Source organism: Cohnella sp. (assembly GCF_041640265.1).
Classification (GTDB): domain Bacteria; phylum Bacillota; class Bacilli; order Paenibacillales; family Paenibacillaceae; genus Cohnella.
Genome location: NZ_JBEQAP010000002.1, coordinates 1 through 57671, shown reverse-complemented (window position 1 = coordinate 57671; position 57671 = coordinate 1). Strand labels below are relative to the sequence as shown.

General features: G+C 47.2%; 59 protein-coding genes and 1 riboswitch (1 of these 60 running past the window's edge). Of the genes, 15 read left to right on the top strand and 44 right to left on the bottom strand.

Annotation, left to right across the window (positions count from 1 at the left end; translation table 11 throughout):
- On the bottom strand, window positions 1–36 hold the 5' end (the start) of the coding sequence (locus ACESLK_RS02210) for an alpha-L-fucosidase (protein WP_372661569.1). The gene continues 1278 nt to the left of window position 1, outside the view; the window shows 36 of its 1314 coding nt (coding positions 1–36); its start codon is at window positions 34–36; its stop codon lies off the left edge, out of view.
- Window positions 37–154: 118 nt separating this feature from the next.
- Here ACESLK_RS02210 and ACESLK_RS02205 point away from each other — a divergent pair, with 118 nt between their 5' ends.
- The gene (locus tag ACESLK_RS02205; protein WP_372661566.1) at window positions 155–1000 is read left to right on the top strand and encodes an AraC family transcriptional regulator; all 846 of its coding nucleotides are present in this window, start codon (window positions 155–157) and stop codon (window positions 998–1000) included.
- Window positions 1001–1130: 130 nt separating this feature from the next.
- On the opposite strand, the gene ACESLK_RS02200 is transcribed toward ACESLK_RS02205, so the two are convergent.
- The 7 genes from ACESLK_RS02200 to ACESLK_RS02170 all read right to left on the bottom strand — a co-directional run bounded on the left by ACESLK_RS02200 (window position 1131) and on the right by ACESLK_RS02170 (window position 7054).
- The gene (locus tag ACESLK_RS02200; RefSeq protein WP_372661563.1) at window positions 1131–1757 is read right to left on the bottom strand and encodes a hypothetical protein; all 627 of its coding nucleotides are present in this window, start codon (window positions 1755–1757) and stop codon (window positions 1131–1133) included.
- 104 nt (window positions 1758–1861) lie between these two features.
- On the bottom strand, window positions 1862–2731 hold the full coding sequence (locus ACESLK_RS02195; RefSeq protein ID WP_372661560.1) for a metallophosphoesterase family protein: 870 nt from the start codon (window positions 2729–2731) through the stop codon (window positions 1862–1864).
- A gap of 33 nt (window positions 2732–2764) precedes the next feature.
- The gene (locus ACESLK_RS02190; protein ID WP_372661557.1) at window positions 2765–3106 is read right to left on the bottom strand and encodes a DMT family transporter; all 342 of its coding nucleotides are present in this window, start codon (window positions 3104–3106) and stop codon (window positions 2765–2767) included.
- Window positions 3090–3890: an HAD family hydrolase gene (locus tag ACESLK_RS02185; RefSeq protein WP_372661554.1), complete on the bottom strand. Its 801-nt coding sequence runs from the start codon at window positions 3888–3890 to the stop codon at window positions 3090–3092. The genes ACESLK_RS02190 and ACESLK_RS02185 overlap by 17 nt, the downstream gene beginning before the upstream one ends.
- Window positions 3891–3906: 16 nt before the next feature.
- On the bottom strand, window positions 3907–5271 hold the full coding sequence (locus ACESLK_RS02180; RefSeq protein ID WP_372661551.1) for an ABC transporter substrate-binding protein: 1365 nt from the start codon (window positions 5269–5271) through the stop codon (window positions 3907–3909).
- A gap of 33 nt (window positions 5272–5304) precedes the next feature.
- Window positions 5305–6147, bottom strand: coding sequence for a carbohydrate ABC transporter permease (locus tag ACESLK_RS02175; RefSeq protein WP_372661548.1), 843 nt, complete (start codon window positions 6145–6147; stop codon window positions 5305–5307).
- A gap of 25 nt (window positions 6148–6172) precedes the next feature.
- Window positions 6173–7054, bottom strand: a complete 882-nt coding sequence (locus ACESLK_RS02170; protein WP_372661545.1) for a carbohydrate ABC transporter permease — start codon at window positions 7052–7054, stop codon at window positions 6173–6175.
- Between the two features lie 181 nt (window positions 7055–7235).
- On the opposite strand from ACESLK_RS02170, the gene ACESLK_RS02165 reads away from it, so the two are divergent.
- Entirely contained in the window at window positions 7236–7784 is a 549-nt protein-coding gene (locus ACESLK_RS02165; RefSeq protein WP_372661542.1) for a GbsR/MarR family transcriptional regulator, read from the top strand.
- A 58-nt stretch (window positions 7785–7842) separates the two neighbouring features.
- On the opposite strand, the gene ACESLK_RS02160 is transcribed toward ACESLK_RS02165, so the two are convergent.
- Together ACESLK_RS02160 and ACESLK_RS02155 are read right to left on the bottom strand one after the other, a co-directional pair.
- Window positions 7843–8400 carry an SLOG family protein gene (locus tag ACESLK_RS02160; protein ID WP_372661538.1) on the bottom strand — a complete coding sequence of 186 codons (558 nt, stop codon included), beginning with the start codon at window positions 8398–8400 and terminating at the stop codon, window positions 7843–7845.
- A gap of 404 nt (window positions 8401–8804) precedes the next feature.
- Window positions 8805–9350 (bottom strand): NADPH-dependent FMN reductase, encoded by a 546-nt coding sequence (locus tag ACESLK_RS02155; protein ID WP_372661535.1) that lies wholly within the window; start codon window positions 9348–9350, stop codon window positions 8805–8807.
- A 193-nt stretch (window positions 9351–9543) separates the two neighbouring features.
- Between ACESLK_RS02155 and ACESLK_RS02150 the strand changes: the two genes are divergently transcribed.
- Window positions 9544–9882: a hypothetical protein gene (locus ACESLK_RS02150; protein ID WP_372661532.1), complete on the top strand. Its 339-nt coding sequence runs from the start codon at window positions 9544–9546 to the stop codon at window positions 9880–9882.
- Here ACESLK_RS02150 and ACESLK_RS02145 read toward each other — a convergent pair.
- The 14 genes from ACESLK_RS02145 to ACESLK_RS02080 all read right to left on the bottom strand — a co-directional run bounded on the left by ACESLK_RS02145 (window position 9872) and on the right by ACESLK_RS02080 (window position 21880).
- Window positions 9872–10690, bottom strand: coding sequence for a cobalamin-binding protein (locus ACESLK_RS02145; protein WP_372661530.1), 819 nt, complete (start codon window positions 10688–10690; stop codon window positions 9872–9874). The genes ACESLK_RS02150 and ACESLK_RS02145 overlap by 11 nt on opposite strands.
- 1 nt (window position 10691) lies before the next feature.
- A complete protein-coding gene (locus ACESLK_RS02140; RefSeq protein WP_372661527.1) occupies window positions 10692–11291 on the bottom strand; it encodes a histidine phosphatase family protein in 600 nt (199 codons plus the stop codon).
- Window positions 11288–11836: a cob(I)yrinic acid a,c-diamide adenosyltransferase gene (gene cobO / locus ACESLK_RS02135; protein ID WP_372661524.1), complete on the bottom strand. Its 549-nt coding sequence runs from the start codon at window positions 11834–11836 to the stop codon at window positions 11288–11290. Before cobO ends, ACESLK_RS02140 begins: the two co-directional genes overlap by 4 nt.
- Entirely contained in the window at window positions 11833–13473 is a 1641-nt protein-coding gene (locus ACESLK_RS02130; RefSeq protein WP_372661521.1) for a cobyric acid synthase, read from the bottom strand. The genes cobO and ACESLK_RS02130 overlap by 4 nt, the downstream gene beginning before the upstream one ends.
- Entirely contained in the window at window positions 13458–14525 is a 1068-nt protein-coding gene (gene cobD, locus ACESLK_RS02125) for a threonine-phosphate decarboxylase CobD (protein ID WP_372661518.1), read from the bottom strand. Before cobD ends, ACESLK_RS02130 begins: the two co-directional genes overlap by 16 nt.
- Before the next feature lie 12 nt (window positions 14526–14537).
- The gene (gene cobS, locus ACESLK_RS02120) at window positions 14538–15359 is read right to left on the bottom strand and encodes an adenosylcobinamide-GDP ribazoletransferase (RefSeq protein ID WP_372661515.1); all 822 of its coding nucleotides are present in this window, start codon (window positions 15357–15359) and stop codon (window positions 14538–14540) included.
- Window positions 15335–16297, bottom strand: a complete 963-nt coding sequence (cbiB, locus tag ACESLK_RS02115; RefSeq protein ID WP_372662118.1) for an adenosylcobinamide-phosphate synthase CbiB — start codon at window positions 16295–16297, stop codon at window positions 15335–15337. The genes cobS and cbiB overlap by 25 nt, the downstream gene beginning before the upstream one ends.
- Window positions 16298–16302: 5 nt before the next feature.
- Entirely contained in the window at window positions 16303–16866 is a 564-nt protein-coding gene (gene cobU, locus ACESLK_RS02110; RefSeq protein WP_372661512.1) for a bifunctional adenosylcobinamide kinase/adenosylcobinamide-phosphate guanylyltransferase, read from the bottom strand.
- Window positions 16866–17927, bottom strand: coding sequence for a nicotinate-nucleotide--dimethylbenzimidazole phosphoribosyltransferase (gene cobT, locus ACESLK_RS02105; protein WP_372661509.1), 1062 nt, complete (start codon window positions 17925–17927; stop codon window positions 16866–16868). The genes cobU and cobT overlap by 1 nt, the downstream gene beginning before the upstream one ends.
- Window positions 17920–18708: an ABC transporter ATP-binding protein gene (locus ACESLK_RS02100; protein ID WP_372661506.1), complete on the bottom strand. Its 789-nt coding sequence runs from the start codon at window positions 18706–18708 to the stop codon at window positions 17920–17922. Before ACESLK_RS02100 ends, cobT begins: the two co-directional genes overlap by 8 nt.
- A 4-nt stretch (window positions 18709–18712) precedes the next feature.
- Window positions 18713–19750 (bottom strand): FecCD family ABC transporter permease, encoded by a 1038-nt coding sequence (locus ACESLK_RS02095; RefSeq protein WP_372661503.1) that lies wholly within the window; start codon window positions 19748–19750, stop codon window positions 18713–18715.
- Window positions 19743–20762, bottom strand: a complete 1020-nt coding sequence (locus ACESLK_RS02090; RefSeq protein ID WP_372661500.1) for an ABC transporter substrate-binding protein — start codon at window positions 20760–20762, stop codon at window positions 19743–19745. The genes ACESLK_RS02095 and ACESLK_RS02090 overlap by 8 nt, the downstream gene beginning before the upstream one ends.
- Window positions 20763–20963: 201 nt before the next feature.
- Window positions 20964–21158, bottom strand: a riboswitch (cobalamin riboswitch).
- Window positions 21159–21249: 91 nt separating this feature from the next.
- Window positions 21250–21693: a Uma2 family endonuclease gene (locus ACESLK_RS02085; protein WP_372661497.1), complete on the bottom strand. Its 444-nt coding sequence runs from the start codon at window positions 21691–21693 to the stop codon at window positions 21250–21252.
- Window positions 21694–21715: 22 nt separating this feature from the next.
- Complete coding sequence (locus tag ACESLK_RS02080) at window positions 21716–21880, bottom strand: hypothetical protein (protein WP_372661494.1); 165 nt, start codon at window positions 21878–21880, stop codon at window positions 21716–21718.
- Window positions 21881–21949: 69 nt separating this feature from the next.
- On the opposite strand from ACESLK_RS02080, the gene ACESLK_RS02075 reads away from it, so the two are divergent.
- The 4 genes from ACESLK_RS02075 (at window position 21950) to ACESLK_RS02060 (ending at window position 25894) form a co-directional block, all read left to right on the top strand.
- Window positions 21950–22861: a permease gene (locus ACESLK_RS02075; RefSeq protein WP_372661491.1), complete on the top strand. Its 912-nt coding sequence runs from the start codon at window positions 21950–21952 to the stop codon at window positions 22859–22861.
- A complete protein-coding gene (locus ACESLK_RS02070; protein ID WP_372661488.1) occupies window positions 22858–23772 on the top strand; it encodes a TIGR03943 family putative permease subunit in 915 nt (304 codons plus the stop codon). The genes ACESLK_RS02075 and ACESLK_RS02070 overlap by 4 nt, the downstream gene beginning before the upstream one ends.
- Window positions 23773–23789: 17 nt before the next feature.
- The gene (locus tag ACESLK_RS02065) at window positions 23790–24398 is read left to right on the top strand and encodes a 3'-5' exonuclease (protein ID WP_372661486.1); all 609 of its coding nucleotides are present in this window, start codon (window positions 23790–23792) and stop codon (window positions 24396–24398) included.
- 161 nt (window positions 24399–24559) lie between these two features.
- Window positions 24560–25894 carry an immunoglobulin-like domain-containing protein gene (locus tag ACESLK_RS02060; protein WP_372661483.1) on the top strand — a complete coding sequence of 445 codons (1335 nt, stop codon included), beginning with the start codon at window positions 24560–24562 and terminating at the stop codon, window positions 25892–25894.
- A gap of 352 nt (window positions 25895–26246) precedes the next feature.
- Here the strand turns inward: ACESLK_RS02060 and recQ are convergent, their stop codons facing one another.
- Window positions 26247–28064, bottom strand: a complete 1818-nt coding sequence (gene recQ, locus ACESLK_RS02055; RefSeq protein ID WP_372661480.1) for a DNA helicase RecQ — start codon at window positions 28062–28064, stop codon at window positions 26247–26249.
- Between the two features lie 40 nt (window positions 28065–28104).
- Window positions 28105–30447 carry an RNA polymerase recycling motor HelD gene (gene helD / locus ACESLK_RS02050; RefSeq protein ID WP_372661477.1) on the bottom strand — a complete coding sequence of 781 codons (2343 nt, stop codon included), beginning with the start codon at window positions 30445–30447 and terminating at the stop codon, window positions 28105–28107.
- A gap of 179 nt (window positions 30448–30626) precedes the next feature.
- Between helD and ACESLK_RS02045 the strand changes: the two genes are divergently transcribed.
- Together ACESLK_RS02045 and ACESLK_RS02040 are read left to right on the top strand one after the other, a co-directional pair.
- The gene (locus tag ACESLK_RS02045) at window positions 30627–32036 is read left to right on the top strand and encodes a SpoVR family protein (RefSeq protein WP_372661474.1); all 1410 of its coding nucleotides are present in this window, start codon (window positions 30627–30629) and stop codon (window positions 32034–32036) included.
- Between the two features lie 52 nt (window positions 32037–32088).
- Complete coding sequence (locus ACESLK_RS02040) at window positions 32089–32988, top strand: SDR family oxidoreductase (RefSeq protein WP_372661471.1); 900 nt, start codon at window positions 32089–32091, stop codon at window positions 32986–32988.
- Between the two features lie 67 nt (window positions 32989–33055).
- Here the strand turns inward: ACESLK_RS02040 and ACESLK_RS02035 are convergent, their stop codons facing one another.
- The 6 genes from ACESLK_RS02035 to ACESLK_RS02010 all read right to left on the bottom strand — a co-directional run bounded on the left by ACESLK_RS02035 (window position 33056) and on the right by ACESLK_RS02010 (window position 37161).
- Window positions 33056–34402 carry an MATE family efflux transporter gene (locus ACESLK_RS02035; protein WP_372661468.1) on the bottom strand — a complete coding sequence of 449 codons (1347 nt, stop codon included), beginning with the start codon at window positions 34400–34402 and terminating at the stop codon, window positions 33056–33058.
- A 77-nt stretch (window positions 34403–34479) separates the two neighbouring features.
- Window positions 34480–35274, bottom strand: a complete 795-nt coding sequence (locus tag ACESLK_RS02030) for a methyltransferase domain-containing protein (RefSeq protein ID WP_372661465.1) — start codon at window positions 35272–35274, stop codon at window positions 34480–34482.
- A 171-nt stretch (window positions 35275–35445) separates the two neighbouring features.
- Window positions 35446–35835 carry a LytTR family transcriptional regulator DNA-binding domain-containing protein gene (locus ACESLK_RS02025; RefSeq protein ID WP_372661462.1) on the bottom strand — a complete coding sequence of 130 codons (390 nt, stop codon included), beginning with the start codon at window positions 35833–35835 and terminating at the stop codon, window positions 35446–35448.
- A gap of 28 nt (window positions 35836–35863) precedes the next feature.
- Window positions 35864–35983, bottom strand: a complete 120-nt coding sequence (locus ACESLK_RS02020) for a cyclic lactone autoinducer peptide (protein ID WP_372661459.1) — start codon at window positions 35981–35983, stop codon at window positions 35864–35866.
- A gap of 4 nt (window positions 35984–35987) precedes the next feature.
- Window positions 35988–36518 carry an accessory gene regulator ArgB-like protein gene (locus ACESLK_RS02015; RefSeq protein ID WP_372661456.1) on the bottom strand — a complete coding sequence of 177 codons (531 nt, stop codon included), beginning with the start codon at window positions 36516–36518 and terminating at the stop codon, window positions 35988–35990.
- Window positions 36499–37161: a hypothetical protein gene (locus ACESLK_RS02010; RefSeq protein WP_372661453.1), complete on the bottom strand. Its 663-nt coding sequence runs from the start codon at window positions 37159–37161 to the stop codon at window positions 36499–36501. The genes ACESLK_RS02015 and ACESLK_RS02010 overlap by 20 nt, the downstream gene beginning before the upstream one ends.
- Window positions 37162–37655: 494 nt before the next feature.
- Here ACESLK_RS02010 and ACESLK_RS02005 point away from each other — a divergent pair, with 494 nt between their 5' ends.
- Together ACESLK_RS02005 and ACESLK_RS02000 are read left to right on the top strand one after the other, a co-directional pair.
- The gene (locus ACESLK_RS02005) at window positions 37656–38702 is read left to right on the top strand and encodes a sensor histidine kinase (protein WP_372661451.1); all 1047 of its coding nucleotides are present in this window, start codon (window positions 37656–37658) and stop codon (window positions 38700–38702) included.
- Between the two features lie 79 nt (window positions 38703–38781).
- Window positions 38782–40380, top strand: a complete 1599-nt coding sequence (locus tag ACESLK_RS02000) for a glycosyl hydrolase family 18 protein (RefSeq protein WP_372661448.1) — start codon at window positions 38782–38784, stop codon at window positions 40378–40380.
- A 61-nt stretch (window positions 40381–40441) separates the two neighbouring features.
- Here ACESLK_RS02000 and ACESLK_RS01995 read toward each other — a convergent pair whose 3' ends face one another.
- Window positions 40442–42337 carry a PrkA family serine protein kinase gene (locus tag ACESLK_RS01995; RefSeq protein ID WP_372661445.1) on the bottom strand — a complete coding sequence of 632 codons (1896 nt, stop codon included), beginning with the start codon at window positions 42335–42337 and terminating at the stop codon, window positions 40442–40444.
- Between the two features lie 214 nt (window positions 42338–42551).
- Here ACESLK_RS01995 and ACESLK_RS01990 point away from each other — a divergent pair, with 214 nt between their 5' ends.
- Window positions 42552–43364 (top strand): DUF2161 domain-containing phosphodiesterase, encoded by an 813-nt coding sequence (locus ACESLK_RS01990; protein WP_372661442.1) that lies wholly within the window; start codon window positions 42552–42554, stop codon window positions 43362–43364.
- Window positions 43365–43384: 20 nt separating this feature from the next.
- On the top strand, window positions 43385–43693 hold the full coding sequence (locus tag ACESLK_RS01985; protein WP_372661439.1) for a Rieske (2Fe-2S) protein: 309 nt from the start codon (window positions 43385–43387) through the stop codon (window positions 43691–43693).
- Here the strand turns inward: ACESLK_RS01985 and ACESLK_RS01980 are convergent.
- The 8 genes from ACESLK_RS01980 to ACESLK_RS01945 form a co-directional block, all read right to left on the bottom strand.
- A complete protein-coding gene (locus tag ACESLK_RS01980) occupies window positions 43690–44832 on the bottom strand; it encodes an aminotransferase class I/II-fold pyridoxal phosphate-dependent enzyme (RefSeq protein WP_372661436.1) in 1143 nt (380 codons plus the stop codon). The genes ACESLK_RS01985 and ACESLK_RS01980 overlap by 4 nt on opposite strands.
- 171 nt (window positions 44833–45003) lie before the next feature.
- A complete protein-coding gene (locus ACESLK_RS01975; protein ID WP_372661433.1) occupies window positions 45004–46206 on the bottom strand; it encodes an ornithine--oxo-acid transaminase in 1203 nt (400 codons plus the stop codon).
- Between the two features lie 2 nt (window positions 46207–46208).
- Entirely contained in the window at window positions 46209–47786 is a 1578-nt protein-coding gene (pruA, locus tag ACESLK_RS01970) for an L-glutamate gamma-semialdehyde dehydrogenase (RefSeq protein ID WP_372661430.1), read from the bottom strand.
- Window positions 47787–47802: 16 nt separating this feature from the next.
- The gene (locus tag ACESLK_RS01965; RefSeq protein WP_372661427.1) at window positions 47803–48717 is read right to left on the bottom strand and encodes a proline dehydrogenase family protein; all 915 of its coding nucleotides are present in this window, start codon (window positions 48715–48717) and stop codon (window positions 47803–47805) included.
- Window positions 48718–48927: 210 nt separating this feature from the next.
- A complete protein-coding gene (locus ACESLK_RS01960) occupies window positions 48928–50625 on the bottom strand; it encodes a sigma-54 interaction domain-containing protein (protein WP_372661424.1) in 1698 nt (565 codons plus the stop codon).
- Window positions 50626–50783: 158 nt separating this feature from the next.
- Window positions 50784–52088, bottom strand: coding sequence for an ABC transporter substrate-binding protein (locus tag ACESLK_RS01955; protein WP_372661421.1), 1305 nt, complete (start codon window positions 52086–52088; stop codon window positions 50784–50786).
- A 21-nt stretch (window positions 52089–52109) separates the two neighbouring features.
- Entirely contained in the window at window positions 52110–52946 is an 837-nt protein-coding gene (locus ACESLK_RS01950) for a carbohydrate ABC transporter permease (protein ID WP_372662115.1), read from the bottom strand.
- Window positions 52943–53824: a carbohydrate ABC transporter permease gene (locus tag ACESLK_RS01945; protein WP_372661418.1), complete on the bottom strand. Its 882-nt coding sequence runs from the start codon at window positions 53822–53824 to the stop codon at window positions 52943–52945. Before ACESLK_RS01945 ends, ACESLK_RS01950 begins: the two co-directional genes overlap by 4 nt.
- A 144-nt stretch (window positions 53825–53968) precedes the next feature.
- On the opposite strand from ACESLK_RS01945, the gene ACESLK_RS01940 reads away from it, so the two are divergent.
- A complete protein-coding gene (locus ACESLK_RS01940; protein ID WP_372662166.1) occupies window positions 53969–54112 on the top strand; it encodes a hypothetical protein in 144 nt (47 codons plus the stop codon).
- A gap of 118 nt (window positions 54113–54230) precedes the next feature.
- Here the strand turns inward: ACESLK_RS01940 and ACESLK_RS01935 are convergent, their stop codons facing one another.
- From ACESLK_RS01935 to serC, 3 genes are all read right to left on the bottom strand, one after another.
- Window positions 54231–54473: an AbrB/MazE/SpoVT family DNA-binding domain-containing protein gene (locus ACESLK_RS01935; protein ID WP_372661415.1), complete on the bottom strand. Its 243-nt coding sequence runs from the start codon at window positions 54471–54473 to the stop codon at window positions 54231–54233.
- A gap of 201 nt (window positions 54474–54674) precedes the next feature.
- Window positions 54675–55136 carry a tRNA (uridine(34)/cytosine(34)/5-carboxymethylaminomethyluridine(34)-2'-O)-methyltransferase TrmL gene (gene trmL, locus ACESLK_RS01930; RefSeq protein WP_372661412.1) on the bottom strand — a complete coding sequence of 154 codons (462 nt, stop codon included), beginning with the start codon at window positions 55134–55136 and terminating at the stop codon, window positions 54675–54677.
- A gap of 113 nt (window positions 55137–55249) precedes the next feature.
- A complete protein-coding gene (gene serC / locus ACESLK_RS01925) occupies window positions 55250–56338 on the bottom strand; it encodes a 3-phosphoserine/phosphohydroxythreonine transaminase (protein WP_372661409.1) in 1089 nt (362 codons plus the stop codon).
- A gap of 124 nt (window positions 56339–56462) precedes the next feature.
- On the opposite strand from serC, the gene thpR reads away from it, so the two are divergent.
- The gene (gene thpR, locus ACESLK_RS01920) at window positions 56463–57080 is read left to right on the top strand and encodes an RNA 2',3'-cyclic phosphodiesterase (protein ID WP_372661406.1); all 618 of its coding nucleotides are present in this window, start codon (window positions 56463–56465) and stop codon (window positions 57078–57080) included.
- Window positions 57081–57671 lie beyond the last annotated feature (591 nt).

Genomic DNA, 57671 nt, shown 5'->3' with positions numbered 1-57671 from the left:
TCTTTCTGTTCTTTCCTCTTTATAAGTATGACTCATCTCATAAGTGCCTCCTTTGACTTGGGATATCCTCAGTTTAGCAACGATTTGTTATAATCTATAGGCAGAGAATTAACTTCTTTAGGGATTAGATTAACTACTTGAGGGTGACCTGATTATGACACTAGATCGAAGCTCGACATATATGGCAGAATTGATGCAGAATCTGCAGGTGAATCTCGTAGAGGCTTATTATACAAAGTGCTGGCCGGAATGGCGCGAGCTAGATTACATCCCTTCTTACAACAAGTTCTATTTCATATGCGACGGCGAAGGCTGGTTAAAGATCGGCGGAAAAGAATTTTATCCTAAAGCGGGACAGCTCTGTCTGATGCCTGCTCATGTCGAGCAATCTTATTCAAGCATCAGCGCGAACACCTTTCATAAGTATTGGTGCCACTTCAATGCCGCAATAGGTGAGCTTGATCTCTTTCAATGGTTAGAGGTGCCTTATTGCCTTGACATCCGCAACAAAGAACAACTATTAGCATTGTTTCACGAGCTTACGATGCTGCATAAAGATTCTTCTTACGTTTCTCGCATTCGGGAAAAAGCCGTCCTGCTAGAGATCATCGCTCTCTTCCTCGCTGATGCGGATACGCTTATCCGAGTCCTGCCGGAAAGGAAAGATGATATCAAACGTCTTAAGCAGATCGAAGCATTCATTGAAGATCATCTTTCTGAGCCCGTTACTCTTGAGCAACTCGCGAAGCATGTCCATCTCCATCCGAACTATCTCGTTCGGTATTTCAACAAGCATTTTGCAGTATCACCGCTTAAATATTTGAACCGCGAACGTATGCGGAAGGCTAAGACTTTACTTGGAACGACATCCCTCTCCGTTAAGCAAATAGCAGAACAAGTCGGATATCCCGATACGAACCATTTCGCTAAAGCCTTCCGCAGAGAAAGCAGCTGTAGTCCGACGGAATACCGCATGCAAGTCGGAAATCCCAATCCATGATAACACTCAAAACTCCCCTATACGAAAGCTTTTCTATACTCATATAAATCGTCTGCCGAACAAAAACAAAAAAGCCACGCCATCTCCTGCGGAGGAGAAAGCGTAGCATAGGCACGGCAAAGGACGTGTTTTAGTTTTTCTTTGGGGCTTTCGTTTTTCTTTTCAGGTGATTCTGGTAAGAAGCATTTAATAAACGGGTCATACCCTCTTCGAATTCTTCGTCCGACTTGGAATTATCTATCTTAGAATCGGGGAAACGGATATCCTTTATCTCCCAATTGTTTGTCGCTTGATTAAGCTTAAATCCCTTAGCTTGCAAATACATGCGTCTGCTGTCCATAAATATAAGCTGCTTCTGCTCGGGTTTGGGCTGGGATTTTGGCGTATCCGAAATCTCAGGCTCCAACGCAACTGATGCCACAGGCGCAACCATCGCTCGAGGGTCTTTGGAGGAAAGCAATTTCGGCTTCTCCTGCATCCATTCTAGATCGTAACGCATTTTCGGAGTGATCAGATAGAGCGACTTGCCCTTGACTTCCTCTTTTTTCAACTCTTCGTATAAAGCCTTCCGTTTCTTGAAGCCCTCTAGTATAAGCTTGATCTGCTGTTTCTCCACTTCAATCGGAACAACCTCGTTACCAGGCATATACACATCACACATCACTCGGATAAACAAAAATTCACCTAGCTCGGAATCGTAATAATCACTGAAGCTTACAGTGATGTCTTTCTTGTTAATGGTAATCGTTTGGTTCAAAGTGATCCTCCTCTTGGTGCATTCGTTCTAAGAATACCCTCAATAGTCTTATCTTAGCAGGATCAAGGATCAAACGAAACAGCAAACCACTAAAATAACCTTCTTTACTGCTTATATTCAACTTGGAACTGGGCTTCCTGTATCCACCGCCTCGTGATAAAGTCTCTACCTTTAACGAGCACTTTATCCGCGTATACCTCTACATAATACCCTTGACTGCCCGCTTTGTGCTCATCGTCATCCGTCCACAAATACGCAACGGAGGAAGCATTAAACATGGCCGGCATAGTTTCTTGCCCGTCTGCCATAGTATGCTCTGCTTCCAGCTCCCAATGGGTATGCCCGGTGAATAGGATTGCTTGGGGATATTTCGCCAGAATCGCTCTAAGCGGCTCGTCTTGGGTTACGCCATACCAATCCTGCTCCACATATGACCCTGCAACCGTATCCATTAATGGCTGATGCAGGAATAGGAAGATCGGCTTGTCAAGCGAAGCCTGCTCAGACAGCTTGCCATCCAGCCATTTCAGCTGCTCCTCGGATAAGTCGCAGAAATTCTGCAAACCCTTCTCTGTACCTAGAAAGATGAAATGATAACCTTTTATCCAATGTGTATGGTAAGGAGCGCTCATTCCCGTTTCCGTTAGAAACTTGGAAATTCTCTTCTCCCAAACTCCTAATCCAACGTCATGGTTGCCAACTGCATAGAGGAGCTTCGGAAGTCCATCCTCATTCTCGGACAGAATACGATGCAGCTCCGTGAATTCCCGTTCAAACCCGTGATCGGTTACATCCCCAACATGCATAATCCCAATGCTATCTTTGCTAACAGCAATAATATCTTTAAGCGCTCGGTCAAGATTTCGATTGTGCACATGCTGCGGATCGGCAGTCACATGCGTGTCCGTAATAACCTGAAAGGTCATAATAGCCTGCTCTAGCTCCTGGTCATTGTCTTTATGATTCCCATTCATCCGTCTCTTACGGCCTCCTCTAAATCCTTATGGTTAGTGACCCTTTGCGCTAATATTTAAGCCAACGACGCCAACGATAATAACGAGCATCCAGAGCATAGAGGTCAACGGAAGCTGTTCTTTAAAAATAAAATATCCTGCCAATGTAATGAGAATAATGCCAACACCGGACCAAATCGCATAGGCAATACTTACATTCATATAACCAAGGGCGAAGTTCAAGAAGGTGAAGCTTGCCCCGTAGAAGAGGAACATAAGAATCGAAGGCCATAATCGGGTGAAACCCTCCGACAGCTTCATCGATACGGTACCGGACAATTCCAAAAGGATGGCTAACGCAAGAAAAATCCAACCTAAGCTACTCTCCGCTTTCATCAGCTGCTCCTCTAAGCCGCAATTGTCCGTAGGATGTAATTCTCACATCTGCATCCAATAGCAGGCTCTCATTTCCCTTTAAATTTATTGCAGTTAACCCTATCCCAAGCTTTACACCAGCTGCTCGGGCCATCATCATATCGCCATTCGTATCCCCTATAACCGCAACCTGCGAGACATCGAGAGACAGCCTTCTGCAAGCAAGCTCCACCATATCGGGGAACGGCTTACCTCTCTCGACTTGATCGGTTCCGATGACTTCACTGAAATACTCGCGTATATTCAACCATTCGAGATGGTGAATGGCAGCATCCGTCTCATCTGCTGTTACAACGGCAAGAAGAAGCCCTTGCTTCCTGCATTGCTCTAGAAAAGAGCGAACGCCAGGCAATGGCTGGACTGGACGCAACCTCTCCAATTCCTTGTCAGCTATCTCTTTACATTCGTAAACAAGCTTCTTCGCCTCTGCCCAAGATATGCCCGCTGAATAACCTTGACCCGCCAGTAAAGCAAGAAGCTCATCGATTGTACCCATCGCAAGCGGACCGTTACGGTCATAATCAATGACTTGTTCCTCATGATCAACCATTATTCCCCATAGAGAATACAGCTCGTGATGACTAGGAGGAGTTAATTGCATATTTGTTATCCTTTGAGAGAAAGCCGAGAGCATATGCTTGCTCCAGCTTCCCCACATGGATACAAAGTCAAGCAGCGTACCATCCTTATCGAATAGAATGCCTTTAATAGAGACGTTCGTTCCTTGTACGTTAAGCTCCGACATTCGCAAACCCCCTGTACTACTTGAGTTTGTCAAGCTCGCGTTGAGCTGTTTCTTTCGCTTCCTTAAGCGCTATGGCAGCCGAAATATTCTCGATTTGTACTTTATCTGCGGCAATTGTAAGCGCATCGTTGATTTTGCCGCCCGTCGGATCCCTAAACGGGCTAGAAGCATGCGCCGCTTGCATAAGCGGAATCTTACTCTGAGGGTTCTGCTCGCTATAGGTCTTGAACGCTGGATCCTCTAGCGCAGATTGGCGCACCGCAATATATCCTGTGTTCATGGACCAGAAAGCCGTGTTCTCGCTGCTTGTGAAGTAACTTAACCACTTAAAAGCCGCACTCTTCTGTTCTTCGCTCGCTAAGGCAGGTATGCCAGCCATCAGTGCTCCAGCCGAAGGCTTCCCTGCTCCGATCCCTTCCCAACCCGGCTGCTCCATAGCAGCAACAATAGTAAAATCCAGATCTCCTTGATCGCCGCTTGATCCGGTGTAACCCGCAGCTTGACCCTTCATTACATCATCAATCGTTTTGTACCAATACTCCCAGCCCTGCCCGCCGGAATGAATCCGCATGATTTTGTCCTCATGAATCCACTTCCGGAACAGCTCCCAAGTCTCAATCCATTCAGGAGAATCGATCATGACTGTTTTTTCGTCCGCGCTAAGAATCGTTCCGCCTTTTCCTAATACGGCATCCACCATGTTTCCATCTCCCCACATCGGCTCCCAGCCATAAAATGTGGTTTTTCCGTTCTCCTTCACCGTCATTTTGGCTGCCGCTTCCGCGAGAGCTTCCCATGTCGTTAAATCCTCTGCCTTGATATTATACTTCTCGAAAGTATCCCTACGATAGTACATAATTTGAGTTGTTCCATACATTGGGAGGAAATATTGCTTGCCGTCAACTTGGCCCTGCTGCAAGAAGGTCTGAACAAAATCCTCTTTATTGAAATCAGGCTGCTGTGCCATCAAGTCATCAATCGTTGCAAAATAACCCTTACGAGCCCAGTCCACATTCGATGACAGCACGGCAGCAGGTACATTCTTGGAAGCAATTGCAGCCTGCAGCTTTTGTTCGGTTTCCGAATAATCCGCCTGTACTACACCTTTAACGATAACCTCCTTCTGGGATGCATTGAACTTGTCAATCAACAGCTTCATATTATCGCCAAGTTTACCGCCCAATCCATACCAGAATTCAACTGTAACCGGTTCTGAGTTAACTGGATTAGAGGATGACGTACTCTCATTCGTAACCGGTTCTGAGTTAACTGGATTAGAGGAAGCGCTCGGACCAGCGTTATCGGAATTCACTCCGCAAGCCGCTAATAGAGTAAAGCAAAGCACCAAAAGTAGAGCTGACATTTTCTTCATCTTTTTCATTTCCCAATTCCTCCACGTTCTGATTTAGTTTTTTTATCCCTTGCTGACGCCTGCAGACAAGTTAACGCTATTCATAATAGTTTTCTGCGTGAGAAGGAAAAGCACAAGCAGCGGAGCAATCGTGAATGCGCTGGCTGCCATGATCAGCGGCCATTTCAGCCCATATGCACCCCCCTCCACAAAGAAGCTGCGCAGTCCCGCCGAAACCAGCTGTAAATCCGGGTTTTTAGTGATCAGCATCGGCCAAAAATAATTGTTATAGTGATCTATAAAGGTAATGAGCGCCATTACGGCAAAGGAAGATCGAGTCAGCGGAACAAGAATAGTCCATAGAATGCGCATATGAGATGCACCGTCCATTTTTCCGGCCTCTACCAGCTCATGAGATGTTTGCAGGAAGGCTTGCCGAACCAAGAAGATGGCGAACACGCTGACGCAGTTCGATAAGATTAATCCTCCATAGGAATCCAATAAACCGAGCTCGCTAAGCACGATATAACTGGGCAAATAAACAGCAGTGCTCGGGATCATGTAGCCGACGAGAATTAAGCCGGTGAATGCTCCCTTTAATCGCATTTTCATATGAGTAAGCGCGTAAGCCATCATTGCTGAGTTCATGATCTGCAAGAGAACTATACAAGAGGCAACCACTACGCTATTCAGGAGATACCGCGAGAACGGGGCTTCCAGCCAAGCCTCGATATAGTTCCCCCATTGGGCATCTTGAGGCCAGAAGGTCGGAGGAAACTGCCAGATTTCATCATTGGTTTTCAGGGCGCTCGACGCCATCCAATAGAACGGAAACGCCATAATTAACGCAGAAGCGGCGAGCAGAAGATGTCTTACCGACAAACTAATTTTGTTCCATACATACATGATGAGCTGATTCTCCCTTCTGTTTCTATGAGTAATGAACCGTACGGCGACCTACCGCGAAAGAAACGATAGAGAGCAAGACACATCCCAGAATGAGGACGATCGCCACGGAGGATGCCTCACCGATATTAAAGGACTCGAAAGCAGATTGGTAATAGAGATACAGGATCGTGCGGGTTGAGCCCGATGGCCCCCCTTGCGTTAGTACATTAATCTGGTCATACGCTTGAAGCGCTTGGATAAGCTGCACAACTACGAGAAAGAACGTAGTCGGGGAGATCAGCGGCAGAGTGACATGGAAAAATTTGCGCCAATGGCTTGCTCCATCAAGCTCAGCAGCCTCTAGCAGATCCGACGGCACATTGCGAATGGCCACTAAGTAGAAAATCATCGACCAGCCTGCTGATTTCCAGATGGTTACGAGAAGAACGCCGACTAATGCCCAATCCGGATCTTGAAGCCATCCGATGCCTTCTATTCCGAATATCCGAAGCACGCTGTTGGCTAATCCGACATCAGGCTCATATATCCATGACCACACAATGGATACCGCAACGGTCGGAGTCACCCAAGGAGAGAACATGAAGGTCCGGTATACCGCGCCGCCTTGCATCTTCCGATTAAGCAGCAAGGCAAGCAACAGACCGGCTGCGACAACCGGCAATACGCTGCCGATACAGAAAAGGGCCGTTACGCGGAGAGCTTCATAGAAAGCTGGATTCTCGAATAGCTCCACATAATTCGATAAGCCTACGAATACTTTGTCAGGACTCATGAAGTCCCACTCAGTGAAGCTAAGATATATGACATAAGCGAGCGGGGCAAACCAGAATACGGTAAGAGGAAACATAGCTGGCAGTGTAAATAGGATTGCTTTAAGGTTTTCGCCTCGATATAAACGTTTCATTTTTCCTCCCTATTCTGTTCAAAAGTTTTTTGATATTTGATATAATTCTTGTTAATTGATTGTTTTTAATCGTATGTACAATAATTATTGTACATACATTTGACTTCACGTTGGTTTTCGCAATGTGAAATGTATTCTCGTGTTTTGTTAAATTGTTAAACTCGATGGAGGGGAATATGGTATGACTAGATTAAGCAGGGACCTTACGATACAACCCCTAACCCAGCACGATGAGCTGCGGCATAAAATGATTGATGCGATCGCCCAGACCATGGACTTATACGGTGCTAATTATTCGTTCGGTCAGCTGTATGGAATTATGTTTTTCGAAGACAAGCCGATGACGCTTGAAGAGATGAAAACTCACATGAAGATGAGCAAAAGCAATATGAGTTATGCGGTACGCTCTCTGACGGAGTCCAAGATGCTGACTAAGCTGAAGGAGAAGGATGAACGGAAGGATCTTTATGTAGCGGAGACAGACTTCTTTCGGGCTTTTCAGAACTTCTTCGCGGTTAAGCTGCAGCGGGAAATCGATGTCATGCAGGGGGCTATTCAGTCGGTTTCTCCTGAATTATCGGAGATTATATTGGCAGAGGACACAACAGATGAAGAACGCCGGCTTTGCCTGAAGGATCTGCATAAGCTCCAGCATGCCGACAGCTATTACGAGTGGTTACAGCATTTCGTTGATGGATTAAAGGATGGCGTTTATTTCAATAAAGAATAGCTGAGCAGCTATATTTCCAGAGGGCGAAACTTTTCCGTATAGGCTGAGGCACTATGTCTTAATCGAATGAGTTGATTTGTTCTTCTTCTGCTGTGCTTTGGATGTCATCAAAGGTTAGCCCAACATAGCGATATCCGTCTGCCGCTTGCTTCTTTAACGCTTTATCTTTCATGAATTTCGGGCTGCCTTCTCCAGCCTCCTCGTCGTAGAACAAGAGGATTCCATCGGTTTTTCTAAATAACAGCTCGTCCCTTGCAGTGAATTGCCATGGACCGATGTACGGTTGGTTGTTTACCGCACCGTAATAATCCACACGCTTGAGTATTTGGCGGTAGTATTCCTTCTTGTCGTCCTTCCACTTTTCCTCCGGATTACTGAATGCCGTAATAATAGAGATCTTCAGATCCGGGTAGCTGGTTTTCAGATCCAAGACAACCTCGCAAGCCCACAAATCCACACCGAGCTGTCCGGGAGTGATCACCCATTCCAGACCTTCTTCTATCAGAGGAATCAGCTTTCCAGCTATGGCTTTTTTTATATAAATAATGTTTTTGTTTTTCTGATCAAAAATATTTAGTTCATGGGCTCGATAGCCTGATACTAGAAGGTTCTTCATTTGTTGCTCCTTACGGATACATATTTGTACAAAAGTAATTCGTTCAGGGAATCTTGTTTCTATATTTTTTAATGCTAGATTCCACCGATCGTCTCCATTTATTTTGCAGGACCAACTGTAAAAAGCGCAGGTTTTTTCGCCAAAAACTGTTTTTAGAACATTTGAACTGCAAAAACTGCAGGTGTTAAGGGTTAGTTTGCGTCATTTAGCCGATTTTGGGATGAACACCTGTAGGAAATGCAGGTTGATTGGCGAATATGTCGTTTTTAGGCAATATTAACTGTAGTAAATACAGGTTCCACCAATAAACAAGGGCTGTACCATAAGGTCTTTAACGACCTTATGGGACACCCCCTTTTTATTTTGTAGCTCGCTTACTAAGGCTTCCGACCTGCTCCCGGTTTCTAATGCCGAATAAAGCTAATGAATCTGTCGACAGCTCCATCTACAAATTGAAGAGTGGGTTCATCTGTTAAACGGCCGGTTGCTTCATCAAACTTCTGTCCGGCAGCGTTAATGACCACCTCATTTGCAGCAGGCGGCAATAGCTTAGCTTGAATACCTGGACTCGCCAATATCTCCCGTAAATGGAGCTGCGCCCGAATGGTGCCTAACATTCCTGGAGTTACTCCTGTGATCATCACCGGTTTGCCAATCATTACCTTATCGACACGCGACAACCAATCGAGAGCATTCTTAAGCACCCCGGGTATCGACCAATTATATTCGGGTGTAATAATGAGAACGCCATCCGCTTGCGATACTTTTTTCTTATAATCTATTACAGCATTAGACGGATTATTTTCCTCATCCTGATCGAAATAAGGCAGTGAGCGGATGTCTGCAACTTCCAATTCGAACTTATCCTTATAACGTTCTTGAATCGTCCTTGCCAACTGCAGATTATAGGAGCCCTTCCTCAGGCTTCCAACAATAGCTACGATCTTCATCTCATCTATCACCACCTTCTGCTTATTGTATTCAAGTTAACCGGAGAACCCCATTATTGTATCATTAGCGAAAAAAATTAAAAAGCAACAAAGACTTGTGTTCTATTTGTCCTACTCATCTACTTATAAGAATATGTAAAGAGTAACGGTAAATTAGTGGACAACCTTATCCGTATTGAAAGGAGATCAGCCATTGTTTAATTCAGCGTTCGTTTTATTTATTGGTTTTTTTGTAATCAACGGCATATTTGCCTATCAAACGAAATATATCGGAGCCTCATTTGGAGAGACGATTAAGTTTCAGCTGTATGTTCTGCCTATTTTTTTTCTTGCGAATTTACTTGTTGGCATCGGTTATAAGTTAGGGTATAAGGTTTTTGAAAATAATACATTGGTGGTTTCCAGCTCTAGATTTCTCGATATTGTCGCTTTACTTGGGATATCTTATTTTTTCTTCGCGGAAGTTCCTAGCTGGAAGACATTCATAGGTTTGGGTTTAGTCGTAGTTGGGATTATTGTTGCTAAACTTTAAACCACTCTTCGCAAGTTACCGGATTGAATTCAGGAAAGATACCTGGATGCAAAAAAGCCGCAAGCTTCTGCAATCCCACAATCAATCGAGGTGACGGTCTGCAATACAAAGGCTCCTCCATAATATGAACCCTTCCTTGCTGAACAGCCTGCAGCTCAGACCAACCCGGTCGCTGCTTGACGGTTTCCGGCTTCACCAATTGCGCCTTCACCCCTACCCATGCAAGTAAGATATAGTCCGGAACACGGTTTAGCACATCCTCTAACTCTGTCTTCACACTTGCTCTAGGGTCATCCGCGAATACATTTCGCGCTCCGGCTAGTTCACTGATTTCTGTCAGCCAATTCCCGCCACCCGGTGTGAATACCGGCTTCGGCCACCATTCCCAGTAGAGACTAGGTTTGCGCTCCACTCGGCAACTCCGCTCTGCATATTGATCCAGCATCCCCTGATATTTGTGCAACGCAGCCGATGCTTGACCAAGCGTATCCGTCGCCTCGCCGACAACGAGCATATTCCGTCCTATATCTGCCAGACTCTTGGGATTCAGAATGATATAAGGCAGGTTTCTTTCCTTTAATCCCTCTATATTCTTCTCCATCCCCGGCACAGTGAGAGATGCAACGACCAAATCGGGTTGAAGAGCCCCGACAGCATCTATACTAATATCCATGTCGGATCCAAGCCGCGGGAGTCCGTCTATTGCAGCGGGCCAGTCGGAGTAATTGTCTACACCCACGATTGAGGAGGATAGTCCCATGAATCCCAATAGCTCAGTGTTACTTGGACATAGCGAAACAATTCTCATCTTATACACCTGCTCCCTTATTAAGAGTAAACTGTTTGCCATCCCATACCGCCATCAACGTTCCTCCTGGCGGTACGCTTTCGGTTTGCCAGTATGTCGAGGAATCCCCCCGCAGCCATCTGCTCTGAAACCACCGGATCGGTCCGCCGTGGCTGACAATGATGATGGTCTCGTTAGAACGGGTTTTAGCAAAAGTCTGCTCAACCCATTCATCCACACGCTGACCTAGCTCGCACAGCGTCTCGCCTTCCGGCGGGGCGATTTCAAACGGGTTTTTGTACCAACGTTCCAAAAAAGCCCGATTCCTGCTGCTCATGACTTCCTCGTACGTTTTACCATCCCATTGTCCGAAATCCAGCTCACGCAACCGGGAATCGAGCTCCGGCTCCAGCCCAAGAATTCGGCCAACAACCTTCGCTGTTTCCACGCATCTACCTAAATCACTCGTATACAGACGTGCAGCTTTCGCCTCACCAAGCAACTCTGCAGCAAGAGAAACCTGCTCTTGGCCTTTTTCAGTCAATGCTGAATCTAGATGTCCTAGATAACAACGGCGAGCATTGGCCTCCGTCTCCCCATGCCTAAGCCAAATCCCTCTCACATTTCAATACCCATCACTGCCGATACGCCTTCCCCGTAATAGTGTTTAACCGGATTCATCTCCGTAACCAGGTCTGCGATCTCCACGACTTCCGGTTGTGCGTTCCTGCCGGTAAGAACCAAATGCATCCCTTGCGGGCGGTTACGGATCACACCCAACACATCGCTTAGTGGAAGAACATCATCAATCGGGAAAGTGCTGATCGCCAGAGCATTATTGATCTCATCCAGTATAATCAGGTCATGCTCCCCTTTCATGATACATTCCTTAGCGTATGCCCAGGCAGTTCTCAGCGCCTCTCGGTGCTCCTCCGGCGTCTTTAGCCACGTAAATCCTATGCCCATCTGATGGATTCCAATACCCAGCTTGTCGAAAACAATCTTCTCCCCATATGTCCGCTGAGGAGATTTGATAAACTGAATAATCAGTACCTTAAACCCTCGGCCGACAGCGCGAACCGCTAACCCTATCGCTGCCGTTGTCTTCCCCTTGCCATCTCCCGTGTACACTAACGTCAGTCCTCGTTCTTTGCTTGGCTTGCTCATTTCTCATCCTCACCCTTCTCTTGATCAGCTTGCTTTGTCCGATCTATGATCTGATAGAGCCGCTCCATATTCACATATTGCCGAAAATGGTCCGCCAGACGGTCGAAGGATTGCTCCCTGAGCCCATAATAGGATATCTCGCTCTCAGATATCGGCATGCCCTTCCCTCTGCGAACCTCATTCAACCACTGGTGCCGGAAACGATCATTATGAAAAATACCGTGAATATACGTGCCCCATAACAATCCATCCTCAGAGATCGCACCATCCGAGTGATAGGATTCGAGCTGGTCCGGCAACCGGTTCAGACGAATGTGAAAAGGATGCGCGACAGGCTCCAGGAAGGAGGTCCTTCCCATATGAATCTCGTAGCCTTCTACGGTCATCCCGTTCTCGCAGAAGCCCTGGGCAACCATACCTGTGATTTGCTCTGTTCTCTTGTCCTTCGTAAAGACCGTCTTCATCGGAAAGAAACCAAGTCCATCAAGCTCCGGAACATTAGATTCGACGTTGTGCGGGTCAAGCAAGCTTCGCCCCATCATCTGATAACCCGCGCAAATTCCCGTTAATCTTCCCCCATCTTTCATATGGCTCTGAATCTTCTGCTCCATACCGGATGCCCTTAGAAAAAGCAGATCCTCCACCGTGTTCTTGCTGCCGGGCAGAATGACAACATCTGGATTCCCCCACTCCTTAACCGTACGAATGAATCGCACACCGACACCTTGCTCTTCAAGCAGCGGATCGAAATCGGTAAAATTAGAGATGCGGGGCAAGCGGATAACCGCGATATCCAATATCGCCTCGGAATGACCTTCCAGCACTCCCTTCCTCCTATCGAGCGATGCAGAATCCTCATCCTCCAAAGATAGGTTGTCTAGGTAAGGGACGACCCCAAGCACAGGCTTGTTGACTTTCTTCTCCAGCCACTCTACGCCGGGTGTTAGAAGAGATACATCACCGCGAAACTTATTAATGATGATGCCTTGAACACGATCCCTCTCATCCGGCTCCAGAATTTCCATTGTCCCGACGATGGAGGCGAACACGCCTCCTCGATCGATGTCCGCGATCAGAATGACAGGGGCATCCGCCCAAGCCGCGAGCCGCATATTCACGATATCGCGATCCTTCAGATTTACCTCCGCAGGGCTTCCCGCTCCTTCGATCACAACAACCTCGTACTTCTCTCTCAGCCTGAACAGCGCTTCCTTCACGATCAGCTCGGCATGGGGAAGATACTGCTCCCGGTATTCCCTTGCTCCCAAATCTCCGAACGGCTTGCCGTGAACGACGACCTGGGAAACCATATCCTTCTTCGGCTTGAGCAGAATCGGGTTCATATCCGTCGTCGCTGCAATCCCGCACGCATCCGCCTGCATGCCTTGCGCTCGCCCGATTTCTTTGCCATCAGGCGTGACATAGGAATTAAGCGACATGTTCTGTGATTTGAATGGGGCAACCGCTTGTCCGTCTTGTTTTAAGATGCGGCATAACGCGGCGGTAAGCAGACTCTTGCCAACGTCGGAAGCCGTCCCCTGAAGCATGATGGTTTGTGCATGTTGTTTACCTGTCGGCATTGCAGGAAACGAAGCTGCCGTTACTTCCATCGATTCAGCTGTCACGTCGTCAAACACTCCTTCAGCTCCTTCAACAAGCGTTCATTTTCCTGCCGAAGACGAATGGCAAGGCGGAAGTAAGATTGATCCAGTCCTTTGAACAACGAAGCATCCCGAATCATGATACCTCTCTCAGCCATCGCCTTTTGCAATTGCCGGACATTATGGCCAGTTTGCTCAGGGAGGGCTGCCAACAAGAAATTGACATTGCTCGGAAATACGTTTAGCCCTAACGCTCGCAGTTCCTCGATAAGCCACGGGCGCTCCTCAAGCAGCCATGCTCTTGTACGCTCTGCATAGGCATGCTCATCCAGCACCGCTTCCCCAATCATCTGAGCAAGGAAATTAACGCTCCATTGTGTCTGCCTATCCTTCAACCGGCCAATCAAATCCGGATGCGCGACCAGGAAGCCAAGGCGAATACCAGGAATGGCATAGAACTTCGTCATCGAGCGGATAACTTGAATCTGCTCCGATTCGGACGCTAGCCTCATATAAGAGTGCTCGCTTTCGTCTGGGAGGAAATCCATAAACGCTTCATCCAGAATGATTTTCGCGCCGGAATCACGCAGCTCGTTCAGCACAGGAGCTGGAATCAATCGCCCTGTCGGGTTATTAGGATGGCCTAGGAAAACCGTGCGGGAAGAGAATCCTTGCAAATCGTTAAGCTCAAACTGTTGATCCGCGCGCAAAGGGATATCTTTAATCCGACCGCCTGCTTTATGCACGGCTTCCTCGTATTCCGAGAACGAAGGACGCGCTAGAACAGTTTCTTCCGGTTGAATCACTTGGACAACAAGGTCAATGAGCTCGGCAGCGCCATTGCCTACGAGAATACTCTCAACCGGAATCTGATAAACCTCGGATAGCTTGTTGCGCAAACGACGGACCGCTGGATCTGGATAACGCGCAATGTCTCGCCAATGCTCCTTCATGAGGTGCCCAACGATATCCGGAGGTCCCCATGGATTCATGTTCGAGCTATAATCCAGCCAGCTTTCCACCGGTCGACCATAAGCCTCCGCAGCCGTCCACAAATCCCCGCCATGTCCATAACGTTCAAGTCTCATCGGTTCACACTCCTATCCCAAGTTGTAAGCATATCCTGCAAGCGCGGCTAACAAGCCCAGCTCAATGCATTCGTTAAGCGCACCATATACATCGCCGGTAAGACCGCCAAGTTTACGAGAGACTGCCGAAGCGACCCCTGCTCCAATCCCATAGGTGACGAGCGCCATGGAGAGGAGCACAATCCCCGCTTCCGCCGTACTCCAGCTCCCGAGGGGGAAAATAATTGCAGTCGATATTATAGCGGCACCTATTCCAGAAATAAAAGCATGCTTCCAGCCCACAGAGCGGTATAACGCTCCCAGCCCCTGTCCCTTCCTCGCATAAGGCCAACCGGCAATGGCCGTGACCATGAAGCTCCGACTCCAAACCGGAATAAGCTGGAGCAGCAGCAACCATTCAAGGTTCCGATCCTCAAGCAGAGAGATGACTAGCGCTGTCTTGAGCAGAACATAGAAGACACACACGATAACTCCCATGGCTCCCACCCGGCTATCCTTCATAATCTCCAGCATCCGTTCTCTTGAACGGTGGCTAAGCAACCCATCCGCCAGATCCATCAAGCCATCCAAGTGGAGCGCTCCAGACAGCGAGGTCCACAACGCGACAAGAATAATTCCGCAAATAAAAACAGGAAATACCGAGTCAAGCAAGCTCCCCGCGATAGAGACAATAACGCCAATCAACAATCCCGCGAAAGGATAGAAAATAACGCTTCTGCGAAAATGGTCATCCGTATATGTAAAGGTATAAGGTAATGGAATGCGGGTTAGAAACTGAATAGCCGCAACGAATGCCTGTACCCAATCCCTTATAGCCATCCGCAAGCTGCGCATAACAATCCCCCCATTACGAGATAACTGACTCCGTATAACAGCCGAACCGTATGAACAATGTCCTCCTTAACGATCGGTCGGTTAGGCCAACCAAGCCTTGCTCTCTCACTCGCCACTCCTCCATATCGGTTCAAGCCCCCAAGCTCAATACCGAGACCGCCTGCCACGGCTGCTTCCGGTATACCGCTATTCGGACTCGGATGGAGATGGGCAAAGGCGCGCACTGCTTTCCAAGCTTGAACAGGCGATGCATAGCGATAGGGGATGGACACAAGAATAAGAAGCCACCCCGTCACCCTAGCCGGAATCCAATTCAGCACATCGTCAAGTCGGGCAGAAGCCCATCCAAAATGCACGTATTTGGCATTACGGTATCCGACCATAGAATCGAGTGTGTTAGTTGCCCGATAGAGCATTGCCAGCGGAGCCGCACCGAGCAGAGCATAGAACAACGGTGAGATCACAGCGTCAACCGTATTCTCCGCAACGGTTTCCACCGTGGCTCTGGACAGCTCCGAAGCATCCAGCTCCCCCGTATCCCGACCGACGATATATCCCGTATACTTGCGGGCTTCGGTGAGATCTCCTTGGCTCAAAGGCTCGTAAACCAGCATGGCTGCATCCTTCAGCCCTTTGATCGCGATTGTTGTGGAAATCAGCCACGTATTCACGGCATACACCGCCCAAGGGTGCACCCACGAGGCAGCTGCGCTTAAACCCCACACCAACGTGAAGCTAGAAAGGGTAACAATGAGCATCATAAGGATGCCATTTCGCCGCTTGGCCTGCCCAGGCAATAGCCGCTTTTCCAAATAGCTGATCCAGCTCCCGATGAAGATGACAGGATGAGGCAGCCATTTCGGGTCTCCGATCAACCAATCCAACACAATAGCACCAATGAGCATGAACAGTACTTCCGGCAAGGAAAAGAAAATCAAAGCATTCACCCATTCCTATCGCCAAACTTAAACTCTCTGCTTTTCATCTCCATAGGAATGCCTGCCGTGACCAGGAAAACCTGCTGGCTGATCGCAGCAATACGTTGATTCATCACACCTGCGAGATCCCTGAACTGTCGGCCCAGTGCATATTCGGGTACAATTCCGTCGCCGACCTCATTGGTCACCAGGATGATAGTGCCGGATAAAGCAGACAACGTCCGTATTAACTCATCGATCTTGTTCCAAACCAGGCCTTCCGGTTCTTTCTCTTTCTCATAGGAGATGAGCCAGTTCGATAACCATAACGTCAAACAATCCACTAGAACTACCTTGTCGTTATCTATCGCGCCCAGTATACCGCTAAGATCATAAGGCACCTCTGCCGTCTCCCAAGCAAATCCCGAATGCTCTCTTCGTTCCAAATGCCTTCGAACTCTTGTCCGCATTTCCTCATCATAGATATGTGCTGTCGCGATGTACTTGCCTTCAGACCCCAGATGGGCTGCGTAGCGTTCGGCGAAGGTGCTTTTCCCGCTCCTCGCTCCACCCGTTACCAATACAACCATCAGTCCGGGCTCCTTTCCCGCGAAATGCCGGCGCCATCGAAGGTAGCCATCTCGTTCATAATTAGAACGGCTGCGTCAATCAGATTGAAGATCAGCGCTGCGCCGGTGCCTTCCCCTAGACGCATCTTCAGATCCATCATGGGCTCTAGGCCAAGCTGTTCGAGCAGCAGACGATGTCCGTTCTCATGGGAGATATGGGATGGAATCATATATTCACGAGAAAGCGGAGCTAGCCGAACGGCGATCAGTGCAGCGATCGAGGCTATGAAGCCGTCAATGACAACCGGACAGCCATGAACGGCAGCCCCCAGAATAACGCCAACTAGTCCCGCAATCTCAAGCCCGCCTAGCTTACTCAGCGCATCCAGCGGATCGCTCGGATCTGGGCTGTTCACCTCGATCGCCTTTTTTACCGTGTCCTGCTTCCGCTTCAACCCGTTATCATCGATGCCTGTGCCTCGCCCAACCGCTAGTTCAACGTCGATTCCTGTGAGTACGGATAACAGTGCCGCGCTAGGTGTCGTGTTCCCGATTCCCATCTCGCCGGTCGCGAATAACTGGTATCCCTTCTGGACTAGCTCTTCTACGATTGAGATTCCATGGCTCATCGAAGCAATCGCTTCCTCACGACTCATGGCTTCTCCGCGCGCGATATTCCCTGTCCCTCTCCTCACCTTGCGTGAAAGGAGAGCTTCATGCTCCATATCCGCATTCACGCCAATATCTACGCAAATAACATCGGCCCCTGCTTGGCGAGACAGCACGTTAATCGCCGCTCCGCCATTAAGAAAATTCATCACCATCTGCGGGGTGACTTCCTGCGGAAATGCGCTAACCCCTTCCTCGCATACGCCGTGATCCGCTGCCATAACAACAACTGCTTTTTTCATTACAGTCAGAGGAAGTACTCCCGTAATACCAGCCAATTGAACAGCGAGTTCCTCCAATCTGCCCAAGCTTCCCGGCGGTTTCGTTAAAGTATCTAAATAACGCAGCGCCTCATTCCGAGTCGCCTCACTAGGGATTTGAATTCTTTCAATTGTCTGATCTACCTTATTCAATGAAAGACCCTCCTTGCTGAAGAATAATTTGCGGTAACTGGTGAACCGGATGCTCGACGATAATCGGAGTTGTTCCGTATACCTGCTCGATAAGCTCGCTCCGCATAATATCCGCCGGAGTCCCAAGACAGACGGTCCTCCCCTTATGGATCATCAGCATCCGGTCACAATAGATCGAAGCTAGGTTTAGATCGTGAAGCACGGCAACAACCGTCATTTTCTCTTCGGTCTGCCACGCCTTAATCCGATCCATCATCTGAATCTGATAACCAATGTCCAGGTAGGTAGTAGGCTCGTCCAATAAGAGCAACTTTGGCTGTTGAGCCATTACTTTGCCAAGTGCAACCCGTTGTCTCTCTCCTCCGCTAAGAAATTGCAGGGATCGGTCTTGTAATTCAACCAGTCGAAGCTTATGCAGAATGATGTCTACAATTGCGGCCTGATTGCCCTTCTCTTCTCCCAGCCAGTTCTGATAGGGATATCTCCCCATCTCGACGACCTCCTTCACCGTGAAGTTTACCGGAGGTAACGATTCTTGCTGCAGCACAGCCACGGATCGGGACAATTGCTTGCGCGTATATCTCTCAACCGGTTTACCTTCAAGCAGGATTTCACCAGAGCTCGACCTCTCAATGCCCGATAACAGCTTAAGCAGCGTCGACTTCCCGCTTCCATTGGGTCCTAGGATGCCGAAAAACTCCCCTTTGCCTACGGAGAACTGAATTTCCTCTAACACCTTTGCATCCTCGTAGGATTTATAGAGTTGATGGACCTGCAGCATGTCTCTACGCCCCCAATTTTTTCTTGTTTTTGCGGAGCAAATAGGCGAAGAACGGCGCACCCAGAAAAGCTGTAATAACACCCAGCGGAATTTCCGTTGGACTTAGCAGCATACGGGCAAGCGAATCGGCCCAGAGCACATAAATTCCGCCGAATATAGCCGTGATAGGAAGCAACAATCGATAATCGGGACCTACCATTAACCGCACCAAATGAGGAACAACAAGTCCGACAAATCCAATGGTTCCGGCTACGGATACAGCAGCTGCCGTTATTAATGTAGACACGATAAGAACAACAAGCCTTGTTCTTGCTATATTTACACCCAGATGCTCAGCCTGGCGTTCGCCAAGAGAAAACAAATTCAAGGTTCTGCCATAGGATAAGAGCACCACAAGTCCGACGATCAGATAAGGGACGAGCATAAATGTAAAGGACCAGCCCCGCATAGACAGACTGCCCATTAGCCAGTACACGATTTCATTGATGACCTTGTCGGACAGGGATACCATAAAGGAAACCATCGAACCAAGGAACGCTTGAACGACTACGCCGGATAGAATTAGGGTTTCCAGCTGGAGCTTGCCATGAATTCGGGCTAGCCGGAGCACGATGATCAAGCTTAATATCCCAGTCCCAAAAGCTACAATCGGGATCGTCCATTGCCCAAGCAAAGCGATTTGTAAGCCGAACAGGATTATGAAAGCAGCACCCACCGCAGAGCCTGAGGCTACGCCTAATGTATAGGGATCAGCAAGAGGATTGCGAAGCACGCCTTGAAAGCCTGCGCCGGCAAGAGATAGGCAAGCACCTATCAGAATAGCTAAGAGAACGCGCGGCAATCGAACCTTCAGGATGATTTGTTCGGAAGAAATCGGCCAATCCGCCGTAACCCAATCCCCGACAAGCGGCAGCTGGTGCCACAAGATGCCCCATACCTGAGCAAGCGGCAGCCGAGCGGTACCCATCGACAAACTCACGACAACGGAAAGAAGGAGGAGCGCTATGCCTGCTCCTCCCCAGAATATGATTTTCCTACTCACTCTTCGCCAATCCTGGATAGATACCTTCCGAAAGCTGCTTCAACGCTTCTGTTATACGAGGTCCCGGTCTAGAAAGGATATCCCCGTCCAAACCGACCAATTGCTTGTCTGCGATTGCCTTGATTTTATCCCATCCGCTGCGTCCTTGAATGAGGTCCTCCAATTTCTTGCCGCTCTTCTCATCCGTAATGTTCAGCGTATAAATAATGACGTCAGGATTATCCGCAATGATCTTCTCTTCATTGATCGGATTCCAGCCTTCTAGGTCGGAAGCAATGTTAATACCCCCTGCCAGCGTGATCAGCTCATCCATGAATTCGCCTTTACCGACAGTCCAACCCGGAGAGAATTCAATATAAACCTTCTTCTTATCTTCCGGTTTTATAGTCGCCGCTGCTTCTGTAACCTTACGGACGTCTTCTCTCATCTGCGCGACGAGAGCTTCTGCTGCAACTTGCTTATTGTTGATTTGTCCGAATAACAGAATGTTCCCCAGTACATCTTCTATGTTCTTAGGCTCTGTCTTAACCAGCTTCAAGCCCAGAGAACGGAATTCCTCAACTGCAGTATCTTTAATGGAGATCCCCGAGATGACGAGATCCGGCGTTAAGGAGATGATTGCTTCCACGTTCGGCTCCGACACTCCGCCTACCTTCTGCTTTTCAAGAACTTCTGGAGGGTAGTTGTCATAATCCGATACGCCTACAACCTTGTCGCCAAGTCCTAGCGCGAACAGAATCTCCGTCTCCGATACAGATGTCGACACGATTCTCTCAGGTGCCTTATCGAAGATGAATTCCGTACCTGTGGCATCCTTTACCGTTAGCGGGTAAGCTGTTTGTTTCTCGGTTGCTTCAATTGCTGGCGTCTCACTTTCGGCTGCACTCTCGACCGCTGCAATGCTGGCAGTTGGGCTAGCGCTTGGGCTTCCCGCCGAATTATTCTCCTTACCGCAACCTGCTACAACGATTGCCAACAATAGCGTCAATCCTAATAACCAATAACTTTTCATTGTTCTTCTTCCCCTCGATGTAGTTTGTAGAGAAGGGCTTGAACGATCAAATCTCTTTACCGGCAGAGCGCCATTTAACGAGAAAAACCCCTTGTCTCCACTAGGAAACAAGGGGTCAGCAGATCAGGGGGAATTCAAAAGTTGCAGATTGAATCTATTAAATATCCTGATTCGGCCAGTCCTTTTCCGCGAAGGATGTTCGTTGGCGAAGCCGAGTAGGCAGGTTTCCTGGCTTACGGGTTAGATGACTTCCTCTCCTTCCCATTCCTTGCGGAACAGTGGACTTGCGAGGTTATCCCCGATATACAGTGGCGGGACCGCGCCGGATTTACACCGGCTTCCCTTTTAACCTTCCGCACAAATCGTGCAAAAGGCACCTACAGGCTGTAAATTATTCAATTGGTCAAGCGAATATCTCTTCTTGCATTATAGTTTAATCGTATTAAAAAGAGAAGCGGGGGTTATCAGATGTTTTCTGGTTATGATATTAATCCCTTTCATCCTCCGGAAAAATCTGACCAAGATCGACGGATAAGCAAGGAACAGTGGGTGAACCGATCAAGTCACCTTCAGTCAACGTTGCCGCAAGGCGATAACCGCTTTTCTCTAGCACGAATTGATCTACTGTTTGATATCCGGGATCAATGAGCCAAAACTCCTTAACTCCGAATCTTTCATATAATGCTTTCTTGATCGTCTTGTCTCTTTTTCCTGTGCTTTTCGATAGAATTTCCACCAAAAGCTCTGGAACGCCGAATACAAAACCATCGCGGATAATGTTAAGGTTATCCTTGGCGATAAAGATCAAATCCGGCTGCACGATATTTTCCGTATCGAAATGAACATCCATAGGAGCTAATAGGATCTCGCCATCATAGCGGCAACCGCCGTGAATGGAGATGTATAAATTAGTTAATATCTTCTGATGCACATACTTAGGAGAAGATAGAAAATCATAACGGACCCCCCCCTATGATCTCGTAACGCTCCGGCGTTTCGTAATCGCTTTGCTGCTCCTTGACTTTCGATGATCGGTCGGTCGTTTGACGCGGCTTGGACGAACTCAAGATAATCACTCCTTCTCCCAGCAGTCCCTTAATGTTAATATTATACTCCATCTTATTGAGGATTTCAGCGATATGATATGTTAATCTAGACTTAACCTCAAAGCTAGTAGGTGCAAAATAATGAAAACTTTTCTGCAAATGAATACGATATTCCTAAGTATGATCATGGAGGCTATTCCTTTCGTATTGCTAGGTGTATTGATCTCCGGCTTCATTCAATCCTTCATCACAGAACGTTGGATTGCCCGCATTATGCCCAGGAACCGATTCCTCGCCTCCTTGTTTGGGTGCAGTGCTGGGATATTGTTCCCTTCCTGCGAATGCGGCATTGTGCCGATTACCCGTCGCCTGCTGAACAAAGGAGTGCCTCTTAACGCGGGTATCGCTTTTATGCTCACGGGTCCGATCGTCAACCCGATCGTTTTATTTTCCACGTTTATTGCTTTCGGCAATGATTGGAGAGTCGTGGCTATTCGGGCCGGAATGGCGTTCGTTGTTGCCCTGGTCGTGTCGATGTCGATAGCCCTTTTGTTCCCGGTGCTTCCTCTTAAAATGGCGGATTCGGAGCAGCAGATTGCCGCAGCCTTGGAGCAACCCGCGGCACCTGTCAATCGCAAACCTGTCATCCCTAGGCTGGGGTCGGTGCTCATGCATGCAATCGAGGAGTTCTTCTCCGTTGGCAAATATCTGGTACTTGGAGCGTTCATTGCAGCTTGTATGCAAACATTCATTCCGACATCATCCTTGCTAAGTCTCGGCAGCAATCCGGTAATGGCTTCCCTCGTCATGATGGGTCTGGCTTTTACGATGTCGCTGTGCTCGGAAGCGGATGCTTTCATCGCTTCATCCTTCCGTAGCACCTTCTCGATGGGGGCCTTGTCCGCTTTCCTTGTCTTCGGGCCGATGATCGATATTAAGAATACCTTGATGCTGCTAGGCTCGTTCCGAGGGAAATTCGTCGTTGTGCTCATTGCTCTTGTCACCGTCACCACGCTGATCGGATCTTTAATTGTTGGGAGGTTGGTCGGATGATTCGGTTCTACATTATGATTGGCTTTGCCCTTATGTTTGCGCTCATACACTCTAAAGGTGAACTGAACAAATACATTAATACTAAATACGCCTATCTTTCGATTAGCGCTATCGTGATTCTATCATTACTAAGCATCGTCGAGATTGTGAGATTGTATCGCCTTGAACAAGCGGAGAAGAGAGCCAATAGTCTTGATCGCCACCATGAGCACCATAATTCTTCGCATGACCATGACCATGATCATACTCATGATGCGCATGATGACCACGGCCATTCTCATGGTTCAAAGTCCGCTTTCAGGCGCACGATCGGTTACCTGATCCTTAGCTTCCCAATCATCACAGGAATCTTCCTGCCCGTGCAGACGCTCGATTCAAGCTTTGTGAAAGCCAAGGGCTTTTCCTTCCCAGGCATGGATAGCGCCATATCGGAAGATAATCCGGGCCAGCATCAATTTCTGAAGCCAGACTCTAGCGTGTTCTACGGAGCAGATGGCTACGAAATGATCAAGAACAAAGAACTCTCCGAATTTATGAAACCTGGAGCTATCGACCTTAACGATCAGAATTATATGAAAGGCATGGAGGTCATCTACAATTTTCCCGGCGATTTTATGGGGAGAACGATATCCTTCGATGGTTTTGCCTATAAGGGCGAGCAGGTCGATGGCGAGCATTACTTCATCTTCCGGTTCGGCTTCATTCACTGCGCGGCGGATTCGGGCGTTTTCGGGATGCTGGTTGATTTTCCGAAGGGGACCGTCCTTAAAGATGACGAATGGGTACACGTGACGGGAAAGCTCTCTTCAGAGCTCTATCAACCGTTCAAGCAGACGATTCCCGTGCTCAAGGTTACCTCATGGGAGTCGATCCCCGTGCCTGAGGATCCTTACGTATATCGTATTTATTAATAGAGGAGGACTTTATCTTGCTATTAGATAACATAACCGTACTCGACTTCGAGACGAGCGGATTGGATCCGACACGCGATCGTGTCATCGAGATGGCCGCCATACGATGTTATGGCGGGGAGATTGTAAGCCAGTTTAATACGCTTGTCCGCTTTGACGGCGTCCTCCCTGCCAAAATAACCGAGATAACAGGAATCACTTCCGATGAGCTGGTGAACGGAATGGACGAGGAGACCGCCTTCCGGATCCTGAACCGGATTATCGGGGATAGTATCATCGTTGCACATAACGCTATGTTCGACCTGAGCTTTCTACATAATGCTTTACTGAGACTGGCGAATCGGTCCTTCACTAATTCCTTTCTCGATACATTAACCATCTGTCGAAACCGCCATCCCTATCCCCATAACCTGAAGGACATGTGCAGCCGTTACCTCATCGAGCTTGAAGGCGCACATCGTTCGCTTAACGATGTCTATGCTTGCTGGAAGCTGATAGAGAAAATGAACGAGGAGCAGAGCGTAGAGAGTGACTTGAACGTGCTTGGTTATATGAAAAAATACGGAACACCCAAGTGGTATCCCCAGCATGCGAGTGTTGTTCCAGTTGAAATTAAGTATGCGTAATCTCAAATAAATTTTGGGCCACCCCCCAAAATTTACCTATCCTTTCGAATATTTGTAGTGAACTCTCCTATATCACGAAAGGTAGGTTAAATCGTATGAAGAAAACCCAATTTGCAATACTATCATTTTTGGCACTATCACTCGTAGCTGCGAATACGGCTATGGCAAAGTCGGAGAACAATAAGCTCGTATCCGCATCCACTTCCGCATCTGTATCCGTATCCGCAGAGAAAAAGACCGGCCTTGAGAACGCCTTGGAACATGTCAAAAATCCGAAAGCCAGAGCGGCGATCAAACGTGCGCTGGAAAAGAAGAAGCTTAAAGAAAAAGAAAAGCAGCCAGAGGTTAAAACCGACGAACAAATCGTAGCATCAGATAAAGCTGCACTTGCCATTGGATTCGGCGGAAGCGACACGTTATCCAGCGTAACGCAGGCATTGAAGTTGGCAATAACGGGGAAATACGGCTCCACGATCACATGGACCTCCAGCAATACGGCTGTGATCTCCAACGATGGAAAGACGGTAGTTCCTTCGACTAACAGTGATGTCAAAGTCTTATTGACAGCAACGATTACAAAAAACAATATTACGACAACGAAAGTGTTCGAAGTTACTGTTAAAGCAAAGCTCACCGACGCGCAAATCGTAATAGCCGACAAAGCTGCACTTGCCATAGGATTCGGTGGAAGCGACGATACCAGCTTTGTCACTTCACCGCTGACGCTCCCGGCGAAAGGCGCTAACGGGTCTGTCATTTCGTGGATTTCCAGTAACCCGGCCATTATCTCCAATGACGGAAAGACCGTAATCCGTCCGGTTATCGGTCAAGGGGATGCTGTGGTTACCATGATTGCAAGGATAAAAAGCAACGGTGTTACGGATACCAAATTGTTTACGCTAGTCGTAAAACAACAACTTAACGATGCGGATAAAGTAGCGGCCGATAAAGCCGCTCTGTCGATTACCTTCACGGAAGGCGAATCAGCGGGCAGCGTAACCTCCAAGCTGACGCTGCCAACGTTAGGAGTTAACGGGTCGACAATCACATGGGTGTCCAGCGCTCCTGCCGCTATTTCTAATGACGGGAAGACTGTAACTCGTCCAGCTGCTGGACAAGGCGATATTTACGTAACTCTAATCGCTACGATCACAAGCAACGGTGTATCGGATTTGAAAACGTTCAGCGTAGTCGTCAAGCAACAGCTTACCGACGCTCAGAAAATGGCTGCGGACAAAGCGGCGCTCCAAATCGGATTTAGCGGAACCGATACCTCCGGAAGCGTGACCTTAAAGCTTTCGTTACCAGTCGTTGGCGTGAATGGTTCCACGATCGTCTGGTACAGCAGCAATACCGCAATTATCGCCGACAACGGGACGGTCATTCGTCCAGCGGCTGGAACCGGCGACAAGACGGTGACTTTATCTGCCGTTATCATCAGCAATGCTTCCGTCGATACGAAAGCATTCACGGTTACGGTAAAGCAATTACCTTAATGAAAATATCGCGAATAATTGAAAACAAATAGAGGGATGTCCCATAAGAGTATGATCTTATGGGACACCCCTCTATTTGTTATACATTCTCTAAATTAGCAAGACCCCTATATTAAACTTGAGGCTACTACCAAGTTGTTTAAGTAGCGGCAAAACTACCAGAAATTCAATCCCAATAGCTCATTAAAGATCAACTAGTAGCGCAAGTGCTACTAATAACCCCCATGTACCCCGAATTAGGTTTTTGGCGTCAAATTAGTGGTATGAAAGCAAGTAAATCATGATTTATCGGTTGAACCCTTGATATTAGAAGCACTTTTACCCCAAATTCTCTAAGACACTATCAGCCCTTTTAATTATGCTGTTGGATAAGCTCCAGAAACGCCCTGCCATACTTGATATATTTAGCCTCTCCAATTCCTTTGACCGCTCTCATCGCTTTCTCGCTGGTCGGCATCACGTTACACATTTCTCGAAGCGTGGCATCGTGAAAAATAACAAAAGGAGGCATGTTCTCCTCATCCGCAATTGTCTTGCGAAGCCGACGCAACGCGTCAAACAGATCGGGATTGCGAAGAGCTGAAGTTTCTGAACTCGCTGAACGCGAAGAAGATGCTCGGCTGCTGCGGATAGTCGGCGGAGCTGCCGGCTCCACCCTTTGGTAAACCTTCTCCTCGCCGGACATCACTTCGCGCACCTGCTCCGTAAGCTGGATCACAGGATAAGCCGTATCTGACATTCGCAAATATCCGTCCGCTACCAGCGAGTGAATAAGCTGTACGACTTCCTTCTCCGGCGTCTTTCTCATCCGGCCATAAGTCATGAGTCTATCGAAACCAAACTGCCGCACCTTTGCATCGTTTGCACCCCGCAGTACCTTCGCCGTGAGAGTGACTCCGAATCGCTGACGCATCTCCGATATACATGCAAATACAAGCTTTGCTTGCTCCGTTACGTCCTTCTGCTCGCGCTGATCCGTACAATTGGCACAGGTCCCGCAGGGCTCGCTATCTTCTTCTCCGAAATAGCGGACAATCGTGCGCTGCAGGCAATCCCCGGTATGAGAATATTGCACCATTTCGTTAAGCAGACGATAATCATTTCTCTTCCGCTCCTCATCCGCTTCACTCTGCTCGATGAAGAACTTCTGGGTCACCACATCTTGAGGAGAGAAGAGCAATACGCATTCTCCCGGGTCCCCATCACGCCCTGCGCGGCCCGCTTCCTGGTAATAAGCCTCGAGGTTTTTCGGCATATTGTTGTGGATCACAAATCTTACATTGGACTTGTCGATTCCCATACCGAAAGCATTTGTCGCCACCACGACCTGCAGATCGTCCCGCTGAAAAGCATCCTGAGTCCGTCCCCGCTCTTCTTCGCTAAGACCTGCATGATACTTCCCCGCAGGCACTCCGAGTCCGCTGACAAATGCTTGAACACTTTCCACCTCACGGCGGGTCGATGCATAGATAATACCGGATTGCCCGGGATGATCTTGGATAAACCTTGCAACATACTCGCGCTTGTCCGCATTGCGAACAACGTTCAAGGCAAGGTTCTCACGCGCATAACCCGTAGTCACCCGTACTGGAGCTTGCAGCTTCAACCGATCTACGATATCATCCTTCACCACATCCGTTGCCGTAGCCGTGAAGGCAGCCATGACCGGGCGCGGGTGAATATCGCGCAATAAGCGGATAATTGTCATATAGCTCGGACGGAAATCGTGGCCCCATTGCGATACGCAATGGGCCTCGTCCACAGCCACAAGCGGTACCTCAAGCTCTCTCACGAGCTCGCGGAAATGCTCGGATTCCAGCCGCTCCGGAGCAACATAAAGCAGCTTGTAATGGCCTTCAGCTACATTCCGCATTCGTTCATTCGTCTCTCTTCCAGACAGTGAGCTATTAATAAACGTCGCTTCTATGCCGGCTGCATTAAGTGCATCTACCTGGTCTTTCATAAGCGAGATAAGCGGCGAAATCACGATTGTTACCCCGGGAAGCAGAATCGCCGGTATTTGGTAACAAATCGATTTACCCGCTCCAGTCGGCATTATTCCAAGTACATCCTTGCCGGATAGAATCGCTTCAATTAACGTGCTCTGCCCGCTGCGAAACTGATCATAACCGTAATAAGTCCGTAAAGCCTCTATCGCTGCTGGATTCATTTCAACCTCCTTGAGAGTTGTTAATCATTCTAAGCATATATCAATTACCCGGAAGCCATGGCGATGCCTCGCCTATGTGGTAAATGTGTAAAATATGCAACGCCCGCGTACAGACGGTGTAAAGCAGCTTGCGATCCTTCTCCTTGCCGTAGTTAGAGGCAGAAGCATCCCATACAAGTACGGCATCGAACTCTATTCCTTTGGCTAAATAGGATGGCAGCACCGATACACCCTTCGGCAGCTCGGCTGAACCTCCCGTTACGAGCGTAACTGGCACTTCGTCCGGCAATTGCTCCTTCAGTAAAGCTGAAGCGTTGCCCGTCTCATGTGCCGTCTTCGTAATGACACCGATTGTCCCGTGGCCTTGTGCCAGCAAAGCATTAATGTCCGCCGCGATCAGCTTTCCCAGCTGCGAGCCATCTCGACAAGGCACAACCTTCGGCTCCTCCCCTTTGCGCTGGAACGGCATAATCTCAGCTGCATCCTCCGGTGCCAATATACCCTTCGTATATTCAACGATCGGCTCCGTCGACCGATAGCTTGTCGTCAACCGCAGCACCGACGTCTCCTCCGGCGCCATCAATCTCGTCCAGCCGCTGAATCCGCCGCTCTCCTGAGATTGAATATAGATCGCTTGATTGAAATCTCCCAGTACCGTCAGCCGTGCGCGAGGATATCTCCGCCGCAGATAAGCGGCTTGGAACGGCGAATAATCCTGCGCCTCATCCACGAAAACATGCAGAATATCGCCTTCAACGCGACGAAAGCCTTCTAAGCCCTCTAGAACATACATGAGCGGAGTGGCATCCTCATGGTCAATTTTTTTGCGCCCCATCGTCTCTTCGGCACGCTGAGACATCCACTCCCAGCCTGCCGGAAGCTTATTGTCGGGGGAGCAAGCACTGAACAGCGTCCGGCTCTCGAACAGCTCTCTGTATGTCGTTACGGCATCTAGAAATCGAAAGCTGCGAACCGCCTTCGTCAGCGGAGCAATGGCCTCCTCCGCAACCCTTCGGCGCAGCCTGGCGCTCATTTGCTCCTCATCATCGAAGGCTTCATCATGAAAGCCGCCGCTTCGCCGAACATCTACATAAGCGCGCTGAATTTCCTCACCGTCAACAAGCTCGGCCGCTTCTTCCACCCAAGTCTCGTCAAGCTGGGATTCCACCCAGCTTTTCAAGCGTTCAAGCAGCCATCTGCGTAATTTGGATGCACGTACTCCGAAGCCTTCTGACGCTCGCACACTATAGAATCGCTCGGACATCTCCTCAGGAGATACGATCATTTCAGTTCGATAACGGAGTGGATGGAATCGAACGCCTTCCTGCTCCAATCGTTTCAGGTAACTCTCTACCGTAATAAAGAAATGCTCAGAACCCTTATAGCGAACTGCCAGCTCCCTCGCTTCACCTTCAGGAATTCCGTCTTCGGCGGCCAATGCTTCTGTCTGCGCGAAGAGATCCTCCACCTCAAACCTGCGGCCTAACCTCGCTTCTATCAGCTCCCGGAAAGTCATCTGCCGCATATTCGCTTCGCCCAGATCAGGCAGCACACGAGAGATATAGCCTTTGAACACCGGGTTGGGAGAGAACAGAATGATCTGATCCTGGGTTAACGTCTGCCGGAATCGATAGAGCAGATACGCAATCCGCTGCAACGCCGCCGACGTTTTCCCGCTCCCCGCCGCACCTTGCACGACCAGCAGTCGGTGTTTTTCATCCCGGATAATCTGGTTCTGTTCTTTCTGTATTGTAGCCACGATGCTTTTCATAGACGTATCAGAGCCTTCGGATAATACCGCCTGCAGAATCTCGTCTCCAACCGTCTCGGAAGTATCGAATAAATGCTTCAGCTGTCCGCCTCGAATCACGAACTGCCGCTTAAGCTTCAGCTCCCCAACCCTCTCTCCATCCGGTATACGATACGAAGCCAGACCCGGCTCATGATCATAGAACAAACTTGATACCGGCGCGCGCCAATCGTAGACGAAGAACGTCTCCCCATCCTCGCCGACAAGAGAAGCACGACCTATATAGATAACTTCGGTTTCACTGCCCTTTTCCGCGAAATCGATCCTTGCAAAATAAGGCGAGTCAAACTGCCTAGTCAATTTATCTACTGTTTCCGAAGCAACCCGGTGACTGCGCTCCCTCTCGGCAAGCAGTTCAACCTGCTGGGTGATGCTGCTCCACGTCTCCCCGACCTCCGTCGAGTCGGAGAAGCTCATCCGCACGTCATCCCAGAATTCCTTACGAATCCCAACGACGTCTTCTCTACGATCTCCGAGCAAAGACAGCTCCTTACGCATGCGCCGGCTAACCTGCTCGAGCACTTCAAGCAGCCTTTTCTCTTCCTCATCGCGAGGCGTATCCATTTCGATCATTGTTGTTTCCACTCCTTACACAAACCTTCGTATTCTATGTTGTATCATGCACACTTTGCGAGCGCAACCCTTAGAGCTGATTTATAGTTCCCTCAAAATAATGTATTCACGCTCCAGCTAGTTCCCACATATAAATAAGATGGTGAAATCTTTGTTTAGGACTGGGGGCTTGACAGAGCATGCCGCACGAAGACGAACAACGGGAATTAGAATACGCCATTTCGGAAATAACGGAAATCGCAAAAGGCTTCGGCCTTGATTTCTACCCGATGCGCTACGAGATTTGTCCATCGGACATCATCTATACATTCGGCGCTTACGGGATGCCAACTCGCTTCAGCCATTGGAGCTTCGGTAAAACCTTCAACAAGATGAAGATGCAGTATGACCTTGGCTTAAGTAAAATCTACGAGCTTGTCATCAACTCCAACCCCTGCTATGCCTTCTTACTCGACGGTAATTCCTTAGTCCAGAATAAGCTTATCGTCGCCCACGTTCTGGCGCATTGCGATTTCTTCAAGAACAACGCCCGTTTCTCAATCTCCAATCGCAATATGGTGGAGAGCATGTCGGCAGCGGCCGAGAGAATCAGCCAGTACGAGATTGAGTATGGAGCACCTCAGGTCGAGCGATTCCTCGATGCGGTTTTGGCGATTCAGGAGCATATCGATCCGGGGCTTCATAGACCCTATGGCTTAGACAAAAAACATTACATGGAGCTGCAGCTTAAACGGGATAAAGCCAAAGACCGGAGTGCAAAACCTTCCTTATCCCCTTATGAGGATCTCTGGGATTTGGAGAGCTTCGAGGACAGCAACCGCTCTAACCAACAAGCACAAATACCCGCTGAAGCCCGCAGATTCCCACTCAATCCGGAGAAGGATCTCGTTTGGTTCATTCAGGAGTTCTCCCCTGCAATGGAGGACTGGCAGCGTGACATAATGAGCATTCTACGTGAGGAAATGCTATACTTCTGGCCTCAGATTGAGACGAAAATCATGAACGAAGGCTGGGCTTCCTACTGGCACCAGAAAATCATGCGGGAGCTCCCGCTGACAAGCGAAGAGACGATCGAATATGCCAAGCTCAATTCCGCTGTTGTCCAGCCTTCACGCCATTCCATCAACCCCTATTACCTTGGTCTCAAAATGTTCGAGGATATCGAGAAAAGATTCGGTCAGGAGAAAATCTTCGAGGTTCGCGAGCTGGATTCCGATCCTTCCTTCATGCGCAATTACTTAACAAAGCAACTAACGGATGAGCTCGACCTTTATATATTCGAGAAGAAAGGACAAGAGTGGAAGATCACAGAGAAGGCTTGGGAAACAGTCCGTGATCAGCTTGTGTTCATGCGCGTGAATGGAGGGTTTCCGTACTTGGAGGTAACAGACGGGGATTGGCAGCGTAAAGGCGAGTTATATATCACACACCGCTTCGAAGGAACCGAGCTTGATTTGAAATATGTTGAGCGCACGCTTCCTTACTTGGTGCAGTTGTGGGGAAAGCAGGTCCATCTGGAGACGATTTCAGATGATAAGAGAGTCCTGTTCAGCTGCGACGGTAAAAAAACCTCGCGTAAAAATGTGTAGGACTAAGGAGATTGGTTTAACCTATTCCTATAAGGAAAGGAGAGATTCTATTATGAATCCAAATCAATCACCCAACCTATCGAGTGAAGTAGCCGTGCAGCATCCAAGCTCATTTCCCCCTCAGCATCAGGATCGTCAGCCCGGTTTAGAGAAGGACATGAATCCGCTGCCTGAAGCGGAATCCCCCGTTTATCTGCCTGCCGGCAAGCTGAAGGGCAAGGCAGCTATCATCAGCGGCGGAGATAGCGGGATTGGGCGTGCGGTATCGATCGCATATGCCAAGGAAGGTGCAGACGTCGCGATTATTTACTTGAACGAGGACGTCGACGCGCAGGAAACCAAGAAACAAGTAGAAGCCGAGGGAAGGCAGTGCTTGCTCCTTGCAGGTGACATCGGAGACCCTAACTTCTGCAAGCAATCCGTCGACAAAACCATCAGCACCTTAGGGCGACTGGATATCGTCGTCAACAATGCTGCCGAGCAGCATCCGCAGGATAAGCTGGAGCAGATTACGCCTCAACAGCTGGAAAGAACGTTCCGTACGAACGTCTTCGGCATGTTCTATCTTTCGCAAGCGGCAATCCCTCATCTGAAATCAGGATCAACGATTATTAACACAACTTCCGTAACCGCCTATCGCGGCAGTCCTACCTTAATTGATTATTCATCCACCAAAGGCGCTCAAGTCGCTTTCACCCGATCTCTCGCGATGAACGTCATCGAACAAGGTATACGAGTGAACGCCGTAGCGCCCGGTCCGATCTGGACGCCGCTGATTCCTTCCACCTTCGACGCTCAGCAGGTCGCGAAGTTCGGAGCAGACTCCCCGATGAAACGAGCTGGCCAGCCGGATGAGCTAGCACCGGCATACGTCTATTTAGCTAGCTCGGATTCCTCATATATGGCTGGCCAAGTGATGCATGTCAATGGCGGTGAAGTCGTTAACGGTTAATAATAGCCTAGACAAATCTGGCCATTCTCCATTGGGAGAACGGCCAGATTTATTTTGTCCATAATCATTACGCCTGCGCTTGCTTCAACCTTACAGAATTAAAATCCGTTCGGTAGTAGCGGATCATCACAGCTAATCCTAATGCGATGAGAAACGAGTAGAGCGCAAGCCACGCACCAATGCTGCCCCAATCTAACACCATAACAAACAAGTAAGTCAGCGGTACGAACATAAATAAGCTCAACACGAAGGAGGATCGCATTAGGAAGGTCGTATCGCCAATCCCTCTTAGCCCTCCGGCATAGAAGTTATAAAATCCATCGAAAATCTGTAAATATGCAGATACCGTGATCAGATACGCCGCTAATTCATATACGCCTGGGTCATCGCTATACAATCTCGCAATCGGCTCCGCCCAGATTAACTCAGCCGTTCCAAGAGCAATTAAGAAGATGGTCCCCAATATCGCCGTATTTGTCCCTGCCAGCTTGGCTTGACGAGGCTTCCCTTGCCCAATCTCCTGCCCCACGAGAATGGTTGCCGTAGAGCCAAAGGCAAAAGCAGGCATGAACCCGAACGACATCACGCTGAGAGCTACCTCATTTGCCGCTGCCGCCAAATCACCTAGTGTAAGTACGAATATGGTAAAGATATACATCGAAACACTCATCGAGAATTCTTGCAGTCCCAATTTCCCGCTTTCACGCGAAATGAGCTTCAGCTCAAGCCAATCCGGCTTCTGTATTTCCCTTGTTTGGAAACGTCGATGCATCGGCCCCCAGAATACGATCAAGCAGATCACAAGCTGCACGGCTTCGCCAATGAGGATGGCATATCCAGCTCCAATGATCCCCAGTTCCGGTAATCCCCAATGACCATAGGTAAGTCCGTAGGTTAATACAATCATAAGAACGTTTGCCACAATAGACACGACCATGGATATTCGAGTATTACCAACACCGCGGAAGAAGCCATGAAAGACAAAGCTGATAATCCCGAACGACATCGCGTAGAAACGGAGCTCCAAATATGCATTTCCGGTTGCCAATAATTTTTCTGAGCCGCCCGTCAACTTTAACACGGCATCGCTACCAATCCAACCCGCTAAGGCGATGAATAAAGCGACTGCCAAGCTGACGATGAGCGCCAGGTAGGTCCGTTGCATCCCCTTGCGCATTTCTTTAGCTCCGAAATTCTGCGCAACCAGATAATTCACGGAATGACCGATTCCGGAGAAAATAGCAAACACATTATACATAATAATATTGGAAACCCCAACCACCGCAATGACCACAAACCCCAGGTCACCCACCATGATGAGATTAATCGTACCGGTTAATGTCTGTGTCGCAAACGCGAATAAAGATGGGAGGGCTAGTACGAGAATAAGATACCAGCTTTTAAGAAGTTTCATGTTGTATAACCGTCCCTGCTGACTATGATGTTCCCATTCTGCGCGTGTTGGTCCTTTAAGTCAATGCTCAGGGAGGTCTATGTTTTATTCGTTTTTGGTATTACAGCATGGATACGGATCCGCCGATAATCCGCCGTCCAAACCCCCTGATCGTATTGTTTGGGCTTCAAACGCTCGACAGCTTCTTCTATCCAGGTTGCCGCCTCTGCCTGATCTACTTGTGGGAACATCGCCGTTCCGAACATTTCAAGCCAATCTCTCATGCCGTGATCACCACCCTCGAGCCTTGTTGGCCGATCGAAGAGGATTGCACTGCGAACTTCCATTCCTGCTTTCTCGAGCAATAATGTGTACTCGCCGATAGTTGGGAAATACCATGGCATTACGAACATGTTCTCACGACCAAATACCGTTAAAGTTTCCTTGACTGCATAAATAATATCCGCTACATTAAGATATCCACCGAACTCGGCAACCAATCTTCCTCCCGGCTTCAAGCCGCCTGTCATGCTGGCAATTGCTGCTTCAGCATCCTTCATCCAATGAAGGGCGGCATTGCTGAATACAGCATCATATTTCTGATCAACATTCCAATTCATTCCGTCCGCACATTCAAATGTCAGCCCGGGATATTTCTCTCGAGCTCTTTCGACCATTTCCGGGGAAATATCGATTCCTAGCACCTGAGCACCCTTAACTGCAATTTGAGCAGCCAAATCCCCAGTGCCGCACCCAAAATCTACGATTCTCTCGCCAACTTGCGGATTAAGCAAGCCGATTAAATCATCTCCGAAACGAGATACGAAGCTCATAGATTCATCGTAATCATTTGCCTCCCAATGTATTTTCTGCATTTGTTTTTGATCATTCATTGTTCATTTCCCCCTCGTGTTATAACTCGATAGGTAAGTTATACCACGATGAGAGTTATTAGTTAAATATATAAAAACTATTTACACGATAGCTTTTACCTATCTACGATGGCGGCAAATAAAAAACCAAACCTCGGCGGCTTGGCTTGTGATCCTATATGTCTGATTAGCTTACTTTTTCCAGAACAACGATGGTTTCGGAATCATTTTGTACTTTGCCTTGTCTTCTTTGGCCAGATGAGTGACTTTGCTAACATTTGCTTCGGACACAGTGGCAAACTTGCTGCTTTCGTTCCATGGATAATCAAAGTAAACCTTGCGTGCTTTTGGATCAAAAGCCTTGACATGATTCATATTAACCATATTCGTTCGGTCAAGACGCTCGAATCCCATATCCTTGTACATTAAAAGCATTTCTTCCATTGTCGAGGGATAGAAATACATGCCGTCCTTTGTATAGAACTCAGGACCATCCGCCGTCGGTTTAATCGCGATCAGATCCTCAGTATTAATGGTGCATGGATTGCCATCACGGTCGAGCAAACGGAGTTGTTGGGTCATGTCGTCATCCCCCATTCATAATCTGATACTACTTCAATTCTGCTGGAATTTCTGGACGATGAAGGTAGGCTCCGGAAGCGGTGCTTACAAAAACAACAGCAATAAGTGCTAGTACCTTGGAAAGCACAATAATTACTCCTCTTTTCATGAAATCACCTCCTTTTAAAGTTAATTGTTGAAATAGCCTGAAACAGTTGAACCATTACTATGGTAGAGCTTAAAAACACAAAATTTATAGAAACAATTAGAGCAGAAACAAGCTTCAATAAAGGAAAGTATTTGTTCGGTATGCGCGCATGTCCTTCAATATTAGACGGGGCGAATGCAAGAATCAGAATAAGATTAGCCCCGCCGATGATCAGGATTCCTGTATTCGACAAAGGAATGTGGGGAGCGATGGAAATTAAAATAACTGAAAGAAATGAGCAATGAATTGCTTTACTAAGGTGCAATCCTCCGGAGAAAAATCTTAGTAAAACAAAAGCCCCAAGTCCTAGCATTGTCTTTCCGAAAGCTCCAGTTAAGAAACCTACTATGCTAATAAAGAAGAGAGTAATTAAAGTATTCATAAGTACTTCAATCGAAAACTTCATGACCGCAATACTTGCCGTCCTGTCAGGTTCTATTCGTTTGATTGCTTCAGCTAATCGAAGCGCCATAGCTTCAACCATTTTTTGTCCCATCTCTTTTCATAGATGTATAGATTAAGCCAACCAAGACGATGAATAAAAAAAATGATATGAATAGAAAAGGAGGTTTTTTTGAAATTAAAAATAGTAAATTAGCCCAGACAGTAACAATAACGGATAATGTAAAGAAAATAATGAAGAGTCTGTTCTCTTTGACGAATATTCTTTTACGTTTAAACTTGCTGCTATTATCGATGAAGCTGAACCCGCCCTTTTGAAAATAAGTAACCAACGCGATCATGAACATAGTAAATGCTGTAGCGGCTTGAATAATAAAAGCATTTTTCGTATAAGGGGCGATTTCTTCTAGCAACCCTAATTGCAAAACCAAAACAATAAGAATCGTTTGAACAATAAAGAAAACAACCTGCCCTGTAACTGCCATGATCGCAGCATTCAACACATGGATTCTTAAAAAAAAGATAAAGAAAAATATATATAAAGAAATATGAATAAGAGGGGATACGGTTTGAAGTGATTCCATCTGAAGTGTATTTGAAACAAAGCACAGCACTAACGAGAATACTCCGAATTTAATTAAATTGTCTTTTACTTCAAAGCGAAACAACACTAGCATTAAACAGAATAATGAAAAATACTCAAGACTTGAGAAGAACAGGAAACCAGCAAAATTCATTATGTAGTGCTCCTCCGTCCAAAATACATCTAAAATATTGAATTACTAACCCTATTCTATCATTTTTTTGAGAAAACGTATCCAAATTTTTTTATTATTTTTGTTATATATCTAAATAATGAATCTTATTCCCTATTATTAATGGTATAAAGTAGTATATACATTTTAATATCTTGGGAGACCCCATACACATGGATACTTTTATTGAATTTCTTAAACTGGATATTTTGGTTGCACAGCCACAAGCCTTTGTTTTTTTATTATTTTGCTTTTCATTTTTAGAAGTGCAACCCCCAAAATTAATTAAGAGACTTGCTATATATGCCTTTATTCACTCTATTTATACAGATATTTTTATTCTAATCCTCCCATTCCATCTGCATCTTATTAACTCTATTTTAGCCTCAACTATTCTCATGTTCTTTCTCTTTCGTGATTTAAAGACTAAGCAAAAGATCTACCTTCTTTTCTTCATATTTTTAGTAGCAATCTTTATGGATATTATTGTTGCAATTATATGTATCCATGTCTTAGGAGTTCCATCTCATGAGGATTTGATTCGGGACTATTTATTTGAAGCAATTACGATTATTTATCCACAAATTGTAATTTTATTTACAGTATCGTGGTTTATCCGCAAACGTAATTTGTTTTCTGCAAAACGATTGTTCTCTATCGTCATGGAAGGTGACCGCAGCACATTAACCAAAGTACTCTCACTTATTACCTTGCAGTTTGTATTAATTGGTGCACTATTATTTGTCCAAACAACAAATGATCCTAATAAGCCGTTAGTTACCGCTATCTTAATTTACATAATTATCGCAGTGAGTTTGTTTGCCTTTGTAGTCATTCTTCGCCTTTTAATCCGCACCCGGGAGCAAGCTATTCGCGTAACCCAAGAGGTTTACTTGGAAGACATCAACAACATGTTCACGTCCATACGCGGACAGCGGCATGACTTTCTGAATCATGTTCAGGTTATTCACTCGATGGTCCAGATGGGCAAGACGGAACAGTTAGAGGCTTATGTTACGGACCTTGTAAAAGAAACGCATGAGGTCAGCGAGCTCGTCCATCATGCTTCTCCCGCGCTGGCTGCTTTTGTCCGTGCCAAAATGACGGTCGCCATTGGCAGAGGGATCCCCTTCACTTATGAGCTGCCGGATCATTGGAATGTTCAAGAATCGTCTATCAAGATCATTGATATTATTAAAATAATGGGTAATCTCGTAGACAACGCATTCGATGAAACAGAGCTTCTTCCCATTAAAGAGCGCAAGGTGCACATCACTGTCCTATTAGAGAACAAAACCATTCAAATTGACGTATCCAACAACGGGCGAAAGCTGGAATCCGAAGATCGAGAGCGCATCTTTCTCCCAGGCTATTCGACTAAGGGAGAGAATCACTCTGGCCTCGGATTAGCGATTATATTAGAACGCGTGAGGCATTACAAGGGTGAGGTCGAGGTGCATTCCGAGGATAACAAGGGAAGTATCTTATTCCGAGTAACTCTACCAGAAGCTTCATTTCCATAATGTTCAGCTTTACTTACATCTACAACTTCCCTGAGAATAACAAGTAACAACTTGCTAGTTTCAGAGGAGAGAGTAGACAGTGAATAAACGATTATTGAAGAGTTTCCTTATCTTATTGCTTACTTTCATCGGCTTTTCCACAGTTTCCATGCCCTATGGGAGTGCTGAAAGCGTAGTTCGTGTTACTTATAATGATCAAGCCATCGTATTCGGACAGAAGCCGATTTCTAGAAAAGGTACAACTTATGCAGAGACACGACCGTTTATTAAACCGCTAGGTTTTCAGATTCATTGGATAAACAATACGAAGTTCCGACTGTCCAAGACAGCTCTTGTCATTGACATGGAAGTGAATAGCATGACCGCGTATGTTAACAGCAGGAAAGTTACTTTAGCAGCTGCTCCCATGAAGGTCGGCGCCACCTTGTTCCTCCCTCTACGGCCCATTGCGGATATCACTGGTCATAAGGTGTCTTGGAACGCTGCAACGAACACAATCGCGATCGAGAGTAGCTCAGCGAACAATACGCCCGCGACTTCTTACCATTCATACAAGATTATCGCTTATTATTCTTCTTGGGGAACTTATCAGAATTATGATGTTTCAGGAATCGATGCATCTAAAATCACTCATATCAATTATGCATTCGCAAATATTAAAGAGGGCAAAATCGTGCTGGGAGATCCATGGGCTGATACCCAGAAGCCATTCCCCGGAGACTGCTCCGATAATAGTTGCCTGAAAGGGAACTTCAACCAGCTGCAAAAGCTGAAGAAAGCAAATCCGCACCTAAAAACGTTAATTAGCGTTGGAGGCTGGACTTGGTCGGGACAATTTTCTGATATTGCACTGACCGCTAGCTCCCGTGCCAAGTTCGCTGACAGTGCCGTGCAATTTATCCGCGATTATAGCTTTGACGGAGTGGACCTTGATTGGGAATACCCGGTATCAGGCGGCCTTGCCAGCAATACCAAGAGACCCTCAGATAAACAGAATTTCACTCTTTTTCTGAAGGAAATTCGAGAAAAACTGAATACCGCTCAGAAGGAAGACGGTAAAACCTATCTGCTAACTATTGCAGGCGGTGCTTTTCCCGGATATGTGCAGAATACTGAAATGGATCAAATCGCCAAGCACTTAGATTGGGTCAACCTAATGACCTATGATTTTCACGGGGATTGGGAGAACGTCAGCAATCATCAAGCGCCGCTATACATGGATCCAAAGGATCCGGTTGCCTACAATGCAAAAGGGAATATCAATTCCACTATATACACCTACTTGAAAGCCGGAATCCCTGCGAACAAGCTCATACTCGGCATACCGCTTTACGGACGCAGCTGGACGGGCTGTGATATCACCAACCAAGGTTTGTATCAATCGTGTAAAGGGGTTGCAGACGGTGTATTGGCGGATGGCATACACGAGTATGGTAACCTTGAGAACCAAGGTTGGATCAATGGTAAGGGGTTTGTGCGTTATTGGAGCAACACAGCCAAAGTGCCTTGGCTTTTAAACAAATCGACCGGTACTTTTATCACTTACGAAGATCCGGAGTCTATTGCTTACAAAGCCAAATATATCAAGTCCAAAGGACTTGGAGGCGCCATGTTCTGGGAAATTAACCAAGACTTCAACCATACGTTGCAGAGTAAGCTTTATCAATCATTAAAATAAGCGATCCAGCATACGACAAAAAGCACCTTCGCAGGTGCTTTTTTTATCGTGCTGCACTATGTTACCGATTTAATAAGCTCCCTACATACCGAAGCAGCTCATTCGCGCATACCGGACAATAACCATGCTCATCTATTAGCCGTTTGGTGACCTCGTTAATACGTTTTAGTTGACTTTCATCCGGCGTTTTGGTCGACGTGGTAATCTTCACTATGTCCTTAAGATCGGTGAACAGCTTCTTCTCGATCGCTTCCCTCAACCGGTCATGCATACTGTAGTCGAACTTCTTTCCCTTACGAGAATAGGCGGATATCCGGATAAGTATCTCTTCGCGGAAAGCTTTTTTTGCATTTTCAGAAACGCCGATCTGTTCTTCGATCGACCTCATTAGCCGTTCGTCTGGGTCCATCTCTTCTCCCGTGAGCGGATCTTTAATCTTCGACCAGTTACAGTAGGATTCGATATTATCAAGATAATTCTCGAACAACGTTCGCGCCGATTCCTCGAAGGAATAGACGAAAGCCTTCTGAATCTCTTTCTTAGCAAGGTTATCGTATTCCTTGCGGGCAACGGATATGAAGTTCAAATCCTTCTCCCGCTCCTCCCTCGTAATCGAAGGATGCTGATCAAGTCCGTCTTTTAACGCACGTAATACATCCAAGGCGTTAATACAGGGAATATTATGCTTAATGAGTGCGCTGGAAATCCGATTGATAACATAACGAGGATCGATTCCAGACATACCCTCTTCAACAAACTCGTTCTGCATTTCCTTTAAATCCGCTTCTTTGTAACCCTCAACCTCTTCTCCGTCGTACATACGCATTTTTTTGACCAAATCCATACCTTGTTTTTTCGATTCCTTTAATCTCGTCAGAATGGAGAAGATAGCTGCCGCACGCAGGGCATGAGGAGCTATGTGGATGTGATTCATATCCGATTGCCCGATCAGCTTCGTATAAATTTTTTCTTCTTCCGATACCCTCAGATTATAAGGTACCGGCATGACGATCATACGGGATTGCAGGGCTTCGTTCTTCTTGTTGGAAATAAACGCTTTATACTCCGATTCATTCGTATGGGCGACGATCAATTCATCCGCGCTAATCAAGGCAAACCTTCCCGCCTTAAAGTTACCTTCCTGAGTCAGTGAGAGTAGATTCCATAGAAACTTCTCATCGCATTTAAGCATCTCCTGAAATTCCATTAACCCCCGGTTGGCCTTATTTAATTCACCGTCGAAACGGTAAGCCCGAGGATCTGATTCCGAACCGAATTCTGTAATGGTCGAGAAGTCAATGCTGCCTGTCAAATCCGCGATATCCTGGGACTTAGGATCCGAAGGACTGAACGTGCCGATACCTACCCGATTTTTCTCCGAGATGAGAACCCGTTCAATAGGCACCTTCTCAATATCCCCGTCGAATTCTGTACGCAGACGCATTTGGCAGGAAGGGCACAAATCACCCTCAATACGCACACCTAATTCCTTCTCCACCTCTGAGCGCAGCTCGCTTGGAATCAGATGAAGGGGATCCTCCTGCATCGGGCATCCTTTAATCGCATAGATTGCACCTCTCTGGGTGCGGGAATATTGCTCCAATCCTTTTTTGAGCAATGTGACGATCGTTGACTTCCCTCCGCTTACAGGGCCCATCAACAGCAATATTCTCTTCCGGACATCAAGTCGTCTAGCTGCAGAATGAAAATACTCTTCCACCAGCTTCTCCATCGTCTGGTCCAATCCAAAAATCTCGGAATTGAAAAAATTATATTTTTTATTACCGCCTCTCTCCTCCACCCCGTGAGAAACGATCATGTCGTAAACCCGGGCATGTGCGGTCATCGCCGGAGTATTGTCACGGCTAAGTAGATCGATATAATCCCGAAAAGTACCTGACCAATGCAGCTTCTCACTTTCGGCTCGATATTCAGAGATCCGACTGAAGATGTCCATGCCGATTCCTCCTCGCTCTCTTTCTCTACCCATCACTGAACGTATTACATACCTATGCGGGCAGATCGGAGAATTTGACCTAACATTGCTTTTACATTCTATAATCATGGAAATATCACATTAAAAATGGAGCCAAAGAGACGTCCTTTTCGTTGCTTATGCTATAATGACGTTATTCTATTCGGTGCTGCGGAGGCTTAAGGAGGTTGGGTCATTGGCCGTTAAATTCGAGACTGAGCTGTACCCGCCGATCAAGAATTTTTTCGCGGGACGGGGTTATGAAGTCAAAGCTGAAATCCGCGGCTGCGATCTTGTTGCCTTTCAAGAGAACCAACCTGAGCCAACTATTGTTGAAATGAAAAAAACTTTTACTTTACCCTTGCTGCTGCAAGGCATCGACCGTCAGAAAACCGGCGGAAACGTTTGGCTGGCTGTGGAGCGCAACCGTACCAAAAAAGGCGCACACAACCAACGCTTTAATGAACTGACAGCGCTCTGCCGCCGATTAAACCTTGGTTTCCTTACCGTCACCTTCTACAAAACGAAAACACCCGTCATTGACGTTTGGTGTGAACCAATAGGAAAAACCCCCAGGTCATCCATAGTTGACTTCATTCAAGCAGCAGAATCTGCGCAATCTTATCAGACAGCAGAAGGCGGGCGTCAAAAAGCAGGACTCACGCGGCTAAAGAAGGAGTTCACAGCACGAAGCGGCGATTATAACATCGGCGGAAGCTCGAAACGGAAGCTAGTGACTGCTTATCGAGAGAAAGCAATCCAATGTGCACTTGCGCTGCACTGTCACGGTCCATCCTCCCCCCGTCAGGTAAGAGATTGGACAAATTGCCCTACAGCGGGTGCACTCCTTCGCAGCAATTATTATGGTTGGTTTACTCGTGTCATCAAAGGCGTATACGAGCTATCTCCATCAGGCCTAGCTGCTCTTCAAGAATATACAGAAGTTACTGCGGTATGGGTGAATCAGTTCCCGTGGGCCAAACAGCGGATAAGCTCGGAAGTAAACTAGTGTTTAGGAGACGGTCATTTATGAACCCATTAGAAATTGAGCTGGGTCCCATGGAATCCTTCCCGCAATTCCCAGCGGAAGTTATCTTAGAGGATATTCCTTATTGGCTTGTCCGGACAACCGAAGGTGAATATCGCTTGCTATTGGCTATTTGTCCACATGCCGGAGGAGAGATTCGTCCGCTGAATGACGTCCTATTCTGTCCGCTTCATTTTTGGACGTTTAACTCTGAGAATGGAGTATGCCTGAACGATCCTGACGAAAAACTTATGCAACGTAAAGTCGAGCTCCGAGAAAACCTTCTGTATGCGGTTGGACATAACCACTAGCTTTGAGACCATCGACCGGTGAATTCCTCGATACTCTCTACTAACTTTGTCACGCCGAGCTTCATTTCCCGATCATCAGCAAAAGCATGCGTGATTCTTACCGTATTGCTTTTCGGATCACTTACGTAAAACGGGGCTCCCGGCTGGAAAATCAACCCTTTTAACCAAGCCCCACGAAGCAGCAACTCCCCTTCCAATCCGGACGGCAGGCTGATCCATAGATGCGGCCCTCCTTTAGGTTGAACCCAATTCAGATCCGTAAGACGTTTCTGTTCCAATTGCTCTGTCATTCTTCTCATTCTCTCTTTGCATTGAATCCTGAGCATTTCGATTAACGGCTCCAAAGGCTGCTCCTCTATAAACTGAGATAACGCTCGTTGCTCCAAAACATTAACAAATATGTCATTGCGGAAATTTTTCTCTGCTGGTTTTGTGTAAAGCAATTCAGGAGTTCCCACAATCCAACCCATACGTAAACCAGCAATTAGACCCGGCGGGAGCTGGCCGATAGAGAGTGTTCCCGGCTCCATTCTTTTGTGCGAACGTTGCTCATCCGAATGATATAAGAGCATCTCCTGCCGATCATCGGTAACAAGCAGAACTCCGGCTTCTCTGCATCTGTGATGAACAGCCAATTTGTTTTCCTGGCTCCAGTTGACCCCTTCTGGATCCGTGCAGGATGGAGAAATATACACCATTCTGGGACGATATCGATATAAAGCGTTCGTTAAAGCCTCAGGGTCCATCCCCCTTCGATCTCCCTCCACCGCCTCTACTTGCATGCCTGCTTTGCGAAATGCTTGCAGCGAGGTTCTGGAAGTAAGCCTTTCGGTCAATATCGTGTCTCCACGCACGAGCACATTTTCCAAGAGCCAGTTGATTGCACCATCTGCTCCATGCGTTATAATGATCTGGCCGCTATTCCCTCCTGTCTTCCCCTTTAACAATCCCTGTGCCAATTGCGTTCGAAGCTTCTCTTCACCACGGCTCTCCTGTCTATTCGGACTTGACCCATGATGTATTGCCTCTACTGTCGTCACACCTGAAGCAGACGCAGCTTCCACTCGCTCCTCCCAATCAGCCCAGGAAACCAAACCTTCCTTAGGCCATCCACCCATCCAATTAATGATTGAACTCAAGGCGATCCCTCCCCTCGACGATCTTGGCCTTCATTATTTATATGCCTGCATTGCGAATAACAAATCCTCCTCAATTAATCAAATTAAAATTTTTACGGAAACACAGAACGCGGCAAACAAAATAACAGGTACATGACCTCCTGGAATAGGGTAATGTACCTGTTATTGTTCTTATGTTTGAAACACTTCCGCAATTTTATCGGCTGCCCATTTCAAATCGGACTCCGAAATGATAAGCGGCGGAGCAAGGCGGATCACTCTCTCATGCGTTTCTTTACAAAGCATTCCAAGCTCCTTTAATTTCTCGCAATACGGACGAGCATGTCCTTTCGTTTCGATCGCAATGAACAGCCCTCTCCCGCGAATATCGACAATCTCCGGATTTCGGATCATGCGAAGCAATGCCAGCATTTCGGCTCCAAGCCTGTTGGAGCGTTCGGCCAGCTTTTCCTCCTCTGTTACACGCAAAGCCGCCAAAGCCACCGCAGAGGCCAGCGGATTACCGCCGAAGGTGGAGCCATGTGAACCAGGTTCGAACAACCCGAGAACAGAACTGTCCGCCGCCACGGCAGACACAGGCAGGACGCCTCCTCCAAGTGCTTTTCCCATAATATAGACATCTGGAACAACACCCTCCCAATCGCAGGCGAATCTTCTGCCTGTGCGTCCGAATCCTGTCTGGATTTCATCAGCCATAAAGAGAACTTGCCGCTCCGTACAAAGCGCGGCTGCTTGACGCAAGTATCCATCCGGCGGGATCACAATACCTGCCTCACCTTGAATCGGTTCCACCAGAAAGGCAACTGTGTTCGGGGTTATCGCATCTTGCAGCGCTTTTATGTCCCCGTAAGGAATAATTCGAAATCCAGGCAGAAAAGGTCCAAAATCTAATCGATAGGACGGCTCTGATGAAAAAGAAGTCACTGCAATCGTACGACCGTGAAAGTTGCCAGCACAAACGACAATTTCCGCTTGGTCGTCTGGAACGCCTTTCACTCGATAGCCCCAGAGGCGCGCCGCTTTGACAGCGGTTTCTACCGCTTCTACCCCCGAATTCATCGGCAGCACCATATTCTTCCCTGTCAGTTCAGTCAACAATGTGAATAGCTCGGAAAGCGGCTCGTTATAGAAGGCTCTGGATGTTAACGTTACAAGATCCGCTTGCTTCTTCAACGCCTCGATAATTCTCGGGTGGCGATGACCCTGATTCAAGGCGGAGTATCCGCTCAGCATATCCATATAGCGATTGCCTTCCGGATCCTCAACCCATACCCCCTCCGCTTTGGTTATGACAATCGGCAGAGGGTGGTAATTATGTGCGCCAAGACGTTCTGTTTGTTCAATGGCAGCTGAAGTTCGGCTTCGAGTAGTCATGCTTATCTCCCCACGGCATTTTTCCTGGAAGTTAATTTCGCTTGGGTAAATTGCAGCAAATAGTCGTAGCCGCCTGCTTTCGAATCCGTGCCAGACATATTAAATCCACCAAACGGATGGGCACCTACCAGAGCGCCTGTGCATTTACGATTAATGTATAAATTGCCGCAGTGCATGTTTTCAAGGGCATAAGCGATACGATCCTCTTCACTCGAAAAGTAAGATCCCGTTAATCCAAATTCCGTATTGTTGTAGAAGTCAATCGCTTCCAGCCAGTTTTCAGCAACCCCGATGGCAAGAACCGGTCCGAAGATTTCTTCCTGCATGATTCTAGCATCCGGTTTGACGTCGGCAAATACGGTTGGCGCTATATAAAATCCGTTTCCTTCGGCAATTGTTCCGCCGGTAAGCAAACGCCCTTCCTGCTTTCCAACCTCGATATATTCCAAAATCTTCTCGAACGATCTGCGGTCAACAACCGGACCTGCGGGATAATTGTCTTCCGGCAGTCCGATTTTTATCTTATTTGTTAGAACGGTTATTTTATCCAATAGCTCGGAATAAACGGATTTCACGATAATGGCGCGCGAGCCAGCCGAGCATTTTTGACCCTGGAACCCGAAAGCGGAAGCGACAATGGCGGCAGCCGCTTGGTCTAAATCCGCCGTTTCGTCTACGACAATTCCGTCTTTGCCGCCAAGCTCAGCCACGACGCGTTTGATCCAGACTTGACCATTCGCGGTATCTGCAGCTATTCGGCTGATCCTCAAGCCGACTTCCTTAGAGCCCGTAAAGTTAATGAACCGCGTTTTCGGGTGGGAAGTAAGATAATCGCCCACCTCGGCCCCGCTGCCCGGGATGTAATTGATGACACCGGAAGGCAGCCCGACCTCTTCCATTAAAGCGACAAACTTATGAGCAATGACCGCGGTCGGGCTCGCCGGCTTTACGAGTACGGTATTGCCGCAAACAATAGCGGCGGAGGTCATTCCAGCGAGAATGGCCAACGGGAAATTCCAAGGAGGGATAATGGCCCCGACACCTAGCGGAATATAAGTAAGCTTGTTTGTTTCCCCGCTTATTGGTGTTAAGGGACGATGCGTATTCGTTTCGCTCAATCGAATCACTTCCCTGGCATAGAAATCAAGGAAGTCAATCGCTTCCGCCGTATCGGCATCGGCTTCTGCCCAGTTTTTACCTGCTTCGTATACCATCAGTGCCGAAAACTCGTGTTTCCTCTCCCGCATGAGGTCAGCAGCCTTGAACAGGTATTCCGCACGCTCTGCGACAGCCGTTTTCTTCCAGCTCTCGAACGTCTGGAGGGCGACCTGCATAGCTCGTTCAACCAACTCCAGAGAAGCCTTGCTTACATTTCCGACAACCTCGCTTTTATTGCCCGGATTGATCGAAACGATTTTGTCCGCAGTCATCACCTTATCGGCGCCGATAACCAACGGATAATCTCTTCCCAGCTCCGCTTTGACTTTGATCAGAGCAGCCCTCATTGCCTGTTTTTGTTCCTCAAGTTCAAAATCGGTAAACGGCTCATTGCTAAAAGGTCTTTCTAAACGGTTGCTCATCATTACCACACTCCTATTACTTTCTTATATTTTTGAGAACAAACCATACGTTAGCTGGGCGTTCAGCCAGTCGACGCATAAAGTATCCAAACCAATCTTCTCCGAAAGGCACATAGATTCGGACGCGGTACCCTTCTTTAACCAATTGCTGCTGCAGTTCTTCGGAAATTCCATATAACATCTGGAATTCAAATTGGTCGTACGAAATGTCATTTTCATGTATAAAAGATTTCATCTCTGCAATGATGGCTGCATCATGGGTAGCTATGGCGGTATAGTTGCCGTTCCCTAAATGCTGTTTAATGATTTTCCTGAAATTATCATCCACTTGTTTCTTCTCTGGATATGATACTTTCGGAGATTCCTTATAGGCTCCTTTCACCAGACGAAGGTTCGCATTTAGCATGTTCAATGCCTGAATATCCGCTTCGCTGCGAAACAGATAAGCCTGAATAACAATACCAACATTGTCGTAATCCAGGCGGAGTTCTTCGTAGATATCCAAGGATACCTGGCAATGCGAGAAATCCTCCATATCAATACGCACAAAATTCCCCAGCTCTCTGGCGCAAGTCAATATGCTTCGCATATTTCGCACACATAGCTCCTTGCTAATATCCAAACCAAGGGAAGTCATCTTTAAAGACAAATTGGATTGGATACCAGACGCTGCAATGACTTGCAAGGTTTGGATACACTGTTGGGCGGCTTCAATCGCTTCCTGCTCATTCCTAACAAACTCACCCAAATGATCCAGAGTCGCCTGCTTTCCTTCCTGATTCAATCTTTGCACGGCGCGGATCGCCTTATCAATCGATTCACCTGCCACAAAGCGTTTTGCCCCGAATTGCAATCCATACTTACGGGCGTATTTCTTAAAGAAGCTGCTTCTTCCGAGAAATTGAAACGTATTTCTCATGAAAGACTCCATTCGCACCCCCCGCAATCACACGATGATATTATTGTTCAATAATGAACAATTTCGTTTATTTATCTGTATTGTAAAATATTATATTTAATATGTATACACTTTTGTTCAAGTTTTGAACACATATTTCCAAAAAAAAAGAGGCTCATTATGGGTAAGCCCCTTGCTAACCTATTAGAATTAAATCCCAAGCAAATCTCATTCCTAGTCTTATTAGAATTCAATTCCGTATTCTTTCATTTTTTTGTAGAGCGTTCCCCTTGATATGCCCAGCATCTTGGCGGCGGCACTTTTGTTCCCGTATACTTTCCGTAAGGTATCGTTAATAATTCCATTCTCGTCTTGGTCGCTGAGACGTGTTTTCAGAGGGATGTCCTCCTCGATCATATTCACCTCAAGCGTTTCCTCCGATATCAAACCTTGCGGAAGGTGCTCCTCTGTGATGATGCCGCCATCGCTGACAATCACGATTCTCTCCACGATGTTTCGCAGCTCCCGCATGTTTCCCGGCCAAACATAATTCATTAACGCATTCATTACTTCCGGATCGATTTTAGGAATGTGTTTATTGTATTGGAATGAAAACTCGCGAACAAACGCCTGTACAATTTCGGGAATATCCTCCGTTCGTTCACGGAGGGGCGGTAATTCAATTCCCATCACATTCAAAGCATAATATAGATCTTCGAGAAACTGTCCCTGCTCCATTAAGGTTCGCAGCGGTACGGTTGTGCTTGCGATAATTCGCGTGTCTGCATGAATGGCTTCCCCGCCGCCGATTCGTTCGAAGGAGCCGATCTTTAAGTATTGCAACAGCTTCAATTGAATATTTAGCGGTACCTTGTCAATATCCTTGAGCAAAAGCGTACCGCCGGCTGCAAGCTCCAATCGACCCGGTCTGCCCTGGTCTTCTTGACTTGTAAAGGCTCCGCCTTGATAGCCGAACAACTCTGTTTCCAACAGCCCTCCCGGTATCGCTCCACAATGAAGCGACATGAAAGTCCCGTTCTTTCGTCCACCCTGATGGTGAATGGCATGAGCAAGCATTTCTTTGCCTGACCCCGCCTCTCCAGTCAGCAGTACAGGTTTATTTATCCAGGCGAATTTTTGCGCAAGCTCCAAAACACGCTTCATGGCGTGCTCCTCCCCGATAAAAGCGGTAAAAGGATTATCCTCCTCGAAGCTCGCCGGAATTGCGGAGTAAAGCTTCTCGTTTAGCCGCACGACTCGGGAGATATCCTTCTCAGTAGCGATCCCGCCGATGATCCGATTATTATCGATAATGGGGGAAGCGTTGATCAGCACATGCGTATTGGGGGCCGATTGATGATACATTTGCCGGACCGCTCGCCCCTCGGTTAGAATCCGATGGAGCATAATAGAGTCTTTGTCGAAATGATCCCCGATCTTTCTGCCGATGATTTCTTTCTTGGTAATCCCGTATATCTGTTCCGCTGCCTGATTCCAAAAGATGACCCGGCCCTCTTGATCGACCGCAGTCACAGCGTCATTGACCGTTTCAACCATGGTGTGCAAGTAGGAGCTTAGCTGTTGCTTTTCTTTCAACAAACAGGTTATGATCGCAGCGGTCGTCACGACTCCTTGAATTTCGGACTGACTTTCGCCGATCAGGATCGGCAGGTCTGATGTAAATTCCATATCCTCAAGCTGTGATAAAGAATATACGGGCGAATGGATATGACCAGTCCGAGCGATCCATTCCTTTACTGACATATCGGGATCGGAAAGCAGTATATATGGACTTTCACCGCAGGAAATAATATACGCGAAAGCATCATTTACAATAACAAAACGGTTGTGCTGCAGCTTTGCGTACACATCCGTTAACGTCTCATCCGGCTTGACCAAAATAATAGAGGAGTCGACGTAGATCTGTTCGAAATTGAACATGTCAGCGATATCCTTTCCTTCGATTCTTTAACTACTAACTTATCATAGAAGGGAAACCAAATCCAACTACTGATAGAGCAAAAAAAACGAGTATGCACGAAATTCCAATGTGCACACCCGGTCATTTTTTGCCCTGTCTTTTTTGTGCGAGGAAACCTCTACTTCTTGGAAAGACGTTCCCATTGCTTGTCCATTTCGCTGAACATACTGTTTCGGTTCTTGTTCTTCACATATGACTGTATTATCGCACCTAATTCGTTGATCAGCCCATCAGGATAATTGAACCAGTGCCATGAAAGCACCTTTCCCGCTGCGCTGTAAGCCATAATATCGCTAGCAATTGGACCGAGTGCTTTTTCATCCTTTACTTCGATCGACTTAAACGCCGGAATGAATTTGAACTGATTAACGATGTAGTCTTTGCCCACATCCGACGTAACGAGCCAGTTGAGAAACTCCTTCGCTTCTTCCTTAACCTTGGAGTTTTTATTGACAACCCAATTACTCGGGACACCCACTAACAGCTTATCATTTTCCTCCGCATTATCGTTAATCGGCATCGGCAGCACGCCCATATTCAAGTTCGGCGAGATTTTGTCAATCTGTACCTGAGTCCAATTACCTTGCTGCATCATCGCAGTCTCACCGCTGGCGAAAAGAGTCACCTGCGTATTATAATCCGTTGTTAACGGGTTTTTGTTGCTGTTGTCCAGCGTCAAATCAAGCATGTTCGCCCATTCCTCGAACACCTTGTCTCCAGCGATTTTAACCTTACCCTCATTCTTCTCGGTTACCCATTGAGTCGGATTATCATGATGTGCTACCCCGACATTAAAGTTATGAATTCCGAGAACCCACCATTCCCCATATCCATTGGCAAATGGGATCATGCCGGCTGCTTTGAGCTTGCTGCATGCATCCTTTAGCTCAGACAACGTCTTGGGCAACGTCGTGATGCCTGCTTTTTGGAACATGTCCTTGTTATAGATAAACCCATACCCTTCCATGTTCATCGGCATTCCGAAAAGCTTGCCATCTTTAGTCATCGGTTTTTTAGCTACATCCAGAACATCTGCAACCCAAGGCTGATCGGTTAAATCTTCAATCTTATCTGCCCACGTAATCAATTCGTTAAAACCGCCGTTGTTGAAAACATCCGGTTCCGCACCCGACGTAAATTTCGCTTTTAAAGCCGCTCCATAATCCGCACCGCCACCGACCGTTTCAATATTCAGCTTAACGCCCGGGTGCGAGCTTTCATATTCGTTTTTCAGTTTATCCAGCGCTTCGGCAATTTCGACTTTAAACTGAAACATATTGATGGTTACATTTTTGGCGGGCGGCGGGCTTGCCGTACCGGTAGCCCCGGGCGCAGGAGCTGTTTCATCATTTCTTCCAGCACATGCATTAAGTAACAACCCTAACATCATAACTACCATGAATAAAACGAATTTTCTTTTCATTACCGTGCCTCCTCTTTGTATCTAACCTTTTACTGACCCCGCTGTAATTCCTTCAATGATATGCCGCTGAAGAGAGAGGAAAAATACCACTATGGGCGTTATCCCCATGACAAGCGCCGCAAGCGCCAAATCCCACTGTTTCGTATATTGCCCGAAAAACGAGAATGTCGATAAAGGAATTGTTCTTAGTTCCGGTCTGCCGAGCAATAGAGAAGGCAACAGAAAGTCGTTCCAAATCCACAGGCTGTTGAGAATAATGATGGTAACCGTCATCGGTTTAAGCAGTGGAAAGACGATTCTCCAGAACACTCCCAGCGGACTGCTGCCGTCTACGACGGCGCTTTCCTCGATTTCCATAGGAATGGATTTTACGAACCCGTGAAATAAGAATACCGACATCGAAACACCAAAGCCTAAATAACAGACAAACAATCCGAGTCGGCTATCGAGCAGTTGAAACCAGTTTGCAACCCTCATTAGGGGTATCATGATAGATTGAAAAGGGATGACCATCGCCGCGACAAACAAAGTAAATAATAAGTTATTTAGACGAGTAGGACGCCTTACAAACCGGTAAGCGCTCATGGCACTGATCAGCGTTAACCCCGCGTTACTGATTATCGTAATAAAGAGGGAATTCCCGAATGCTCGAGGAAATTTCATGATTTCCCAAGCTCTCGAGTAGTTACTCCATACAAACTTTGTCGGAAACGCCGCGGCATCAAGCAATATTTCAGCAAAGGACTTCATGGAGTTGGCAAGCAGAAAATAAAACGGAACTAGAAACAACAATGCCATGATCAGCGCGCACAATTCTAAGATCAGCATTCCTGTAGTATAACGTCGGCTTGTCATTATGCTTCAACTTCCCTCCTCTTCGTTAACCAGACCTGCAGAGTTGTTATAAGGGCCACAACAATGAAGAATACGATTGCTTTTGCGGTTCCAAGTCCCAATCGATTGTTCTGGAACGCTTCTGTATAGATGTTAAGCGCCACGGATTGCGTGGAATTATAAGGTCCGCCTCTGGTCAGAGACAATATCACATCAAACGTTTTGAACGACCAAGATAAGGCCAGGAACAAACAAATCGTTACCGCAGGCATTATCATCGGAATGGTAATATTGCGCAACCGTTGCCAGCTGCTCGCCCCATCAATAGATGCGGCTTCATGTAAATCCGCTGGTACGTTCATAAGAGAAGCAATGTAGATGATCATTAAATAACCCGAGCCTGTCCATACACTGACAATGACGACAGCCCAAAATCCAGTGGTTGCATCTCCCAGCCATGCCAGTTCAAAGAAAGGTAAGCCCGTCCATTCACCCATCGCTGCAAATCCTTTAATGAATATGAACTGCCAAATAAAACCGAGCAACAATCCACCAATCACATTGGGCAAGAAGAAAATAGTCCTTAATATATTTCGCAGCTTCAAATTTTGCGTGAGAATAAGAGCCAGTATAAAACCGACCAAATTCGTAATTATGACCGCCACCAGGGTAAAACGAACAGTAAACCCGAAGGAATCCCAAAAGCCTTGATCGCTTATTAGCTCTTGAAAATTTCCAAAGCCAATCCAGACTACCTGTTCGGATACCCCATTCCAGTCCGTGAAGGAATAATACAAACCCAGTACAAAAGGCAGGGCAACAATAATTACAAATACGAGTAAAGCCGGACCGACAAATATTGTCTGCAGCAGCCATTCCCGAAAAGAAGCGCGGGATTTCATAGCTTTGTCTCCTTTGTCTTAGGTTCCAAAAGTAGGTTGTCCAATTTATAGGAGTGTATTCGTTAACGATTGTTCACAACATTTTGCGTTTTCTTTTTACGGGGGGTTGGTTATAATAAAAGTAGTTAAGTGGAGGTGTGGAACATGTTTCTTTCAGGATCTGCTGAAAAAGCTGCTATGTTATTCGGTATGACTACTGATTTCTGGATTATCATGCTCGTCTTTGTTTTGTTCCTCGTAGCCATCTTTACATCTTCTTATAACGATGACAAAACTAAAGGACTCTAAGAGCTTACGAAAAAGCCGGATGCTTCCTGTTTAACAGGTAGTCATCCGGCTTTTTTCTACTCTCTATAGTGTACAAAGAGACCGTCCGCTAATGGACGGTCTCTTTGTACTGGTTACGTTACAGCCCTTGCATATCTTTTAAACAAGATGCGCATACATAACGCTCCTTGAAATCTCCGACGCCCTCCATCGAAGAACAAAACACGCAGCGAGGCCGATAACGTTCCAGAATGATATGATCTCCTTGGACAAGAATCTCCACAGGATCGCCTTCATTCATTTGATATCTTTTACGCAACGATTTAGGTAATACAATACGTCCCAATTGGTCTACTTTACGAACTACGCCTGCGGGTTTCACATGCAGTACCTCCATTTCTTATGCTTATTCTAGCTAGTTAATGTTTCGAAACCTTTTTAGCCACTCTATATCGTTCGATATCGCTTTTAAATTCCCTGCAAATTGTTTTATTTGCTTAAAATTGTGCAATTTTTCGACAAAACTTTTCATAATAAGTAGAATATTGTCGAACCATCGCGTGTTATTTGCTCGATCTAATGATTAAAAAAGCGGAAAATCATTCTGCCTCAACGCTTCATAAACCAGAATCGCCGCTGAGTTGGCCAGGTTTAACGATCGTACTTTGTCAGTCATGGGAATACGCATGCAGGTCTCAATATGCGAATCCAACAAATCCTGCGGCAATCCCGCCGTTTCTCTGCCAAAAACGAAGAAATCACCATCTTGAAACTTGAAATCACTATATCTTTTGGTTACTCGAGTACTTGCGAAAAAAAACCGAGCTCCTTCATGTTTAGCTTTCACTTCTTCGAAGGAATCGTAATAAGTGATATTGACGGCATGCCAATAATCCAGCCCCGCACGCTTCAGCAGCCGGTCATCTGTCGAGAAGCCCAATGGCCTTACAAGATGGAGATGAGTTCCTGTAGCCGCACAAGTTCTAGCAATATTACCTGTATTCGCAGGAATTTCGGGATTAACGAGCACAATATGGAAAGACAAGTTTAAGACCTCCTACCCTTTAGCCAAGGAACATTGCATTCTAGCTGGCAAATATAAAAATAGCGGCAGTAATACCGCTATTTCACTTTATTCGTTATTCGATTCATTTGCAATCAAGCGTTATGGCTCTGGAAGTCCTTCATGAAGCTTACTAAGGCACGAACGCTTTCAAGCGGAACGGCATTGTAGATTGATGCCCTTAATCCCCCTACGCTGCGGTGACCTTTTAATCCCACAAAACCTTGCTCTTCCGATTCCTTAGCGAACTTCTTCTCTAGCTCTTCGTTTCCAAGCCGGAAAGTAACATTCATGAGAGAACGGCTCTCCGCTTGAGCAAATCCGCGGTAAAATCCGTTACTGCCATCTATCGTGTCGTAAATGAGTTTCGCTTTCTCGCGATTACGAGCTTCCATACCCGCCGCGCCGCCATTCTCCTTCACCCATTTCAGCACTTCATTCATCATATAGATGGCAAAAGTAGGCGGTGTATTATAGAGAGAATCCGCTTTGGCATGCGTAGTATAACGCAGCATGGTCGGAACCGGAGCTGTCGGTTCCGCGATTAGGTCTTCGCGGATAATGACAATCGTAACCCCGGAAGGCCCTAGATTTTTCTGTGCTCCGGCATAAATCAAGCCGAACTTGGAAACATCAATGGGACGGCATAGTATATCGCTCGACATATCGCCGATCAAAGCAACAGCTCCCGTGTCGGGGAATTCAGACCATTGCGTTCCTTCAATCGTTTCATTCGAAGTGAGATGCAAGTATGCTGCATCTGAGTCATATTTCAGCTCACCAATGGAAGGTATGCGGTTATATTTGTCAGCTTCCGAAGAAGCAGCAATAGAGACTTCACCGAACAGCTTAGCTTCTTGTATTGCTTTAGTTGCCCAGCTGCCCGTAGCAACGAAAGCTGCCGTTTTTCCTGAACGAAGCAAATTCATGGGTATCATAGCGAATTGCGTACTTGCGCCGCCTTGAATGAACAATACTTTGTATCCAGTAGGAATACCGAGCAGTTCACGCAGAAGAGCTTCTGCTTCGTAATGGACTTTCTCGTAAATGGCTCCGCGATGTGACATCTCCATCAGAGACATGCCGCTGTTCTCGAATTCAACGAATTGCTTTTGAGCTTTCTCAAGTACTTCTAACGGTAGAGCAGCAGGACCAGCATTAAAATTATAGGCGCGGTTAGCCATCATTTTCCCACCTTGTATATTCATAATAGGCTTATCATATCAAAGATTTGCTCTTCTGAGCAACCATTAACTAGACAAAACCAGGACATAATGCGCAAATTTCCGAACGAAAGCGGTGTCATCGATGGAGAATTTTCGTCTTTTCCTTGGATTGAAGTTATCCAAGGCCGCCATTGAGTATCTTTCATGCAAGATGACAAGCTTGTCAGGAAGCTTATCTTTCCGCAACTGGACGCATCCGTCGGATCTGCACGTTACGTTGCATTTCTTAGGCGAGACGCCAGCTTCGCGCGTGCGCGATATCGGCGACGCAGCGGCTGGTGCCGCGGCCGAAACGTCGCGATTCGTGCTTACGCTGACGGAGCCGGGCACGTTCGGCCCGCCGTCAGCGCCGTGCGTGCTGTGGTGCGGCCTGGCCGAGCCAGCCGCACCCGGCGGCGCGCTCGCCGCGCTGCACGCAGCGCTAGGCGCGCGCCTCTGTGCCTCCGGCTTCGCCACGGAGGCTAGGCCCTTCCGCGCGCACGTGACGCTCGCGCGCGGAGGCGCCGCCGGCTTCAGCACGGCGGCAATGGCAAAGGCGTGGCACATAGGTTGTGCCACGCCTTTGCCTCTCGCTGCGCAGCCGGACTCGGCTCCGCAGGGGCATCCAGCGTGGGCCGCCGAAGGCTGCACGCTGTTTCGCACTAGGCTGGGTCAGCGGCCCAGCTATGAGCCGATCGGCGACTTTCCATTCGGGCATTAATCCGCACTACAGCTGCTGCAGTCTCTTTTGATTGTTAACTTACCCTTCTCCCTAAGAAATAAGTCGGTTTCGCCGTCCATAGCATACTCTATAAGGGTACATCTAAATATTCGCCAGTAGCCCGTAATAGGCATCAGACGAACAATTAGATGCACTTTTGCTTCAAGTTACCCAAAATAGTCAATTTCAATGTAATTTAGCTGCTCTATTGCATCTAGTCCCTAAAATGGAATATTTCGGAGTTAGTTAGTTTGAGGATTTACGACGGTGCAGCCGTGTTACAGCCAGGGAAAGAGCTTGTTTTGGTTATTTACGACGGTGCAGCCGTGTAGCTGGTAAGCTCCTTCAATCTGCCTCCTCAATCTACCTCTATAAACTTCCCCATCAATCTCGCACCTCTCCTGCACTTTTACACTCTTATCCACGATTTAATACAATTAAAAAAGCTCCCATAAAGGGAGCTTTCAGATCGTCGAGAAACCCCCGTCTCTTGAGACGTAGGGGTTTCTCTTCATTTTTGGAGAGAGGATCATTAAAATCCGAGGGGGATATTACCCTAATTCCCTCCTTTCGAGTTGGAGGGCAATCTTC

Coding starts and splice junctions, on each gene's coding strand:
- ACESLK_RS01975 (WP_372661433.1), bottom strand. CDS start 46,206: ATGACTACTCGAAGCCGAACTTCAGCTGCCATTGAACAAACAGAACGT.
- ACESLK_RS02155 (WP_372661535.1), bottom strand. CDS start 9,350: ATGAAGATCGTAGCTATTGTTGGAAGCCTGAGGAAGGGCTCCTATAAT.
- ACESLK_RS02075 (WP_372661491.1), top strand. CDS start 21,950: ATGAAAACTTTTCTGCAAATGAATACGATATTCCTAAGTATGATCATG.
- ACESLK_RS01960 (WP_372661424.1), bottom strand. CDS start 50,625: ATGTTCAATTTCGAACAGATCTACGTCGACTCCTCTATTATTTTGGTC.
- ACESLK_RS01955 (WP_372661421.1), bottom strand. CDS start 52,088: ATGAAAAGAAAATTCGTTTTATTCATGGTAGTTATGATGTTAGGGTTG.
- ACESLK_RS02040 (WP_372661471.1), top strand. CDS start 32,089: ATGAATCCAAATCAATCACCCAACCTATCGAGTGAAGTAGCCGTGCAG.
- ACESLK_RS02170 (WP_372661545.1), bottom strand. CDS start 7,054: ATGAAACGTTTATATCGAGGCGAAAACCTTAAAGCAATCCTATTTACA.
- ACESLK_RS02025 (WP_372661462.1), bottom strand. CDS start 35,835: ATGACCCAACAACTCCGTTTGCTCGACCGTGATGGCAATCCATGCACC.
- recQ (WP_372661480.1), bottom strand. CDS start 28,064: ATGAATCCAGCAGCGATAGAGGCTTTACGGACTTATTACGGTTATGAT.
- ACESLK_RS02090 (WP_372661500.1), bottom strand. CDS start 20,762: ATGAAAAGTTATTGGTTATTAGGATTGACGCTATTGTTGGCAATCGTT.
- ACESLK_RS02175 (WP_372661548.1), bottom strand. CDS start 6,147: ATGTATGTATGGAACAAAATTAGTTTGTCGGTAAGACATCTTCTGCTC.
- ACESLK_RS02100 (WP_372661506.1), bottom strand. CDS start 18,708: ATGCTGCAGGTCCATCAACTCTATAAATCCTACGAGGATGCAAAGGTG.
- ACESLK_RS02195 (WP_372661560.1), bottom strand. CDS start 2,731: ATGAATGGGAATCATAAAGACAATGACCAGGAGCTAGAGCAGGCTATT.
- ACESLK_RS02035 (WP_372661468.1), bottom strand. CDS start 34,402: ATGAAACTTCTTAAAAGCTGGTATCTTATTCTCGTACTAGCCCTCCCA.
- ACESLK_RS02185 (WP_372661554.1), bottom strand. CDS start 3,890: ATGTCGGAGCTTAACGTACAAGGAACGAACGTCTCTATTAAAGGCATT.
- ACESLK_RS02015 (WP_372661456.1), bottom strand. CDS start 36,518: ATGGGACAAAAAATGGTTGAAGCTATGGCGCTTCGATTAGCTGAAGCA.
- ACESLK_RS02205 (WP_372661566.1), top strand. CDS start 155: ATGACACTAGATCGAAGCTCGACATATATGGCAGAATTGATGCAGAAT.
- thpR (WP_372661406.1), top strand. CDS start 56,463: ATGGAGAATTTTCGTCTTTTCCTTGGATTGAAGTTATCCAAGGCCGCC.
- ACESLK_RS02045 (WP_372661474.1), top strand. CDS start 30,627: ATGCCGCACGAAGACGAACAACGGGAATTAGAATACGCCATTTCGGAA.
- ACESLK_RS01965 (WP_372661427.1), bottom strand. CDS start 48,717: ATGGAGTCTTTCATGAGAAATACGTTTCAATTTCTCGGAAGAAGCAGC.
- helD (WP_372661477.1), bottom strand. CDS start 30,447: ATGATCGAAATGGATACGCCTCGCGATGAGGAAGAGAAAAGGCTGCTT.
- ACESLK_RS01940 (WP_372662166.1), top strand. CDS start 53,969: ATGTTTCTTTCAGGATCTGCTGAAAAAGCTGCTATGTTATTCGGTATG.
- ACESLK_RS02080 (WP_372661494.1), bottom strand. CDS start 21,880: ATGGAGTATAATATTAACATTAAGGGACTGCTGGGAGAAGGAGTGATT.
- cobO (WP_372661524.1), bottom strand. CDS start 11,836: ATGAGCAAGCCAAGCAAAGAACGAGGACTGACGTTAGTGTACACGGGA.
- ACESLK_RS02070 (WP_372661488.1), top strand. CDS start 22,858: ATGATTCGGTTCTACATTATGATTGGCTTTGCCCTTATGTTTGCGCTC.
- ACESLK_RS01995 (WP_372661445.1), bottom strand. CDS start 42,337: ATGGACATCTTCAGTCGGATCTCTGAATATCGAGCCGAAAGTGAGAAG.
- ACESLK_RS02165 (WP_372661542.1), top strand. CDS start 7,236: ATGACTAGATTAAGCAGGGACCTTACGATACAACCCCTAACCCAGCAC.
- ACESLK_RS02020 (WP_372661459.1), bottom strand. CDS start 35,983: ATGAAAAGAGGAGTAATTATTGTGCTTTCCAAGGTACTAGCACTTATT.
- cobS (WP_372661515.1), bottom strand. CDS start 15,359: ATGCGCAGCTTGCGGATGGCTATAAGGGATTGGGTACAGGCATTCGTT.
- ACESLK_RS02190 (WP_372661557.1), bottom strand. CDS start 3,106: ATGAAAGCGGAGAGTAGCTTAGGTTGGATTTTTCTTGCGTTAGCCATC.
- ACESLK_RS02145 (WP_372661530.1), bottom strand. CDS start 10,690: ATGAGAATTGTTTCGCTATGTCCAAGTAACACTGAGCTATTGGGATTC.
- cobD (WP_372661518.1), bottom strand. CDS start 14,525: ATGAGACTTGAACGTTATGGACATGGCGGGGATTTGTGGACGGCTGCG.
- ACESLK_RS02030 (WP_372661465.1), bottom strand. CDS start 35,274: ATGAATGATCAAAAACAAATGCAGAAAATACATTGGGAGGCAAATGAT.
- pruA (WP_372661430.1), bottom strand. CDS start 47,786: ATGAGCAACCGTTTAGAAAGACCTTTTAGCAATGAGCCGTTTACCGAT.
- ACESLK_RS02060 (WP_372661483.1), top strand. CDS start 24,560: ATGGCAAAGTCGGAGAACAATAAGCTCGTATCCGCATCCACTTCCGCA.
- ACESLK_RS02160 (WP_372661538.1), bottom strand. CDS start 8,400: ATGAAGAACCTTCTAGTATCAGGCTATCGAGCCCATGAACTAAATATT.
- ACESLK_RS01985 (WP_372661439.1), top strand. CDS start 43,385: ATGAACCCATTAGAAATTGAGCTGGGTCCCATGGAATCCTTCCCGCAA.
- ACESLK_RS02005 (WP_372661451.1), top strand. CDS start 37,656: ATGGATATTATTGTTGCAATTATATGTATCCATGTCTTAGGAGTTCCA.
- serC (WP_372661409.1), bottom strand. CDS start 56,338: ATGGCTAACCGCGCCTATAATTTTAATGCTGGTCCTGCTGCTCTACCG.
- cobU (WP_372661512.1), bottom strand. CDS start 16,866: ATGGTTGTATTGGTAACGGGTGGAGCGAGGAGCGGGAAAAGCACCTTC.
- ACESLK_RS02180 (WP_372661551.1), bottom strand. CDS start 5,271: ATGAAAAAGATGAAGAAAATGTCAGCTCTACTTTTGGTGCTTTGCTTT.
- ACESLK_RS01945 (WP_372661418.1), bottom strand. CDS start 53,824: ATGAAATCCCGCGCTTCTTTTCGGGAATGGCTGCTGCAGACAATATTT.
- ACESLK_RS02010 (WP_372661453.1), bottom strand. CDS start 37,161: ATGAATTTTGCTGGTTTCCTGTTCTTCTCAAGTCTTGAGTATTTTTCA.